Consider the following 54,949-nt stretch of genomic DNA (forward strand, 5'->3'; position numbering starts at 1 on the left):
CTGGGAGAAGGCGGAGAGGCGTGGCGGTGCGAGCCCGCGAAGACAGGGGAGCCGTCGGGAGCGGGTGCTACAACCGCCTGACCGCAAACTGCGCGGCCTGGTCGACCATGCCGTTGGCGATGTAGGCGTTGTGGGCGCCGGTCGGCGGCCCCGGTGCGGCGCCATTGCACACGCTGTCCCCGGTGGCACACAGATCGATGGTCTTGGGCGCATAGAGCGGCCCGATGGTGATTTGCGGCGCCCCGGCATCGCTGAGGAATTGGTTCGACGGTTTCCCGAACAATGCGACGGCAGCCACGTGCGAAGCGATCTCCGGTGGCATCGGAGGTGGTACGAACGCCGCCGGGACACCCGCGGGGATATCGGCCGAAGTGGTGAATGCCGCCACGGCAGCACCTTGGGAGAACCCACCCAGGACCATCTTGGTGGTGGGGCAGTCCGCGGCCACTGCCTGGATGTGGTTGGTCGCGTCCCTGATGCCGTCGATAACGGTGAGGGCGAACTGGATGCCGTCGGCGAAGTCGGCGCTGGCCTGGTAATTCACCGGGTACTCACTGACCGATTTCGCGCCGGCCTTGCCGCGCACAGCGTCGACGAAGGCCTGCCCGATACCGCCGGCACCCGGAGGCTCTCCTGTCCCGCGGGCGAACACCACTTCCGCGTCCGGACATGGGGCCGCGTCGGCCTGGGGCGCCGGAGCGCTCACCACTGCCAGCGCCGTGGACGAGGCTGCGAGCAGGCCCATGAGCCCGTGGATTCTTCCGCGGTTGGGCGCCGCGGGAGGTTGGTTGCAATCGATTGTGTACATAGGAGAACCTTCGCGTCGGGATAGGACGGCCGATTGCCCGAATTCGATGGTACGTAACGCCCGCAAGCCCCTCGGAGCGTGCAGTTCGTGGCCCCACCGCACGCGCGCGAAAATCGTTGGACGGGTTGCGGACGAATTGATAGCGTCGCTCGCGACCGTGACGGCACGCGAGGAGGTGAGACCCATGGACGCTGTAACCCTGTGGGTGCTCCCACTCGCGTTCGCGGTCGGGCGATCGAGGTAGGTGTCGTCGGGAGCGCCTGAACAATGGAACTCCCGAAAGGCGCCACACCATGCATTTCACTTCTGAGACATCGTCGAACGGTGTCATCGAACGTACCTTCACCCTGGACGACGTCACCGGCGTGCTCTGGTCACCGGAAACCGGCTCCGACGGCGCGCCCGTGGTCCTGGCCGGTCACCCCGGCGGCTTGGACAAAATGGCCCCGGGGCATGTCGGGCGGGCCCGTTCCTCGGTTCTCACGGACGGTTTTCACGTCGTTTCGATTGATGCACCCGGACATGGCGACCGGCCACGGAGCGCAGCCGATGTGCACCTGGTCACCGCCTTCCAGCAGGCTCGGGCAGAGGGCAGTCCGTCATTCGGCCGGATCCTCGCTGAGTACTGCCACTCGGTGGCCGAGCGCGCCGTCCCCGAATGGCAGGCGACGATCGACGCCGTTCAGGCCCTACCCGAGATCGACGCGCGGGCGGCCATCGGTTACTCCGGCATGACGCTGGCGAGCGCGATCGGCATACTGTTGGCCGCGGCCGAGCCTCGGATCACCGCGGCGCTCTTCGGTGGGGTAGTCGCCCACGATGCGCTGCTGGAGGCGGCGAAACAGGTAACCATCCCGATCGAGTTCCTGCTCCCGTGGGACGATGAGGAGATCCCACGCGGATTCGGTCTCGAATTGTTCGGCGCGTTCGGCTCGGAAGACAAAGTGCTGCATGCCTTCCCGGGTCGACATCACCCGGTGCCCACGGACCGGATCGACACGCGGTTCTTTCCCCGGCATCTCGGGCGGAGTGAGGACACACTGCCAAAATGACAAGTGTCGGAGCATCGAGGCGGGATATGTGGAGTACTCGAGTTGAACAGCCGCAGGATGTCAGCCGCATCCACGCTGTGAACGCGGCAGCGTTTCCCACCGAGTTGGAAGCGAACCTCGTCGACGCGCTCCGGGAAGACCCGGCCGCGTGGATCGACGGACTGTCCGTCGTCAGCTGCGACGCGAGCGGCGAAATTGTGGGATATGCGTTGCTCACGCGATGCACGGTCGACAGCCATCCCGCGCTCGCGCTCGGACCCTGTGCGGTCGTGCCCGACCTCCAGCGAGGTGGGGCTGGTTCGGCAGCTATTCGCGCGGGGCTCGCGCGGGCGCGAGAACTGGGGGAGAACCTGGTAATCGTTCTGGGGCACGCTGATTACTACCCGCGATTCGGATTCGTCCCGGCATCGCGTCTCGGCATCACTGCGCCGTTTGCCGCACCCGACGACAATTTCCTGGCCCTCACTCTCAATCCTGATGACAAGGTACCCAGCGGTGAGGTTGCCTATGCGAAACCCTTCGGCGTCTGACGCTTGAATCGCACCGTCACTCTTCTGTGAGTCGGGTCGGCTGCGATTCTGCCTGCGCCAGAGCCGATTCGGCAGTTCCCAACCCGATGCGGGTGTTGCGATAGTCGGTGGGGGTCAAGCTGAACCAGCGTTTGCATGCGCGGGTCAGCACGCTCTGCTCGGCGTAGCCGAGTTGGCGACACAGCTGCACGAGGGGCAGGTCGGTGTCGAGCAACAATCGATGGGCGAGTTCGCGGCGAGTTTGATCGACCATCTCGGCAAAGGTGGTTCCTTCAGCGGTGAGACGGCGTTGCAAAGTCTTGGAGTGAATGCCGAACTGGCGGGCGACCAGTTCGGCGGTCAGCTCTCCGGTGGGCAGGAGCTGGCGGATGATCCTGCGCACGGTGTCGGTGAAGCCCCTTGCATGTTCGGCGCGGGCATTGGACAGGTAGTGCAACGCGAGCTGATGAGCGAGCGGATCGTGGTTGAGTGGGCGTTGTAAGTCGTTGGCGTGCAGGGTGAATCCGGCGAACGGTTCGCTGAAATGCGATGGGCACCCGAAGTAGCGGCGGTAATCGGCTCTGGTGCCCAGCGCGGGGTGGGGCAGGTGCACGGACACGGGCCGGTAGGTGGTGCCCAGGAAAAGGTGCAGCACGCGCAGGGTGACGCCGAGGGCCAGTTCGACGGCCTGGGCCTGAGGCGGCGCCGGGTGTAGCAGAAAGTCGAATTCGAACCGGCACATCGTCTCGTCGGTGTGCGACTGGATGTGTGCGGTGATGCCGGGACTGTAGGCGCTCATGTAGGTGTCGAGGATCGTGAACGCCTCAGCCACGGTGGCGGCGGTGCGGGCCGCGACTCCGACCGGGCCGAGGATGTCGATGCTCTGCCGCTCGGCGAGCCGGCGACCGAAGTCGTCCGCACCCAGTACCGCGGCTGCGCTTTCGACCGCGGCGATGGCACTGCGCAACGGAATATAGCGGTCACGTTGTCCGGCATCGGCGGGATTGATGCCGGCGAGCTCCAGCAGCGCCGCGGGATCGCCCTCATGGGCGGCGACGAGTCCGCTGAATCCCACCAGCGATGATCCATGGACCAGTTGCATGTCCATCACGATCAAGAAGATGTCCAGCAAAGTCAAGACACCAGCTAATGGCTCAGGCAAGGATGAGCGGGGCTCGGGCGACAGAAGGGACAGCATGGATAGCAAGAGGTCTTGGCGGAAGTTGAGCGTGGTGGCCGTCGCGGCAATGGCGCTGACCGCGGTCGCCTGCGGCAGTGACAAAGGTTCGGACAACGTTTCGAGTGCGCCCGCCGAAGAGGTGACCCCCGACCAGATCCGGGAGATCGCCAAACAGGCCTACATCTACGGCTTCCCGATGGTGGACAACTACCGGATCCAGTACGCCTACTTTCAGGACAAGCAGAACCCGCAGTACAAGGCCCCCTGGAACACACTTCAATCCAACGCGCAGGTGTTCACGCCGGCCGATACTGCCATTCAGACCCCTAACTCGGACACCCCGTACAGCTTCTTCGGGGCCGATCTGCGCACGGAACCGTACGTGCTGAGCGTTCCGACGATCGAAGCGAAGCGGTATTACTCGCTGCAGTTCATGGATCAGTACATGTACAACTTCGACTACGTAGGCAGCCGGACGACCGGCAACAATGCCGGCAAATACCTTCTCGCGGGGCCGAATTGGAAGGGTGAGAAGCCTGCCGGTATCGACAAGGTGATTCAGTCGGACACCGAATTCGCCTTCGTCGCATACCGGACTCAGCTGTTCGGGCCCGACGACCTCGACAACGTCAAGGCGATTCAGGCCCAGTACGGGACCGAACCGCTGTCGACGTTCCAGGGCAAGCCGGCGCCGACCGCCGCACCTGCGGTGGACTTCATGGTTCCGCAGACCGCCGAGGAGGAGCGCAAGTCGCCGCAGTTCTTCGAGACCCTCAACTTTGTTCTGCAGTTCGCGCCGGTCTTGGACACCGAGAAGGACCTGCGCGCGAAGTTCTCCTCGATCGGCATCGGCACGGACAAGAAGCTGGATATCGCATCGCTGAGCAAGGACGAGCAGGACGCTTTCCAGGCGGCGATCACCGATGCCTGGAAGGAATACGATCCGATCCAGGCGAAGGTGGACAGCGGCGAGATCTCACCGAGTGAGTTGTTCGGCAATCGGCAGACACTCGGAACCAACTACCCGTACCGCATGGCCGGTGCGATCAACGGCATCTACGGCAACGACAAAGCCGAGGCCATGTACCCGAGCTTTTCGAAGGACTCGACGGGCGCTCCGCTCGACGGCGCGAACAAGTACATCTATCGCTATGCGCCCGGGCAGCTGCCCCCGGTAAACGCGTTCTGGTCGCTGACGATGTACCGGATGCCGGAGAGCCTGCTGGTGGCCAATCCGATCAATCGTTACCTGATCAATTCACCGATGCTGCCCAGCCTGAAGCAGGATCCGGATGGTGGTTACACCATCTATGTGCAGCGGGAAACTCCCGGCCCGGAGAAGGAATCCAACTGGCTGCCGGCGCCCGAGGGCCCGTTCCGGTTGACGCAGCGGCTGTACTGGCCCAAGGAGGCCGCCCTCAACGGCACGTGGCAGGCGCCTGCGCCGCAGAAGGTCGGGTGAATATGATGTTGCGACAACATGTTTCGTGGCTTCGTGGAATGGCCGTCATCGCCGCGGCGACGCTTGCGGTCACGTTGACCGGCTGCGGTAGCGGCAAGGATCCAGGCAACGATTCGAAGGAGCAGTCCGTGCTGACCACCGCTCAGATCCGCGAGATCGCCAAACAGGCGTACGTCTATGGCTTTCCGATGGTGGACAACTACCGGATCCAGTACGCCTACTTCCAGGACAAGCAGAGCTCGCAGTTCCGCAGTCCGTGGAACACCCTGCACTCCGATGCCCACGTCGCCACTCCCGCGGATACCGCAGTGCAGACCCCGAACTCGGATACCCCGTACTCGACGCTGGGCGCGGATCTCCGGGCGGAACCGCTGGTACTGACGGTGCCGGAGGTGGAGAGCAACCGGTACTACTCGGTGCAGCTCATCGACGCCTACACCTACAACATGGGCTACCTCGGCAGCCGCACCACCGGAAACAAGCCCGGAAAGTACCTGCTCGCAGGCCCGAACTGGAAGGGAGAGAAGCCTTCCGGTATCGACGGCGTGCTGCACGCCGAGACCGACTTCGTGCTCGCGTTGTACCGCACCCAGTTGTTCGGCCCGAACGACATCGACAACGTGAAGGCGATCCAGGCCGGTTACAAGGTGGAACCGCTGTCGAAGTTCCTCGGTACCGCGGCGCCCCCGGCGCCGGCCGCGATCGACTTCGTGGTTCCGCAGACCCCTGACGAGCAGCGGAAGTCGACCGACTTCTTCGAGACGCTCAACTTCGTCCTGAAGTACGTGCCGGTGCTGGACTCGGAGAAGGAGCTTCGGGCGAAGTTCGCGTCGATCGGGATCGGCACCGACAAGGACCTCGACATCGGTGCGCTACCCGCGGACCAGCAGCAGGCCTTCCAGGACGGGCTCAACGACGCGTGGACTGAATACAACGAGCTGCAGGCGAAGATCGACAACGGTGAGGTCACGACCGCGCAGATGTTCGGCGACCGCCGGACGATGGGTACCAACTATCTGTACCGCATGGCCGGTGCGATCAACGGCATCTACGGCAATGACACCGCCGAGGCGATGTATCCGATCTTCCGCCTGGATTCGGCGGGGGCCGCGCTCAATGGCGCCAACAAGTACACCTATCGATTCGCTCCCGGCCAGCTGCCGCCGGTGAAGGGTTTCTGGTCGATCACCATGTACCGACTGCCGGAGAGCCTGCTCGTGGCCAATCCGATCAACCGGTACCTGATCAACTCGCCGATGCTGCCGCAACTGAAGAAGGACGCCGACGGTGGCTACACCTTTTACGTGCAGCGGGAATCCCCGGGCGCGGACAAGGAGTCGAACTGGCTGCCGGCTCCGGACGGTCCGTTCGTGTTGATCGAACGGCTGTACTGGCCTGAGGAAGCCGCAGTCGACGGAACCTGGAAGGCACCTGTTCCCGAGCAGGTTCGGTGACATCGTCTGGCAACCTGACAGCGAGGTGATCCGTTGTCGGGCAGTCAGACTCGACCGCCGAATCCGCGGAGTTCCTGCACCGTTGCGCCGGGCCCGGCCATGCTGATTTCGCCTGCTGTGCGGCGCCCGGACAGCCAGCGGACCAGATCCGGGGGAGAGCCACGGAGAATCACCTCTGGCCCAGACTTCGGCCCAACCGACCACCGGTGATCGCCGTCGCTGCTACCGATCGTCACCCGAGCGCCGGCGGGCAGCTTCCTGAGCTGATAGCGCAGCACGAGCGGAATGACGTCCACGAGTGTGGCCGGCACCGCGTGGGTTCGGGTGTCGAGGCCGACGAGATCCTCGTGGTGGGTCCAGTATTCGAACAGAGCCAGCGGAGCCACCACCGGCTGTAGAAGCAGCCGCGGCATGGGGCGACGCAACCGATCGACCACTGCGGCAAAACCGTGGCGTCGTTCTCGGCGAAGCGCGGTGTCCACCATCTTCGGTGTGCCTGCCACCGAAACTCCATGGGTTACCAGCGATCGGGCGATGAAGGTCGTCACGCCGCCGTAGCGTTCTTCGCCCGCGAGGTGAGCCGCAAGGTCCAGCGCGGTCCACTCGCCGCATGCGGTCGGCGCTGAGGGACCCCGCTCGATCAACGACTCAGTCAATGCTGCGCGTTCGGCGCTGACGTCCTCTGCGATCGTCATGTCCAGAAGTGTTACCTCAGGGCGACGGGCAATCGTCACGTTTCCGACGAATCAATCAGCCCTTCCAGACCACCTTGTCGGTGCCGCCGGAGTCCCGATAGACGACGCTGTCGGGTGCTGTCCCGCCTCGTACGTCAAAGTAGATCCGTCCGGTGGTTTGGGTACCTGGCGCGATCGGTTGGTTGGCCAGGCCGTCCGTCTGGTTTCCCTTCATATCCGCGTAAGTAGAGCTGTTGACAGCCCGCGCGTTGAAGTCGGAAATGTTCGGAGTGGGGAAGCCGCTCACGGCCTCGGCCGTTACGTCGGCATACCAGATTCCGTCATTGTGGCCGCTGGGTTGCAAGTTGCTCACGGTGTAGTCGATGGCGCCACCTGGACTGGGAAGCTCTGCTGTTTGGCCGAACTGCAGCGTTTCCGGATCTGCATATGCCGGCGTCGCCGCCACGATTCCGGCCGCCGCGATCCCGGCAGCCGCCGTCATCGTTTTCATCGCGATCTGTGAGAATGCCACGTTGGGCTCCCTCCGCCGTATTCCTGTTGCCTCCAGGAATAATTGCCGTTTGCCTGCATCAGAGGTGTATCCAAAAGCGGGGCTGTCAAACGTGTTGTCTGCGGTGCGGCCGGTATCGCGTCGCCGTCGGGGGTGACCGTTTCAACCGCCGATTTTCCGGCTGACCGGCCTCGACCCTTCCTGCCTTTTGAGCCGTGAGCGAGGCTGCAGATTTCGTGATGGTTTCGGTTGAGCATAGGTATTGCAGCTAACCCGCGAGGCGCGGCGCCGACATCGCCCTTTCGGCTCTAACTTTGGCCACCATGGCGGGATTGGGCAAGTACGTGAAGCACTGGCGCACAGCGCTTCACGCAAGCGTATCGGCGTTGATACTTGCGATCCCGGCACTTGCCATCGCCCCCGTGGCTCACGCAGCTGCGCCTGCGGCGAGGTTATCGGTGTCATCGACATGGCAAACCGGTTTCATCGGCCACTTCGTCATCACCAACCCGAGCACCGTGCCACTGTCCGATTGGAAGCTTGAATTCGACTTGCCGATGGGTGAATCCGTCTCGCACACGTGGAGTAGCAACCTCACGCGGTATGGCACGCACTATGTGCTCACACCCGCGAATTGGAATCGCATCATCGCACCCGGCGGTACCGCCACCGGCGGCCTCAGAGGCGTGTTGTCGGGCTCGTACGTACCACCGTCGAATTGCGTGCTCAACGGACAATATTTGTGCACCTAGCGGTGGCGACGCGAACGGAACGGGAGCACGTCTGACCAGGGGGTACGACTGCCCATCGGCAAACGAGTTGCCTACCGGCAACCATGCGATCGCCCGCCGTTCCAGCCCGAACCGTTATTGGCGTTTTGCCAGATCTCAAATGTTCCAATACAGTTCCTGGCTAATTACTGCACCGCTGTAGTGCCAGCTAGGGTGATATCGACCACATTCTGGCAATAAGGGTGGTAGTTGCCACAAATGTGACGTGTCGGCGGCGGGCTGACTCTTGCGTCGCCTCGGCTGTAATGCACGCAGCAAACATGCATTCGCGCGCTTCTGGTCGGATCGGCGCTTGGTCGCCGCGGAATGACCGATGCACGGTCCATCCCTGTCTTTTCGGCGCCCGGAGCGCGGGGGGAGGGGGTGCTCGTGTCTGACACGGCTCTACTAACTCAAACCCAGAGAAGCGAGTACCACCATGCCGAAGTTCGGCGGACCGATCGAGAAGTTCGGAAAACAGAGACACGTAAAGAAGAGCATCACCGCCGTTCTCATTGCGACCGGCGTCGGCGGTGCCACTTTGCTTTCTGCCCCGATACACCGGCCTGCGGTGGTAGCCGTTGAGCGACCGCCGGTGGCGGACACAGTCGCCAAGCCCGCAGTTGTCGCCCCCAAGCCGGTGGTCGTGACCAAAGACTCCAGCGCGCAGGACATCGTCAAGGCCATCGTGAGCCAAGGCCGAGCCGCCAGGCTGAGCGACGACCAGATCAAGGCCGTCATCGCCACCGCGAAAATCGAGTCCACTTTCCGCCCGACCGCCTCCGGCGGTGTGCAGGCCTATGGCGGCCCGGGAGGTGCGGCCGATGAGGTCATCGGGCTGTTCCAGGAGAAGGCCAGTTTCGGCACCGTCGCGGAGCGCCAAGACCCCAACAAGTCGATAGCCCGGTTCATCGGCCGGTTCACTGAGGCGTTCAAGAAGTACGGCATCAACAACGACGCTGTGCTGGCGGCCACGCTCGCGCAGAACCCGCAGTTGCTCAAGTACCGCGGCGGCGTCGGAACTCATTACTACAACACCATCAAGGCCGCGATGAGCGCTGCCGCAGATATGTACGGTCAGGCCGTCAGCGCCCCGCTGCAGCCTGTCACCTGACTCTTCACGTCCAGACCGTCAGACTGACTTGGTGACGCCGTAGTAGGCGACCGATCGTCCTGGAACTGCTCAGCGATGCCGCCCGCAGGCGAGCGGCGCACGGTGCGATCTCCTGCGCCACTCAAGTGGTTCGGTTATAGTCCCGGCCGGGCAAGGGTTCAGGCGCAACGTGTGCCACACCACACCAAGACGCGGGAGGAAAACCCATGAGGACGAACGCATACCGCAACACGGCCGTCGCCGGCCTGGCGGCTGTTGTGCTGATCGCTGCGGGTTGCAGCAATGGCACGAGCGTCGACGCGTCGGCGCCGCCTCAGGTCGAATTGATCGTCACCTCCGCGACGGAATCCCCTGCGCAGCCCCACGAAGTGAAGCTCGCCGGAGATAGGGACGTCGAGGTGACGCTGACCGGCCCGATCGCTGCCAAGTACGCATCGGCAACCGACAAGCAGAAGGAAACTCTCGGCAAGCCACTGACCGGTGACCGCAACGCGGGAACCCGGGACAGCGGCGTGGTGTTCCAGCAGTTCCAGGGCGGCGTGATCGTCGCAAAGAACGACGAAGTGGGCACACCGGCCTACATCGTCGCGGGCAAGATCCGGGAGGCCTGGAACGTCCCGCGCGACGCGGCCGGCGTGCCCGTGGTGACGGGCGATAACGGGTCGGCAGGGCCGCTGGGCGTCCCCACCAGCGACGAGAACACCGATGGTGATCTGCTCGTGTCGACCTTCGAGCACGGCAAGGTCGAGTTCGACGCGAAGACCGGCAAGGTCGAGGTGACCGTCAACGACAAGGTCGTACCGTCCGGGCTGTAGACAACAGCCGAAGCGGTGCATGAAACATGCTGCTATACAGCATGTTTCCGTCGCGATGCGGTCGACCTGAGGAGCGTCGAACGGAAACTTTCCTGTTGCGGGAAATAGGATTTTATGGCTTCGAGCGTGGGCCTTTAGCGTCAGTCGCATGGAGCGGAATTTTCAGTCGGCCCGTGAATTGGTGGTCGCGTTGCGCGCCGGTGAGGTGTCCTCGGCGGAATTGATCGAGGCGGCGATCGCTGCGGTCGAGCGGGACGACGCGGTGATCAACGCGATCTGCGTGCCGGACTTCGACCGTGCACGAGCGGCTGCTCGGCATGCCGACCAGGCGCGTGCCCGTGGTGAGGATCGGCCGCTGCTGGGTATTCCGGTGACGGTCAAAGAGTCATACAACGTGGTCGGGCTGCCCACAACCTGGGGCATGCCCCAGTACCGGGACTTTCGGCCGGCCGAGGACGCGGTACAGGTGTCGCGACTCAAGGCCGCCGGTGCGGTGGTGCTCGGTAAGACAAACGTGCCGTTGGGGCTGCAGGACATACAGAGCTTCAACGAGATCTACGGCACCACCAACAATCCGTGGGATCACGCTCGTACGTCGGGCGGATCCTCTGGTGGCTCGGCCGCGGCCCTGGCCTCCGGGTTCGGTGCACTGTCCATCGGCTCCGACCTTGCCGGGTCGCTTCGGACCCCCGCACATTTCTGCGGCATCTACGCGCACAAGCCAACGCTCGGGCTGGCCGCGACGCGCGGGATGACCCCGCCGCCGGGGCCGGCCCTGCCGGCCGAGGCCGATCTCGCCGTCGTCGGTCCGATGGCGCGCACTGCCCGCGACCTCGCACTCCTGCTCGACGTGATGGCCGGACCGGACCCGCTGACGGTCGGCGTGGCGCATGAGGTGACGCTGCCAACTGCGCGCCACGAACGACTCGCCGATTTTCGGGTTCTGGTCCTCGACGAACATCCGTTCATTGCTACCGGGGCCGCGGTGCGCGCCGCAGTCAACCGGGTTGCGGATGCGCTTGTCTCCAATGGTGCCCGCGTCGAACGAAGCAGCCAGCTGCTGCCCGATCTGGACGACGCCGCATTGCTGTACACACAGTTGCTGTTTTCTGGCTCCGCAGCACGATTTCCCGTCGAGGCGTATGAGCAGTTGCAGACCCGCGCCGCAGGTCTGAGTCCAGACGACCAGAGTCTCGACGCGGCGCGACTTCGCGGAATGGTGTTGAGTCACCGCGATTGGATCGAGGTGAACAATCGTCGCGAGCTCCACCGCTACGGCTGGCGACAGTTGTTCGGCGAGTTCGACGTCGTGGTGTGTCCTATTACGCCGACTCCGGCGTTCGGCCACGACCACAACCCTGAGCTGTTGGAACGTCGGATTGACGTCGACGGAGTCGAGTACGCGTACTTCGACCAGCTGGTCTGGGCCGGTCTGGCCACAATGCCCGGCCTGCCCGCCACCGCCATCCCAGCGGGTCAGTCTCCGGAGGGACTGCCGGTCGGAGTGCAGCTCATCGGTCCGATGTTCGAGGACCGCACTCCGTTGCGGCTGGCCGAACTCCTCGAAAAGGAGATCGGCGGTTCCCGGGTGCCGGAGTAGGCGCGCCTGGATGTTCCGGCAGGATGGCGAACCGTCAGCCTTGTGGCTTCGTCCATGACCGAATCGCCTCCGCCACGGACTGAGAGACCGGTCAGTCGCGTTTCGTCTCGTAGCGCAGCAGCACGGTGCCGCCCGGGAAGGTGCGGTTCTCCAACAGCCGCAGCGAGATCCATGAAGGCAGGGTCGGGAAGAACGGTATGCCGCCGCCCACGGCGGTGGGCGCAACCACGATCCGGTATTCGTCCACCAGTCCGGCTTGCACGATCGGTGCGGCCAGCGTCGCGCCGGCCACCTCCAGCGTTCCGTCGGTTTCGGCTTTCAGCTGCCTCACCACCTCGACCGGGTCGTCGCGCACCAGGCGGGAGTTCCAGTCGACCGAATCCAACGTGCGCGAGAAGACGACCTTGGGCATGTTGCGCCAGATGCGGGCGAAGTCGACGATCAGAGGGGTGGCGTCGGGGGCCTGGTCGGCGGTCGGCCAGTAGGCGGACATCAGTTCGTAGAGTCGGCGCCCGTAGAACGCCAGGGCAGTCTCCCGTTCGAAGTCGTTCCAGTACTGGTGCAGTTCCTCGCTCGGTTCGGACCAGTCGATGTTGCCTTGTGCGTCGGCGATGTACCCGTCCACCGACACGTTGAAGCCATAGATGAGTTTGCCCATTCAATTCAGACCGCACCGGAGGGCAAAACTCATCGCGACGCCATATGCCGTCCCGCCGCATCGGTGTGGTCCACACCGCGAAGTGCGGGCAGTCAGCCGTCCCCGAGTCGGTCCAGCCGCGACTCTGCTTGTGCCAGAGCCGATTCAGCGGCTTGTAACCGCCGTTGCTGAGCTTGCGCTGACCGCTCTGCTACGTCCAGCTGCGTCGTCGCCGTCTCGATGTCATGCTCAGCGGCGGCCACCGCCTCGAGCAGCTTCTCGTAGCGCCGACGCGCAGTTTTGACGCTCGCACGATGCTCAGTCACCGAGGCGACCTCGTTGTCGTGGGCGGTGCGCGCTGCGTTCACCTCGGACGCGGCAGTGTCGCGGTTGCGTCGAGCCTCGTCCAGCGCGGCAACGTCCGAGTCGGACTGTTTCTTCGTCGACGGCGGTGGGGTCGCCCGCGATACCGAGCCGGTCTCGGGCCGTGATTGAGTGACGACCGCGGAGGAAGCTCCGAAGTCGCCGAAGCCCGACCACTCTTCGGCTCGAGGCAGCCGGCCCAGGCGGGCGGCGACCTCGGGGTCGGCGATCGCCGCCTGCAACGTGGCTGAGACGTCGTCGCGCACACCCGCCGCGGGATCCAACCCTGCAGACGCAAACGCCGCGCGGGTCAGTTCCTGTACCAGACGCCGCTGGACCGTGGACAATTCGCGGATGCGTTGCCCGTCCATGGCTGCATGCGCGGCGCGCAGCGCCTCATGCAGATCGGCCACTCGCCGGCGCACCGTTGCGTCGGTCAGTGCCAGCCGGTTCACCACCCAGGCCGCCATCGTCGGTCGCCGGGCCGCGGCGATCGCCTTGGCCGCCTCAGCGTCACCGCGCTTGCGTGCGGCCGCCGCGAACTCCTTGCGCCGAGCCGTGAACTCCTCCGGCCGCGTGCCGTAGAGCGAGTCGAGGTCGTCGTCGGCAGTCACTGCCACGGCCTCGTAGTAGGACAAGCCACGCGTTCATTTTCGCAGATGGGCAGGCTGTCACACCGAGGAGCAGATGAACGGCGCCGATTTGGTGTGGAGTGGGCGAGAACCACGGGCTGTTCGGGGACCATCGTCTCTGTCAGCGTGAGCGCTTCCGGAGGCCCGCGGACTTCGGGGTTTCAGGCGTTCTTGGGCAACCGAATACCCTCGGCAGCAGTGAAACTGGCGTCGTCTTCTGAAGACAGTCCGATAGACACCACAGTGCGCGCGAAGACGGCGTCGGTCAGATACGCGAGCGTTACCGCCCACCGGTTCACCATTCGCGGCATGGCGTAGAGGTGGTAGGCGCGGGTGACTGCCTTGGCAGGGAAGCCGGACATGTGCACGCCCAGCGGATTCGCGACAGCGTAGCGCGGCCCCAAATCGACGACCAGACCCATGTTGCGGTGCTTGTAGTGTCGCCTGTTGCCGTAACCGAGGCTGGCAGCAACGTTGTGCCCCAACGTGTTACCTTGCCGGATCGCATGTTGGGCGGTCGGCGGAGTGATCTTGCCAGGCTGGGTGATGTCTGGCACGGCGGCCGCGTCACCGGCGGCGAAGACGTCGAGGTGATCGGTGAACGTCACCGTGCGGGCATCAAGGTCAACGCCGTCGACGCGACCGCGTACCGCCCGTACGCCCTTGAGCGCACCGGCCAACGGGACGGTGACGAACCGCGCATCGACGACACCTCCGGCCACGTCCGGGAGCAGCGGCGTGTAGAGCATGTAATCGACCGGCGAAATGATCGTGATGTCGATCGGCGCGTGATGCCGGCGTGCCAAACCGGCAAGCCGCCGTGCGCATTGGAAACCGGTGAACCCGCTACCGACGATGACGACAGACTTTCTCGGCCCGCCGCCGTCCAGAGAATGTTCGCCCATAATGCTGGCGTACCCGTCTGGCAACGGTACGACACCTCACAATCAACCTGTACGGGCCCGTTGAATCCTTTGTCGATTGCGGGACAATGCGCGATGACGCGCTGCTAGCGTGGGGTATGAGAGCGCAATCATCGCCATTCCACCCCGTCCATTGCGCCGATGATCTTATTGACGCCTACCTCGCACACGAAGATCGGCTACTCGCCGAAGCCGCGGGCGACGCGACCGGCGCCGGCGAGTACCGCCGCCGCGACGATGACGACGTCCTGGCGGCGCTCCGCGCCTGGAAAACGAAGGCGGCAGATCGCGGCAAGCCGCTCACCGAGAAGGACTGGACAAGTCTGGTCCTCGAGCTTGTGCACCGCGCTGCTGCGCAACGCTGACGGCGCGTCGGTCGACAGCGGGACAGCCGGGCTGATGAGGCACGGCGCCGCGCCTCACCCGTTGTCCCGCCAGGTGAGCACCTCTTTGAGAGACGCGAGGTCGTAACCGTTGTCGGCGGTGAGTTCGGTCTGGAACAGCGTGACTCCTGCCTCGCGGAATGCGTCGGCGCTGTCCGCGTTCTCCCACAGCGTCGAGCGTTCGATATCGGCACCGTTGCGGCCGAACGTCGCTGCCAGCTCGTCGACGCGGTCGCTGGACCTGCGGAAGGCGTCGAGGTCTTGGAAGGCGTGCCAGATGTCGGCGTGCCGGGCAACGGCCGGCAGCGAGCGTTTTGGCCCGGTGCCGCCGATGAGGATCGGTACCTTGCGCACGGGCGGCGGAATCAGTGCAGCGAGCCGGTTTTCGATGCGGATCAGGCTCTCGTCGAACAGATCGAAGCGGGAGCCGAAGGTGCCGAAGTCGTAACCGTAGGTGGTGTAGTCCTTTTCGTACCAGCCCGCGCCGAGGCCGAGGATGAGCCGGCCGCCGCTGATGTGGTCGACGGTGCGTGCCATGTCGGCGAGCAGGTCTGCGTTGCGGTATCCGACACCGGTGACGAGGAGCCCGATCTCGGCGTGCGAGGTGATCTCGCCCCACGAGGCGAGCGCGGTCCAGCCCTCGAAGTTGGCGACGTCGGGCTGCTCGTCTGTCAGGATGGGCTTGCCGTCGACGATGGCCTCCATCGCCGGGCGGTGAAAGTGGTCGTAGCCGAAAATCACGTCGACGCCGAGGTCGTCGGCGGCGAGGACGGCCTCGCGCCATGTGCGGTAATCGGGTGTGCCGCCGGGCTGGATCTGTACGGCGACGCGGACGGGACGGGTCATGGATGCTCCTGAGTCGGGGAGTGGGCGACTCTTGAGCCAAGTTCACCGGGCGCGGTGTTTATTCCGGACCGGCACGTCTTGGTAGTGACCGGCTCATCCCAGGATCGCCCGCGCTGCGCGTTCGGCGACCAGCATGACCGGCGCGTTGGTGTTCCCGGAAGTGATCGTGGGCATCGCCGAAGCATCAGCCACTCGGAGACCAGCGACGCGGTACACGCGACAATCGGTGTCGAGCACTGTGGCGGCCGACCGCGGCCGACCGCGTGTGTCAAAGGCCCCCATCGCACAGGTGCCCACCGGATGAAAGATGGTGGTACCGAGCTCGCAGGCCGCCTGCTGCAGGTCTTCGTCGCTCACCAATTGCGGGCCAGGAAGCAACTCCTCGGGGGAGTAGCGGGCCAGGGGCTGCGCCGCCATGATCTTCCGGGTTATCCGGAGTCCGCGCACGGCGGTTTGACGATCGGCGTCAGTGGAGAGGTAGTTGCAGGAGATCTTGGGGTTGGCCAACGGATCTGCGGTGGCTATGCGCACATGCCCCCGCGAGCTCGGTCGCAGATTGCAGACCGAGGGAGTGATCGCTGCGAAAGGATGTAGCGGTTCACCGAACTTGGGCAGAGACAAAGGCTGCACATGCCACTCCAGATCGGGACTGGCCAATTCGGGATCACTTTTGGCGAAAGCACCCAGCGTGGAGGGCGGCATGGTCATCGGCCCTGAGCGCAGCAACAGGTACTGAAGCCCCATGCCGCCACGGGTGATCCAATTCCGGTACAACGTATTGACGGTTTGGGCGCCGCGCACCCGGTAGACCGTTCGCAGCTGAAGATGGTCCTGGAGGTTTTCACCCACACCCGGCAGATCGACGGCCACCGGCACCTGGTGCTGGGTGAGCAGCCCGGCCGGGCCCAGACCCGACGCTTGCATGAGCTGCGGTGAACCGATCGCTCCGGCACTCAGGATCACTTCCCGGCGAGCCTGAACGTCGATGATGTGGCCGTCTTTGAGCAGCCGCACACCGGTGGCGCGGTGCTGGGCGGTAATCCAGGCACCGCGACGCTGGTCTTCGCTGACCTGGTCGTCCATCAGCAGCTGTAGGGCCTGGGTGTGGGTGTAGACGGTGAGATTGGGTCGGTGGACGACGGGATGCAGGAAAGCATCGGCCATCGACCAGCGACGGCCGCGCCGTTGGTTGACGTGAAAGTAGGCGCTGCCGGAGTTGTCGCCCCGGTTGAACTCGTCGATCGGGGCAATGCCGACCTGGGCGGCGGCGGCCTGCCAAGCGTCCAAGATTTTCCAACGCACTCTTGGCCGCTCGACGCGGATCTCACCACCGGCGCCGTGCCAGTCATCAGCTCCACCGAAGTAGTCCTCCAACTGCTTGTAGATCGCCAATGTCTCGCCGGGACCGTCCGGGCCACCCCAAAGCCAGCGGTCGTCACCGGTGGCCTGGGCCCACAGGTCGTAATCGCTGGCCTGTCCGCGCATGTGGATCATGGCGTTGATGGACGAGGAGCCGCCGATCACCCGGCCTCGCGCGTAGTGAATGCTGCGACCGGCCAGACCTGTGTCGGCCTCGGTCGTGAAGCACCAGTCGGTGCGAGGGTTCGCAATTGTGTACAGGTAGCCCACCGGGATCTTGATCCAGAACCAGTTGTCGTCGCCGCCTGCCTCGATCAAGAGCACTCGGTGATCGGGGTTGGCGCTGAGACGGTTGGCGAGCAGGCAGCCCGCACTTCCTGCTCCCACGATGACGAAATGGAAGTCGGCGATAGGGCTCATCTCCGGCAAGGTTCCTCCGCGATCTTCGATTCCGTCGTATTCCTCCTCAGAACGTAACTGTTGGCGAGTTGGCTGGATGGCGAGTTGGTCCACCGACAGCTGAGTGGAGCGCGTTTCAGTAGGGGTTAGCCTCGGTCGATGAATGTGCTGACGTTGTTGGACATCGACCCCGGCCTGGGGGTATGGATTGCGGCCGTGGACGGACGCGCCGTGAGGAAGTGGGCAGCAAGGTGACGCGCGAGTCGACTCGGCCGGTAACCCACTGGTAGGAGACGCGGAATACGGGGTGGCACAAAGCTGTTGCTAGCATCTCTCCGTGGAAGCCGGCAAGCGGGACGAGGTGATCGGCCGTTTGGTCGATCAACTCACCGAAGCGATGCACCGCGTCAGCGCCGCTGAGCCTGACGAGGAAATCGATGGTGCGGCCACCGACGTCTACCTCCTTAACGACTTGATCGCTGCAGCCACGCACGAGATGGCATCCACTATCGGGCTTCTTCTCACCGATATCCTTGCGCTGCAGGACCGCTTGCGTCTACGGGATGCGTTTGCGGAGTTCACCGACGACCAGTTCGACGCCATCGTGAACGAGGGGTGGTCGCTCGGTCTCGTCGGCAGCGTCTGTGCCACCGCAGCGCCCTCCAACCGCGACAAGAAAACTGTGTCACATCGCATCCGGGAACTTGTCGCCGCATACTCCGCATTGCCTGGACCAGTTGTAAAGGCGCTCAACCGTATTGACGCACGGCGAAACGCTCAGCACAAGAGGGGTTTGCCGCAGCTTCCCCCGTAAACCTCCGCCTTCCTGGTGTTTGAGGGAGCGCGATCTCCTGCGTACCGATGCGGCGTCGTCAACGAGATTCAGAAAGACTCCTGGGACGGTGATCACTGCCGCGCGCATCGACCAGTCGCGGAAAGAGGGGTGCTCCCCGCAGCGGGCGGTAATCAGCGGCTGCAAACGCAGCTGCGGCTGCGGATATCAACGCCAGGATGAGGGCTGGCTGGCGGCTGGCATGGTCAGGGAAGTCGTAGAACAGTAGCCAGGCCAACGTCACGGTGGTGATTACACCAAGACCATCGGTCGCGCCGATGATCGAAACATCCGGCCTGTTCAGGCCGATCTGTCCGCCCGTAATCGCGGTGGTCAGCGCACATACGGCGAGGATGACGCAGAGCGGAAAAGTGAGCTGCCACAACCCCCACGCGATGCGATCACCGTCCTGAACCTGGGCCCATGGCAGGAATAATGCGACGATCATCGAGGCGCCGGCTGCGCCGCAGATCAGCCGTCGGAGCAATGCAGTCATTTCGTCCTCCTAAGGGGTCTACCAGTGATCGTCACGGTCAAAGGTCGTGCTGTCGATTACCTCGAGGTAATGGAGCCGCGAACACCATGCGGCTACAGTCGGTGCGAATGGTGACCACCAGCTCCGCTCCTCAGGTCGGGCCGCTGCTGCGGGAGTGGCGGCAACGGCGTCGGCTGACTCAGCTAGAGCTTGCACTCGATGCGGGCGTATCGGCCCGCCATCTGAGTTTCGTCGAGACCGGCCGCTCCAAGCCTGGACGCGACATGCTGCTGCGCCTTGGGGATCGGCTCGAAATCCCGTTCCGCGAACGCAACCGGCTACTGCTCGCGGCCGGACACGCTCCGGCATTCCCCGAGCATCCTTTCGGCGCACCGGAACTCGCTCCGATCCGCGAAGCGCTGGAGCGGATTCTGAAAAACCATGAGCCGTATCCGGCGGTCGTATTCGACTCTCATTGGAACCTGGTTGCCGCAAACGCGGCCATCCAACCACTCGTTGCGACCATCGATCCTGCCCTGCTGAACCCGCCTGTCAACGTCCTCCGCATCGGCCTGGAATTGATGCCGCAGATCATCAACGCCCACGACGTCATGGCCTACTTTCGTGATCGCATCCAGCGCCAGCTCGCCGCCACCGCCGACAAGCAGCTCGCGCAGCTCTTGGAGGAGTTTGAGAACTCCATGCGGCGCGACGACCGCGATGCGGCAAGCGAATCCGACTTCGCGCAGAATCTCGGTCCGGTGCGAGTCCGGGCGCCAGACGGTGGCAAGTGGTCTTTCTTCGGCATGTTCGGCACATTCGACATGCCGTTCGAAGTCACGATTTCCGAATTGGCCATCGAGTTGCTCTTTCCCGCCGATCGCACGACTGCCGATGCGTTTGAATCGCTTGCTCGAGATCGCGAAGAGAGCGGTGTCACAACGCGTCGTACACGGCGGCGATGAGTCGATAGGCACGGCGATCGCCGGCGAGCCAGTCGCGGCGCAGATTGGGCACGAAGGCAAAAGCGACGTTGTGCTCGAGATCTGCCAGGCCGACCGAGCCACCGGCCCCCGGGTGACCGAAAACAGTGCGTTGGGCAGCTTCGGGCACCACGAAGTTCTGCGACGGCAGCATGTAGCCGAGGCCGAATGCGCTTTCCAAGCACAGCACCCGGTCGCGACCGCGGACGCGTTCTCTGATCGCTTCCCGCAGTGGACCCGGGGCGATGAGGGTTCCGCCGATCACGTCGCCGTAGAATTTGGCCAGATCACGCGCGGTGGTAACCAGGCCGGCGGCGGGCCAGCCGGCCGCCAATACTTCTGGATCGTTATAGGAAGCAACGGGATTCGATGACGCCCGGATGAACAGCGATTCTGAATCGGCGATCGCGGCCGCCATCTCGGCGACTGTGTCGTCCGGTATCGGCGGCGCGTTCTCGGCGCTCCAGATGCGCTGCTCGGGCGGTGGCGAACTCATCCGGGCAGCCTCGAGCACCGCCGCACCGGAAGCGCCCATTTGCAGCCGATCGCCCAGGTGGCGCCGGGTGAACTCGCCGACTGTCATGCCGGTGTGGCGGCGCACGAATTCGCCGACCAGCCATCCGAAAGTCAAAGCGTGATAACCATGTTCGGTCCCGGGCTGCCAGAGCGGGCGTTGACGCGCCAACAGGTCGGCCATGGCCGCGGGATCCGCGGCTTGGGCCACCGAGACCGGGCGCTCCAACACGGGCAACCCGGCCCGGTGGGCCATCAGGTCGCTCAGGGTGATCTCGCCCTTGTCCTGTTGGGCGAATTCCGGCCACCAGGCGCTCACAGGTTCGTCGGCACCGTTACCGCGCTGCTGGGCGACCATGAGGGCCGCGGTCGCCGTCACACCCTTGGTGCAGGAGAAGGTCGGACAGGCGGTGTCGCGAGTCCATGGACGTCCGGTCCGTCGGTCGGCGATGCCTCCCCACAGATCCACCACCGCACGACCGTCGACGTACACCGCCACGGCGGCGCCGAGGTCGTCGCCGTTGGCCAGACCCGCTTCAAAGACGGCTTTCACTTCGGCAAACGCGGGGTCAGCGTGCCCCTCCGCTGAACTGGACATACAGCGAATTAGAACACGTTCTAGTATTGATCGAGTGCGGATCCGGGGCAGCCGACGGTTTTACCGCTCCCTCGCCCCGATCAGGGCTTCCGAGATCACGCCGGTCGCCTTCTTCAGTGCGGGGACGGCCCGAGCGATCAGTTCCTCGTTGACGTGAGCCGAGGGCCCGGAGATGCCGATTGCCATCGGCGTCGGAGCGCCGGGCACCGCCATGGCGACGGAGCGAACACCGATCTCGAACTCCTCATTGTCGACGGCGTAGCCGTCGACGCGCACGCGTTCGACGTTCGCGAACACCGCAGAAAGGGTCGACGCACTGTTCTCGGTCGGTGCGGGAAATCCGGACTGCGTGACCAGTTTCAGAATGCGTGCATCATCCAACTCGGCCAAGACCGCCTTGCCCACACCGGTTGTGTGCAGACCGACGCGCTGGCCGACCCCACTGTTCGTCCCCATCAGCTTCGAAGGCAGAACCTGTCCGGTGTAGATCACCATGTCACCGTCGAGCACAGCGAGACTTGCCGTCTCCGAGAGCTCGTCGACCAACGACTGCAGCACCGGGGCGGCGACCGCGCCCAGCTGGCGGTTCGCCACGACGCCGAGCCGAATCAATCTCGGCCCCAGTGCGTAGCGGCGATTGGGCAGTTGGCGCACATAGCCGATTCCGACCAACGTGCGCAGGAAACGGTGAATTGTCGGTGGCGGCAAGGGGGACTCCGCCGACAACTCCGTCAGCGAGCACTCTCCGCCGGCACGTCCGATCAATTCCATCAACTCGAACGCGCGCTCCACCGACTGCACGCCGCCCGACTTCTCCACCATACAGTCCACTCCTGGTCGACGATTGTTGTTCCATCCAACATGCGCAACTTAGTTTCCGCAATATGGAAAAGTGTTCGAGTGGGATGATCGGCCGATAATCTCGCGCTAAACTCCACAATGTGGAATTCTGTTTTCACGGAAACTCTCGACAGGGGAGGGGACACCTGTGACACGACGCCTCGACGATGCGGTGCTGGCCGATATCGATCGCCGCCTCTCGGACGCCGACGCACAACTGGTGAACCGATACCCCGGCGACGACGGACGTCGGCAGCCGGTCCATACCGTCTACATTCCGGGCAACCAGTACTCGGCGGCCATGCCCGCCGAGTGGGGCTCCATTGCTCTTGCAACCACGAAGGATGCAGGCGGGCTCGACGCAGTGGCCGCACTCGTCGGTGCGAGCCGCGGAACCGACTGTGAACCCGAGACGCTCGCAGGCCTCGTCGAGAACAAGCTGACCACCGAGCCGATCGAAGACCTCCGCATCGACTTCGAGGACGGCTACGGCACCTTCGATGATGCGACCGAGGACGCCGATGTCGCACAGGCGATCGCCGCACTGCGGATCGCGCTCGACGCAGGCACCTCGACGCCGTTCGTCGGCACCCGATTCAAGTGCTTCGAAGCGGGCACCCGTGCGCGCGGATTGCGCACGCTCGACATGTTCGTCAGCGGACTCGCCGAGTCCGGCGGCCTCCCTGACGGCCTCACCCTCACCCTCCCCAAGGTGACGTCCGTCGACCAGGTTGAGGCGATGGTCCTCGTCGCGAGCGCGCTCGAACGTGCGAACGGACTGCCGGCCGGCCGCATCCGTTTCGAAGTGCAGGTCGAGACACCGCAGGCGATCCTCGGCGCCGACGGCCGCACACCCGTTGCCCAGTTCATCCACGCCGGCCAGGGACGTGTCAGCTCGCTGCACTACGGCACCTACGACTACTCGGCGTCCCTCGGTATCGCCGCCGCCTACCAGTCGATGGAGCATCCGGCGGCAGACCACGCCAAGAACGTCATGCAACTCGCCGTCGCAGGCACCGGCGTTCACATGTCCGACGGCTCGACCAACATCCTCCCGGTCGGTGAGCCCGACAACGTCGCCATGGCGTGGAAGCTGCACGCGCGCCTCGTTCGACGCCACCTGGAACGCGGCATCTACCAGGGCTGGGACATGCACCCCGCCCAACTCGTCACCCGATACCTGGCGACCTACGCGTTCTACCGCGGTGCCTTCGCGTCCGCCGCGACACGCCTGCGCAACTACGTTCACCGACTCGACTCAACCGTCATGGACGAGCCGGCCACCGCCCGCGCACTCGCGAACGTGATCCATCGCGGCAGCGTGTGCGGAGCCCTCACCGACGACGAGATCGAGACGGCCGCCGACCTTCCCACGTCCACCGTGCGCGACATCGCGCTCGGCCACACAACCAGGAGTAATCAGTGACCACAGCGTCGTACTACACGCCCCGCGGCGGCTTGCCCCCGCAGACCGATCTGCTGACCGACCGCGCCATCGTCACCGAGGCCTACACGGTGATCCCGCGCGGCGTCCTCTCGGACATCGTCACCTCGGTGTTCCCGGAGTGGACCGATACGCGCGCATGGATCATCAACCGACCGGTCGCCGGTGGTGCGACGACGTATTACCAGGCGATCGTCGAGGTCAAGCCGGGCGGCGGGGCGCAGCGACCCGAGCCGCAGCCCGAGGTGCAGAGCTTCCTGTTCGTCACCTCCGGTGCGCTCACCGTCGACGCGGCAGGTCAGTCGCAGACGCTCACCGAAGGCGGCTTCGCCTACCTTCCTGCAGGCACCGACTGGTCGGCCCACAACAACGGCGACGCCGACGCGACGTTCGTCTGGATCCGCAAGCGCTACGAGGCCATCGAGGGCCACACGGCGTCGGTGAAGTTCGGCAACGAGCAGGACATCGAACCGTCGGCCATGCCGGGCACCGACGGCAAATGGCGCACCACGCGCATGCTCGATCCGCAGGACCTCGCATACGACATGCACGTCAACGTCGTCACCTTCGAGCCCGGTGCGACCATTCCGTTCGCCGAGACTCACGTGATGGAACACGGCCTCCTGATGCTCGAGGGCAAGGCCGTTTATCACCTCAACGGAGACTGGGTCGAAGTTCAGGAAGGCGACTTCCTCTCGCTGCGCGCCTTCTGCCCGCAGGCGTGTTACGCGGGCGGGCCGTCGAACTTCCGTTACCTGCTGTACAAGGACGTCAACCGCCAGATCATGCTCTGACGCACGACGAGACCGGGCGCCTCATTGAGGCGCCCGGTCTCGCGTATGTCGTTGGCCTACGGCTGGATTGGCCAGCCGATGACCTTCTTCTCGCGCGGCGTCGCGTAGGTGCGCACCTTCGAGGTGGACAGACCCATCCGGACCAGGCCTTCGGCGATGGTGACCGCCGAGCGGACTCCGTCGACGATCGGGACTCCGGTCGCGGCTCTCACCTTCGCTTCGAGCTCGGCCATACCGCCGCAGCCGAGACAGATCACCTCGGCGTGATCGTTCTCGACGGCCTCTCGCGCCTGGCGCACGATCGCCTCGACGGCCCGATCCGGATCCGACTCGAGTTCGAGCACACCAAGGCCCGACGCCCGCACCGACGCGCATCGTGCGTCCAGGCCGGCGAGTTTGAGACGGTCTTCGATCAGCGGGACGGTGCGGTCGAGCGTGGTGACGACCGAGTACTTGTGTCCCAGATACATCGCTGTCGACGCGGCCGCCTCAGTGATGTCCACCACCGGGACGTCGAGCAACTCCTGCAGACCTTCCCGACCGTGCTCGCCGTAGCCGGCCTGGATCACCGCGTCGAACGGCTCGGGGTATGACGTGATCGCGTCCATGACTGCGATGGCCGCGAGATAGCTCTCGAAGTTTCCTTCACACGAGTCCGCGCCGAAACGCGGTGTGATTCCGACGATCTCGGTACCCGGCGATGCGACACCGCGTGCTGACTCGGCGATCGCATCGGTCATCGAGACCGTCGTGTTGACGTTGGCTACGAGGATTCTCATGGCAGTCCCTACTAGTGCGTGCTCGCCACGGCGATCGGCTCGCCGGAGACATCGTGGAACGGTCCCCGGCGGTCTGCAACCAGCAAGTACACGATCGCACCGAGTCCTGCGCCGATGAACCAGGAGAACTCCGAGACGACCTTGAACGCCGGAACGAACGCCATCAGGAGTGCCACTACCGCAGTGATGACCAAGGCAACCACGGCACGCACGTTGACGCCCTTCGCGTAGTGGTATTCACCGAGCGCATCGGTCGAGAACAGGGCGGGAACGTTGATCTTGGAACGACGCACCAGCCAGTAGTCAGCCATGATGATGCCGAAAAGCGGCCCGAGTATGGCGCCGAGGCCACCGAGGAAGTAGTTGATGACGGCGGGGGAGTTGTACAGGTTCCACGGCAGGATCACCAGCCCGATGACGGCCGAGATGAGTGCTGCGCGACGGAAGTTGAGGTGCTTCGGGAACAGGTTGTTGAGGGCATAGATCGGGGCGACGAAGTTCGCCATCAGGTTCACCGCGATGGTCAGGATCAGCAGTGCGAGTGCCGCGAGTACCAGCAGCAGGGTGTTCGGCACTTCCTTGACGATGTCGGCGGGCGAACCGATGACGCGCCCGTCGATGCGGAACTGAGCGCCGGCCAGGGTGATGACGATGCTGCCGAACACCAGCATGTTGAGCGGGATGCCCCAGAAGTTGCCTTTCACGATGGCCCGCTTCGACGTGGCGTTACGGGTGAAGTCGCAGAAATTGAGGACGAACGTGCCGTAGATCGCGACCCACAGGCTGGCGCCGCCAACGATCTTCAGCCACATGTCGACGCCGGTCAGCGAGTCGGGTGTGGTCCACGCGATGGTCCAGTCGGCGCTGCTGAGCATCCAGATCGCGAGCGCGACCATCGTGATCAGAATGACCGGACCGGCGACCGCCTCGTACTTGCGGATCATCTCCATGCCGTAGCTGACGATGACCACCTGGATCACCCACAACCCGACGAACGAGATCCATCCGAGTGTCGACAGCCCCAGGAAGCTGTTCGAGTCAAGGGTCTGGGCCGATGGTGCGAGCGCGACGATCAAGATGCGCAGCACCACCGACGCGAGGTAGGTCTGGATGCCGAACCAGGCGATCGCGACCGCGCCACGGATGACGGCGGGGATCTGGGCGCCGCGGGTGCCGAACGAGATGCGGCTCATCACCGGGAACGGGACGCCGGTTTTCTCTCCCATGAACCCGGACAGGCTGAGCAGCAGGAAGAGGAAGGCGCCGCCGAGTCCGAGAACGAGCAGGATCTGCCACCCACCGAGGCCGAGAGCGAACAGGCCGATGGCGAACGAATAGTTGCCCAGGCTGTGCACGTCGTTCGCCCACAAGGTGAAGATGTTGTACGCGCTCCACCGTCGACCTTCGCGCTTGGTGGGCGCGAGATCGGCGTTGTACAAGAACGGGCTCACGTTGGCGAACGGGGCCGCATCGGTACGACCGGAGTCGCCGATGAGCCCGGTGGACTCTGTGGTCATGGATAAGCCTGTCACGGTCAGTGCGACGGCGCTCAACACCGACGCATACATTCCATTATGTGGAAGTACTATTCCACGATTTTAGTAAGTAAGTCGTATGCAGATGCCGACTGTCAAGCTTTTGACGCGATTGACTGTGTCTGCGCTCACACTTAGAGTGGGTCGCAGGGTGGAGTGTCATTTCCACGATGAGGAATTATGCTGCTAGCCATGGAGAGCTGCCGATGACCGCCGCCGCACCCGAGACGTTGAACCACCCTGAATTCGACCTGGTGGTCCGCGGCGAACGCACGCTGACGACGGCCGGAATCGTCGCCCGAGAGATCGGTATCCGCGACGGTCGCGTCGTCGCCATCGAGCCGCTGGGGAGCGGCCTCACCGGCACAGAGATCGTCGAACTCACCGATGAGCAGGTCATGATCCCGGGCTTGGTCGATACGCACGTGCACGTCAACGAGCCGGGCCGCACCGAATGGGAGGGGTTCGACTCCGCCACCCGCGCAGCCGCGGCGGGCGGTGTGACCACGCTGATCGACATGCCGCTCAACTCGATTCCGCCGACGGTCAACGTCGAAGCACTGAATGCCAAGCGCGCGGCTGCCTCGGGCAAGACGCACATCGACGTCGGTTTCTGGGGCGGCGCGATCCCCGGCAACACCGACGATCTGCGCGGACTTCACGACGACGGCGTGTTCGGCTTCAAATGCTTCCTACTGCACTCCGGCGTCGACGAGTTCCCGCATCTCGACGCCGATGAGATGGAGAAGGACATGGCCGTACTGGCCGGCTTCGACTCCATGATGATCGTGCACGCCGAGGATTCCCGCGCCATCGACCATGCCCCCACGGCCGAGGGTGACCGGTACGAACGCTTCCTCGCGTCTCGGCCGCGCGGCGCCGAGAACGTGGCGATCGCCGAGGTCATCGAGCGCGCTCGGTGGACCGGTGCCCGCGCGCATATCCTGCACCTGTCGTCGTCGGACGCACTGCCGATGCTCGCGACCGCAAAGCGCGACGGCGTCCGGATTTCCGTCGAGACCTGCCCGCACTACCTGACGCTGCTGGCCGAGGAGATCCCCAACGGCGCAACCGCATTCAAGTGCTGCCCACCGATCCGTGAGGCGTCGAATCGGGAGCTTCTGTGGCAGGGCCTGCTCGACGGCACCATCGACTGCATCGTCTCTGACCACTCACCGTCGACGGTCGACCTGAAGGACGTCGAGAACGGTGACTTCGGCGTTGCGTGGGGCGGTGTCGCGTCGCTACAGCTCGGCCTGTCGTTGATCTGGACCGAGGCAAAGCGTCGCGGGATCAAGCTCACGCAGGTGCTCGAATGGATGGCGGCCAAACCCGCCGCACTCGCCGGACTGAACAACAAGGGCAAGATCGCCCTCGGCTACGACGCCGACTTCGCGATCTTCGAGCCCGACTCCGCGCAGGTCGTCGACGTGCACAAGCTGCACCACAAGAACCCGATCAGCCCGTACGACGGACGTGCGCTCGCCGGGGTCGTGACGAGTACCTGGTTGCGCGGCAAGAAGATTGACTTCAAGACGGCACAGGGCAGGATGCTGCGCCGCGGCGGCGTGTAGCGCAAGGCTGCGGGAAGCCACATGGGCGGGGCGTAGTTGGGAACTCAGGTAGCCTGGGGTACGACCTCGAGGAGCTTCGTCATCATCTCGCACCCCATAACCATCGAGTTGTTTCGTGGACCCGCAGAGCTCGAAGATACTGGCCGCGGCCAACTTCCGCACCGCTTGCCGCGGAGCGCACGTGCGCGATGCGACGACCCGCAACTGTTGAGTGCTGAAGCGCAGCCCTCCGGTGTGCGTGTCGCGGTGCGAACGACCGCGACACTTATCGAGCTCGATCTGCTGCGGACACGCGTTGTATTGACCGGCGTGCCGCCGCGTGCCGACGGTGCCGTGGATCTGCTGGTCGATGGTCGGCGGGTTCAGCATGCGACGGTGTATGGCGGTGATCTGGTGCGCATCGACCCGGCAACGGGTGCGACGGAGATGGAGCAAGGTGAGGCGGCGACCCTTCGCTTCGACGGGCTTGCTCCACAGGACAAGACGGTCGAGCTGTGGCTGCCGCATTACGAGCGAGTCGAATTGATTGCCTTGCGTACGGATGCACCGATCGCAGCCGCCCCGGCGGACCGACCCATCTGGGTACACCAGGGCAGCTCGATCAGTCAGGGTTCCAACGCCGCCACTCCCAGCACCACGTGGCCCGCGTTGGCGGCCGCTCACGCGAACCTCGACCTGGTGAATCTGGGCTTTGCAGGTAGCGCAATGCTGGATCCGTTCGTCGCCAGGACAATTCGTGACCACCCCGCCGACCTGATCAGCGTGAAGATCGGTATCAACCTGGTGAATTCGGACCTGATGCGCCAACGCGCGTTCGGTCCCGCTGTACACGGATTCCTCGACACCATCCGTGACGGGCACCCAACGACGCCAATCATGGTCATCGGCCCACTGCATTGTCCGATTCACGAATCTACGCCAGGGCCGGGAAGTTTCGACGAGGAAGCGCTGGCAGCAGGAACGATTCGCTTTATTGCGCTGGGCGACCCGGCCGATGCGGAGGTTCCGAACGCGGCGCTACGGCGGCTCACGCTCCAGAGCATCCGCGAGCAGCTCACTCAGATCGTGGCGCAGCGCCAGACCGAGGATCCGCATCTATCCTATGTCGATGGTCTCGACCTGTACGGACCTCGCGACGAGGCGGCACATCCGCTACCCGACAATCTGCACCCGGACGCCGCTACCCATCGGCTCATCGCAGAACGGTTCGTTGCATTGGCATTGGGGTAGATACGACACCGACCTCCTGGTAAAGCCCACATACTGACCAGTGGACCTTTCGGGTGGCGAAACCGTTTCCGTCTTGCCGGGTGACGAAGGGCTATCCGCTGTTCGGCATATACGCTGAGAACGCGCGGTGTCTGGCAACAGCGCGAACACGATGGGGGAATGCAGCGAGGTGCGTCAGGCATTGCATAGAGGCTCACAGTGGTAGCTGTTTCGGCGCTGGTGCTTTCGGGTAAGGGCGGAACAGCGAAAACGCTATGGCAGATGATGCTGGCGGGGGAGGCCTCGCGGGCTGGGATCTCCGCGTTGTTAGTCGACGCAGACCCAGAGCGAAATCTGTCTAACCACTTCGGAGTTTCGCAGCATTCGACCGGCCTGGGTTCAGTGCTTGAGGATGCCGATATCAGTTTTTGGGGGAATCCCGACAAGGGAGCGAAGCGAATCGATGAGGAGATCATTGAAACTCGATGGCCCGGAATCGATTTGCTACCTGCGGGTGCTTCCTTAGGCCGTGTTGCGGGCTTCGGCGTATCGGACACGGGATTGTTGCGGGCCATATTTGACGCTGCCGGCATCTTTGGCCGTTATGAGGTTGTCCTGATCGACACTGGCGGCCGCACTGGCTCTCTGGAAGCCCTGGCAATGCATCTAGGTGACGTTGCGTACGCGCCGATCACTCCGACCCTTGACGCTGTACGCAAAGCCCGCGAGGCCCGTGACAGAGTTGAGCGCATCCAACGAACGCATCCACTGAGGTGGTGTGGTGTGGTTTTATCTGGTTTCGACCGTAGAAACGGCATCGACCAGTCGATCAGGGAACGGGTAGAGACGGAATTCGGCGACGAGGTCCTTGCTGAACTGCCACGGCGGGCCGTCATCAATGAGGCCTTTCAACTCGGAAACCGACTCGGTGATTACTCCGACGCAACAGCGAAGAATCTCGCGCGAATCTTCCGAGATTTCCTGGAACACGACCTGCTGGGTCGAAACGCGAGCGACCTGTGACGGCAGCGAAATGTGGTGGGTCAGACGTTCACTGCAGTGGTTCGGGCGTGAAGGCGACGTCGACACCGCCCACGGTCATCGTCACCTGATCTTCCATGACCATCACCTGCTGGCCAGAGTCACGTTGTGCATGCCGTGAGCGTACGGCGCGAACGGAAGCACTCATACTCGACGAGATGTGAACGAGCTCTTCCTACAGTCACTCAGAGTCACTGCGAGAGCATCTCCTCCACGGGTAGAAAAGGTTGGGCGGCAGTCCAAATGGGGAGCGTGACCGCCACTCGCAGTCGGACGTGCTTCACTGGTAGACCGCCATATTCGTTCCGGCCATACTCCTGGATGAAGAGGGGGCCTGGACATGTGAGACGGTCGGCCATATAACCGTCGCGCATTGGCTACGCTGTACACCATGCGCCCGTTGAATCTGCATCGGGTTGACCTCAACCTGCTCCCAGGTCTCGTCGCGCTGCTCGACGAAAGACACGTCTCTCGCGCCGCCGAGCGGGTGGGCATCAGTCAACCTGCGATGAGCCGCACGTTGCACCGGCTGCGACGGCTCTTCGACGACGAACTGCTTGTGCGCGGTGACGAGGGCTATGCCCTGACGCCGCGCGCAGAGCGAATCCGCGCTCAAATCTCAACGTTCCTACCGAGTTTGGACGAGCTGTTTGGTACGGATGCTTTCGATCCGGCCTTGGCGGCCCGTGATATCCGCATCATGCTCACCGATTACACGGTGTCGGCGTTCGGAACGGCCCTCGCCCGAGCCATCCGCGCCGAATCGCCGGGGTCGACGATCTCATTCGAGGTGCTCGACGGTCGGGCGTTAGACAAGCTCGAGGGCGGCAGTATCGACCTGCTGGCACTCGGGCGAACGCCGCCGCCGCGATATCGCGCCGAGAAGCTTTTCAGCGATCGGTTCGTCTGTGTAGTGGCGGCCGATCATCCGCTGGCCAAGCGGCGGTCCATGGGATTGCCGCAGTATCTGCGCTGGCCTCATCTGGCGATCGACGTCGAAGAGGGGATGCAGCCCGGCGTGGATCCCGCGCTGCACAGCCTCGGCGTGTCGCGGCGCATTCAACTGACCACTCCCTTCCATGTCACCGCTCCCGCAGCGCTGCCCGGATCCGACCTGGTGCTGACCTTCCCGTCGCGACTGCTGTCCTGGGTGCCCGATGACGGTGCGACCAAGGTGATCCCGGCGCCACCTGACATCCCGCCGTTCACCATTTATGCGGTCTGGCACCCGCGGATGGACGCCGATCCATGGCATCGGTGGCTGCGGCGCATCCTGCAGGGCGTGACCGCCTCACCGCCTTCCGGGGCGCCGCCCGTCGAAGCCTGATGGGTCGCAACTGCCTCTGGCCTGACCTTCCTCGAACTATGCGTGTCATGCATGTGCTACTAGGCAAATGATGCACTTCACAGATGGCAAACGGTGAGGCAGCGTGGAGTTGTGCGGCCGATCGGACTTCCTCCAGAACGACGGCGCCGGAGCAACATCCACATCGAAGGAGAATTCCTTGGCTACCGTGAATGAAAAGCTCGGCGGGCGTTTACCACTGGTCGACCCCGCCGGATTGTCACCCGAGCAGCAGGACCTGGCTGCTTCGGTGAGAACCACACAATTGCCGTGGGCCATCAACGCCGGATTCGAAATCACCTCACCAGATGACCGATTGATCGGTCCATTCAACGCGTTCATGCATCATCCCGAGATCGCCTCTCGCTTCCTGGCTTTCGCGGCTGCCGACTCGAAGTTCGCCATGCTCAACGAGCGCATCCGCGAAATCGTCATCTTGGCGGTCGGGGGAGTGTGGGCCGCCGAGTACGAGCTCTATGCGCACTCGGTGCTGGCGGCCAACGCCGGGATCGACACGGCGGCCATCCAGGCGTTGGCCCATGGTGAAGTTCCGACGTCCCTTCACGGTGACGAACTGATCGCCGCTGAACTGGCGCAGCAACTTTCGAAGGCCCATCGCATCGACGACGCGTTGTATCGGGCTGCGGAAACGGCCTTCGGTCGGCGCGGCCTTTTCGACATCGTCGCGCTGATGGGGCAGTACCTCACCGTATCGGCATTGCTCAGCCTTTTCGAGGTGCCGGCGCCCCGCTGAAACATGCGGCCGGATAACGACACATCGACGTAACAGCATATTTCGAAGGAGCATCATGACCCTCAGCAACACCGCGAACACCACCCTCGCAGCGGTGGCCAACTTCCCGCCGAGCTACTTCCTCGAGAACATCGCGGTACGCGGTGATGGATCCCTCCTGGTGACGGCCCTCAACCACAGCGAGCTGTGGTACGTGCCCGCGCCGACGAGCACCATCCCGGTCGAGCCGCTCCTCATCGCGACGCTCGACGGGCTCACCATGGGCATCGTCGAGACTGAACCCGCCATCTTCTACGTCGGAACGCTCGGCGATCCGTCATTGCACCGCTTCGACTTTCGCGGGTGGACGCCGGGTGACGCGGTGCCGACCTCCCGGGTGCTGACCTTTGCTCCCGACAGTGCGGGGCCAAACGGCGCGTGCCTCCTGGCGCCGAACGTGATCCTCGTGGCCGACTGTGTGGAGGGCCTCATCTGGCGGGTCGACCTCAGCGATGGCGGTCTGAGTGCCACCGTGAAGTTGTGGCTACAGCATGAGTCGATGGCGCCGTCGTACACCGACCCGTTCGCGCCGGTGGTGCTGTCATCCACCGTGCAGATCCCGATGCCGGGCGTCAACGGCGTGCGCTACGCCGCCTCGACCGGTCACCTGTACTACACCGGGTCCGCGACGGAGAGCTTCCTGCGCGTGAGGGTCGATCCCCGCACGTACGAGCCGGAGGGTGCGCCGGAACTGATCGCCGAGGGCATCCACGCGGTCGATGACTTCTGCCTCGACGAGGAGGCCGGCGTCGCCTACATCACCACCCACATCGACAACACCATCCATCGGGTTCCGCTACAGCCGGGCCACGGGCCGGAGCCGGCAATCGTCGCGGGTGATCCGTTCACCGATTCGCTGGTGGGCCCGTCGAGCATCGTCTGGGGCAGGGCGCCGGGTGACTACGGACGGGTCGCTTACGTCACCACCGATGGTGGACATGCCAAGCCACCCACCGACGGCATCGTGCGACCCGCGCAAGTGGTGCGCCTTGCTCTCGAAAAGGAAACCGTGTCGAGCGGATAACCCGGAGGCACTGACCGAACGTGTCCGATATCCACGACTGTGCCGGCAAGGACGATTGTGAGGAAGGCCAGGCCAGGGCGCGTCACCGACTGCCAGCCCTCGACAACGATGACGTCAGCGTCCATGGCGCCAACGTCGACAAGTACCGGGGCTCAGACGCTCACTGAAGTGGTTCGGGCGTGAAGGCGACGTCGACACCGCCCACGGTCATCGTCACCTGATCTTCCATGACCATCACCTGCGCCGAGACCCGTCGATCGACACTCTGGGCCAATTGTTGCACCGCCGCGTGCGGTATCTGCACCACCGACAGGTTCGGCAGTTTCGCCACCTTGGGTCCCACGGTGCGCCACCAGGTGGCCACGCCGGCGGCGAACGGGAACAGCAGCACCTGGTCAGCCTGGCTGGCCGCCTTACTCAAGGCGCGTTCATCGGGCTGGCCAACGTTGATCCACTCCAGGATCCGGCCCGTGTAGTCCGCGAGCCGTACGTCCGGTATGCCAGGGGTGGACAGGCCCGCCCCGAACGCCAACTCACCGTCGACGTCGTTGAGCCGGTGTGCGCGTAGCCCAAACGCCAACAACCGCACCACCATCCGCTCATCGGTCTCACTGGGATGACGGGCCACGGTCAGCGTGTGATCGGCGTAGTAGCCGTGATCGACATCGGAGACGCCAAGTTCGACTTTGAACACTGTTGCAGAAAGGGCCACGTCATAGTGTCCACCCTGGTGGTGTTCCCCGGGCAGGCAGGCCGCTTAGCGTGGTCATAAGCCTCGCGCACGAGCACTGCTCCGGTGCTGTCGGGCACGTATTCCATCGTCTCGTCCGCGCTGACGTCGAGGCCCTGCGAAAACCCGCCCAGCCCGGTGGCCAACTAAGGGCCTACGCGCAACCCGATACGGCATGGTCGCGTAGATTCTTCGAGAACAGTCCGAGCACTCAACGAAGGCCATCATGTCCGAGGATCAGTTCACAGACGTTCCACCGAATCACCTCTCCATCGATCCGCGCAGCGCTTTCTATAGCGAAGAGGTGCTTCGCCGCGACGTGGGTATTCGCTTCAATGGCGTCGAGAAAACCAATGTCCACGAATACAACGTGGCCGAGGGTTGGGTGCGTGTTGAAGTCCCTACCGCGAAGGATCGCCGCGGAAATCCGATGGTCGTCAAGGTCAGTGGCACGGTTGAACCTTATTTCCGCTCAGCGGAATAGCGGACGCCCAGCAGCTGCAACGAGTACTGGTTCGCCCAGCGCGCTGTCGCAGTTCACGCGACACTGCTCACGATTGCGATAACCAGCCCGCCCAGGGTCAGCACCCCGACCATCACCGCGGCGGCGATCGCCCGGCCCCGGCGGTGCCGGCGTACGTCGTAGATCGCCACCGCGATGCCGGCCAAGATCAACGCTGCATAGGCTGCCAGCCCCATCGTCAGTGTCGCCGTTGACGCGGCGCTGGCAAGGGTCACGTTGTGCACGCCGTGAGCCTACGGCGCGCGGCTTGGCCAGGTGGCGCGTAGGGGAGTCGTCATCCGCCGGCCGTCGTTCGTCATGCCACCACTGTTAGTGCAATCGACCCGCCCGATCCAGACGCGAGCGCGCCCAGGGAATGCCGAACCGGGTTCTGGACTGCGTCCTACGGCCACCTACGTTCAAGCGAAAGCGATTGCAGCGCATATGATCGCGATCCACGCGAGGCCGAGTACCTGCAGCACGCGGTCTTTGAGAACGATGTCTTCGGGCTCGCCGGCTATGCCACCGTCGACGTCGACGGCATAGCGCAGGACTGCGATGGTGATCGGGACCATTGAGACGGCAAACCATGACCCGGAATGCCCGTCGCGCTCGAACGCCCACAGTCCGTAGCACACGACGACGGCTGTGGCGGACATCGTCCACACAAATCGCAGGTATGTGCTGGTATAGCTTTCCAGCGACTTGCGGATCTTCGCGCCGGTCCGCTCAGCGAGCTGCAGTTCGGCATAGCGCTTTCCAGCGACCATGAACAGCGATGCGAACGCCATCACCAACAAGAACCACTGCGATAGCGGGATGCCGGTCGCTGCGCCACCAGCAATCGCCCTCATCAGGTAAGCCGAGGAGACGATGCAAATATCAAGCACGGCTTGATGTTTGAGACCGAAGCAGTACGCAAGCTGGATCGCCAGATAGACCGCGATCACGAGCGCGAGCGATGGTGCAATCGCGGCGGAAATCGCCAGCGTAGCCGCGGCGAGCGCGATCGCCAACGTATAGGCGAGGGCAGGGGAGACCACCCCGGCGGCAATAGGCCGGAACCGCTTGGTGGGATGCTGGCGGTCGGCCTCCACATCACGGGCGTCGTTGACGAGATAGATCGAGGATGCAGCCAAACTGAACGCCACAAACGCGACACCCACGTTGAAGAAGAGATCACGGTAGTCGTAGTGGACATCGCCGCCCAGAGTCGCCAAAGGTGCAGCCACCACGAGGACGTTCTTGATCCATTGTCGAGGTCGCAGCGCCTTGATAATGCCGGCGGCCAGGTTGGTAGGCGGCCCGACGAGGGTGGATGCTTGTTCGCTCACAAGTCGTGATTATCGACTAGCGACAACCGCAGGTCGTACTGGCGCGCCTGACAAAATGCACAATTGGCACCGTCGCGGATTGCTCGTAGGTCTGGGAAGGGGCGCTTCTTCAGCCCATCACGTGAATCGGGTGCCTGTCTTACAAAACGTCGTACACTGTCGTTATGGCTGACACGATTACCTTCCGGCCGGACGAAGACACATCGAAGGCTCTGGAGGTCTTGACCAAAGACGGAACGGCTGTGTCCGCAGTTGTTCGATCTGCGCTTATCGATGCCGCCCGGCGGAAGGCCGGCGCGGCGATTCGTGCCGAGGCGGAAAGGCTTGCTGAAGACGTGTCTGACCGCGCTGAGGCCATGCAGGTGCTACGCGATATGGATACGCTGCGTGCGTGGTGAGGTCTTTCGGTTGAGTGCACCGCGGGGGAGTCGCAGTCATGAGCAGTCCGGTTCCCGCTATGCAGTAGTAGTCCAGTCGGATCAGTTGCCTTTGTCGACCTGGCTGGTTGCGCCAACCTCCACGTCGGCTCGTGCAGCCAGCTTTCGTCCTGAGGTTGAAATCGGCGGCATCAATACCCGGGTACTTGCCGAACAGGCTGCGGCGGTCGACCCGGGCCGGCTCGGCAAGAGCGTCGGGTTCTTGAGCTTCGATGAGATGCGCCGCGTCGATGCGGCACTCCGTATCGTGCTGGATCTATGAGCGCCGCGCCGTCGCTGGGTTGATCCGCTGCTCTCCACTCGACGGGTGCGGCAAGTCAAAGCCGCGAAAACAGATGGCGCGGGTACGTCCCGATCCGTTATGCACCGTTGGGCTGGCCATGCGTAGAGCCTGGCAGGAGGCTACGGCTACTGGTAACACTGCATATTCGATCTCTGCATAATCTTCGACCCAAGAGCTCGAAGATCGACGCCGGGGTACGCGAGACAGTCGGTGTGGAGCACCGTGGCGGCGGACCGCGGCAGGCCACGTGTGGTCAAAGGCCCCCGCTGAACCCGTGGGGCCCGCTGCGGCAAGTCTCCGTGTTGTGTCGTGCCCCTCGACTGGGCACACAAACACCGACATACCGTTGTCGCGACACTGTCTGATGCTGGTGTCATGAACAAGAACACGAACATGGTGGATACAAACTCGGTTGCTGCGGATGCGGCGCTCGCGGTGTGGTTGGAGATGTGGAACACCGACAGTGAGATCGCTCGTCGGATCTGCAGTGAGGATTTCCTGATTCATTTCCTGATCTCCGAGACGGATGGGTCGAACCCGGGCGACGACGTGCTGGGCGCGGAGAGTTTCGTTCGGTTCCTGGATCGGTATCGCGAGCAGCATCCGGATGTGGTGTTCACCGAGGTCGCGCGGGCCGTGGACGGCCCGCGCGGGCGGATGCTGTGGAACGTGCAGGACGGGGAGGTTGCTGCGGGAGGGATCGATGTCTTCGACTTCACCGAGGATGGGCTGATCCGTGAGGTGTGGTCGGTGGGCGGGACGCGCGCGCACCTCACCTGAGACCGGGGGAGACTCACATTCATGAGGAGAGCCGAGCGGTTGTACGCGCTGGTCGATCTGCTGCGGGGATCACGCCGGCCGTTGTCGGCCGCTCGGCTCTCTGAGGAGTTCGAGGTGTCGAAGCGCACGATTGAGCGTGACATCCAGTCGCTCCAGCTCGCGGGGGTCCCGATCTATGCCGACTACGGGGTGTCAGGCGGGTATTCGATCCTGCGGGAACACTCCCTGCCGCCGCTGAATCTCTCGGTACCGGAGTCGCTGGCGGTGCTCGCGGGGCTTGGTTTGCTGGAGAACTCTCCATATGGTGCGGCGGCGCGTCGGGCGCGGGGCAAGGTCCTCGCGATCAGCCGCGAGGATCAGCTCGCGCCAGTCGATGAGGCGTTGGCGTCTATGTTCGTCATCGACGCCCAGTCGCCGTCCGAGGCGGCGATCTCGCTGATTCCCGAGGCGGTCGCCGCGCGCCGGGTCGTACGGCTGGAATACACCTCCGAGGACGGCGAGACCCACACCACCCGTGACGTGGAGGCGATGGGTCTGCTGCGCGGCGGTGATTCGTGGATGTTCGTCGGATGGTGTCGGCTGCGTGAAGGCATCCGCGGATTTCACCTCGGCCGCATCCGGCACCTGGAGATCACCGGAGAGGTGTTTCCCGAACGCGATCCTGCGGTGCTCGACGCGGATCTGTCGCGCTGGCGCACTCGGCGGCTCGGGTGACGCCCCAGCCGGCAACCGCGGGCATGTCGCGGTGCGCCCAACTTCGACGAGAAAGCCGCCAAGTGCGATGCGACCCGGACAGCCCGATAGGCGAGAACCGTTGGGCGGCAGAGCAATATACAGTAGATAACTTGACATAATGTAGCTTATCGGCACAGTTCCAATGTGGCGATAAGGGCGGCGACGTACTGCCACCTTCTTTACCTGCGGCGGACTCAAGCCTCTGGGCCTTCCCGTGTCCAACCATCATCCGTCTCGCTCGTTGCGTGGCTGTGCGATGTGCAAACCGAACACGCGGTCCGTGGCGGCCGGGCCGCCACGGATCCCGCCGCAACACGTTCGACTTCTTGGATACGCACGCCAGCCTCTTGGCCCAACCCCAGCGCCAGTGCAAGTTTCCCCATATCGCAGATTACGTCACAGTGACGTTTTACAGGGTGGTGCCCGTGTGCGCTAATTCGATTGCCCTGCAGGCTCTTCCGGCCTTCGCTGGCCCGGCGTGGTGTGGAGCCCGACAGCAGGTCCAGGTGTCGATCCGGTGATAGCGTCGTTGGTGAATCGCAAGGGGTTGGTCAGATGTCGATTGCGACGGAGCGGACGCGCCGGCGAGCTGCGCTGCTCCTGTCCCTAGCGTCTGCAGTGGCGATCACCGCCGCCTGTGGTGCCGATTCGATGCGGCCGATCGCATCGGATGATCCGGTGACGACGCTGCCGGTGCCGGCCAACGTTCCACCGTTTCCGTTGCCCAGCGACATTCCACCGGTGCCTTTGCCGAGTTCCGTCCCCACGGTGCAACTGCCGAACGAGATTCCACGGGCGCAAATTCCGGCAGACGTACCGCAAGTTGAGTTGCCTGCCGCGATTCCCCAGATTCATCTACCGTCCGCGATCCCTCCTATCCCCTTCCCATGACCATGTTGCAAGGCATTATTCGTCACTGTGACGAATGATGCTGTCCAGGAACGAGTTTCGGGTGTACCTTGTTGCCGTGGTCGCACTCCTCCTGCCCCCGGGCTCCGGCGATTAGCCCTCGCGGTCGGACGCGGTGGTGAGGAAATCGACGGCGGCGCGAATTGCGGGGCGGTGCCGCAGTATTCGATAGTGCGCGAGACGTCCGAGCCCACGGGTGGTTACCAGGCTCGCCGCCGGCCACATGCCAAGGATTTCTTGACTTGTCTCGTATGGGCTGTCGGGATCGTCAGGGTCGTGGACAAGCAGTAGCGGCGGATTGTCGCTGCGCGCGGCCACCGCTGTTATGTCGGTGTCGAACAGCGGCATACCGAGGCGGCGGTCGAGGCGGCGGTGCAGCCGGTCGCGGATACGTTGACCGAAACCATGACGATCGGCGAAAAGGTCCAGATACAAAGAGAAGTCGCCCATCGGCGCCAGAAACACCAGCCGCTCGGCGGGTGTGCCTTGCGCCACCGCCAGCGCGGCGGCTTTGGCGCCGAGCGAGTGCGCGACGATCGCGCTCGCGGGACCGTGCTCGCGCACGACCGCGCGGACTGCCTCGGCGCACTCCACGATCGTGGTGCGGCCCGGGGCGAGTGCGCCGGGGTCGGATTCATTGTGGCTGGGCAAATCGAACGCGATAACGCGGTGTCCGGCGTCGACGAGTGGCTTGACGAGGACGGCCAGGTGGGCGCGACAACCGCCCCACCCGTGCACCAAATACACCGGCGCGCCCTCCCCCCACGCCTCGCCACAGATCCGATGGCCGTCCCACGCAGCCTCAACCGGTTGCCCCGGAGGAACTCCCGGTGGCATGCGCAAGCTCATCTCCACCGCAGGCGGCGTGCACCAGAGTTCGATCGCCCACCTCGCGCCCAGTGCGGGCGCGAATCGTTCGAGCAGCCCGAACGTCTTGCGCACTTTCGGTTCGATCGGCGGTTCGACGCCAGAGCCCGCCTCACCCCGGTCGAGTTCGGTAGAACGCGCCATCAGCAACCCCCATCTCGGTGCACCGCGCGATCCCCGTTCGCTCTATCCGGGTGCCCCGCGATCATTTGACATGTGGCGGCATATGTCAACGGACGAGTGGTGGCGCCAATGAACGACCTTCACGGCCGGGCAGGATGGCGAACGCCGGCCGCCTCGGACACCTTCAGCTGGTCGCGGCGCAGTGTCAGGATGATTTCTGCTCCGAGGCAAGCCCCTGGGGCAGCCAGGGGTTCTGTGTCGCCGACATCAAGGCGCACCCGTGGAGTCGAGGGCTCGACGGAGCAGATCCAGCAGTGTCGCGCGCTCCTCCGTCGTCAGGCCGCGAAGTAAGTCCTTGCCGACCTCGGCTGCCGGGTGGCTGGTGCCGAAAGTGCTCCTGGTCGCCAACGATATCGACATCACAGATATCGGTGCACTGGCGTGGGCCATGTCAACCCGCTACCGGCCGGGCCTGGGCGAGTATGTGTTTCGTGACGCGCCTGGGATACCCCTGGTGCCATACCTCACCGATGAGGACGTCGCGAATGGACGGGGCGGAAAGTCCGTGATGAGCCTGATGCAGCCAGAGCAACTCGCAACTGGTCGTACGCACGGAATCGCCGCGCAGTTCAGCACCTCCTATCCCGAGGAGGTACAGCGCACCGTCATCGATCGGTGGGCCGAGTACGGGTTTCCCGCGGCCACCGAACCATCCCGCAGACGTTGAGAATTCTGCGCGCTTTTCGTGAACTCGTCACATCAGATTGCCGACGCCGGGTGTGTAGGACGGTGATATCACCCCGCTGCTCGCCACCAGCGTCGTGCATGTGACGGTACCGCTGAACTTGGCGGTGGCCGCATTCAACCTGACCAGTGGAGCGGAAATCGTCAGACTGCCATCGGATTCCACGACCAACTCCGTTCCGTTGGGGTGCAGCAGCCGAACATTCTGCGCGGGCTCGTCGATCACCACCTGATGTCCGCTGCGCAATGTCAGGGACCGTACGGCAGGCGTCGGCGGCTCTCGCCACACCGCGCCGATCACATAGGGATGGTTGGGGTCGCCCGCCTCGAAGGCAACGAGCACCTCTGTTCCCACGGATGGCACCTCCTGTGTAACGCTTGTGAGGGGCTGTACGACTGCCGCCCACAGTGTCTGGGCGCCCGCAACGGCTGGCAGGGCGACGGCAACCCGTCCCGTCTGCTCCGGGTCGACGTTCTCAGCCACGAGGCCCCGGTAGACCCCGAACATCTTCTGATTGCTCATGGCATCGATGATTACGGTCGGCGGCGCCGACAACGCGCATCTTGCCCAAAGTCGAACACCGAATCTGTGGCCAAGAATCCGCGACAACGGCAGGGCAAGCGATGAGTCTCGGTCGGCCGCAGAGTCTGATCAGCATGACAACGACGACGAGAGTGCTCAGTGTGTCGATTCCGGTGTCTGACCAGGACGCCGCGCTGAAGTTCTACACCGAGGTGCTGGGATGCGAACTCCGCACCGATATGGAGGTCTGGCCGGGCGCGCGAATGATCGAGGTCGCCCCGCCGGGCTCGAGTGTCTCCCTTGTGCTGCTGCCGCACGACAGCCAGATCCCGATCGCGATCCGGCTGGGTACCTCTGATGCTCAACAAGCCCATGACAAGATCCGTACGGCCGGGGTGACCCTGCACAACGAGGAACTCGTGCGCATGGAGGGAATCCCGGCGATGTTCTCCTTCACCGACCCCGATGGCAATGGCTTGGTCTACCTCGAGGACACCGAACAGATCGATTCCCGCTAGCCACCCCAACGTTCTGCTACACAGCACGGAGGACCAAGATGGCGGACTCACGTTCCTTGGACATCACATTCACCGCTCGCCTGGGCAAGGCACGCCCCGGAGACACGTGGACCTGCGTTCAGCTCCCTGATTCAGCACAGATCCTCGGCACGAGGGGTCTGGTGAAGGTTGCCGGCACAGTTGACGGTCACCCGTTCACCGGAGCGTTCATGGCCCTGGGCGACGGAACCCACAAACTCCCGGTGGCTGCTGCCATCCGCACGGCTATCGGAAAGACCGACGGTGACGACGTCGAGGTCCACATCACCGAGCGGCTGAACTGACCCCGGCACTCGCAGAGGGCCTCGGCTGATGCTGTTCAGAACGTCGCGGCCCCGACGAACGCCTGCTCGCCTTTGAGTTGCCGTGCTTTGTAGGCTTCGAACATGCCGTTCAATGCCGGTGACGTCTTTGCCGGGTACACCATTCAGCGGCTCCTCGGCGCCGGTGGCATGGGCGAGGTCTACCTGGCCCAGCATCCCCGCCTTCCCCGTCTGGATGCACTCAAGATCCTCTCTGTGAGCACCACGCGCGATGAGGAGTTCCGCGCCCGGTTCAACCGAGAGGCGGAGTTGGCCGCAGCGTTGTGGCATCCGCACATCGTCGGAGTGCACGACCGGGGCGAGTTCGACGGCCGGCTGTGGATCTCGATGGACTACGTCGAGGGCACCGACGCCAAGCACTTGATCGAGCAGCACCCGTCTGGGATGCCCTTGCCGGATGTGGTGGAGATCGTGACGGCAGTCGCCGAAGCGCTCGACGTCGCGGACGAACGGAACCTGCTGCACCGCGACGTCAAACCGGCGAACATCCTGGTCACTACGCCGTCGGGAAGTGCCCGGCGACGCATATTGCTCACCGATTTCGGTATCGCCCGGGAAGCCGATGACGCGAATGGCCTCACCGAGACCGACGTGGCCATCGGTACCGTCGCGTATGTAGCGCCCGAGCAGCTCACCGGGAAGACGCTCGATGGCCGGGCAGACCAGTACGCTCTGGCGGCGACCGCCTTCCATCTGTTGACCGGCACGCCCCTCTTCGACGACACCAATCGCATCGTCCAGGCCGGCAACCACCTCTACACGCCCCCTCCCCGGCTGTCCGAGCGCCGCCGCGACCTCGCCCATCTGGACGCTGTGATGGCGAAGGCGCTGGCCAAGCAACCCGATAAGCGCTACGCGCGGTGCCTCGATTTCGCCCGGGCGCTGGGCGGGAGCACGGATGTGTCGACCGCGCCCCAGCCGGTGCCGCCTGCTGCGGGCGTCCACACCGCCCCGCAGGAGATCCCCGACGCCCACGAGCGGAGCAGCTCACCGGAAACCAAGCGGTTGGCCATGCTCACGATCCTGGGCACCGCCCGCGGCGTGCAGAAGACACCATCCGGGTCTGACGGCGAGGAACAGGTCTGGACCTTCCGTGTGGAGCGATACGAGTCGACCGGTGAAGCGCACACCGTCGTACCGGTCGAGCTCCGTGGCAACTCCATCACGGGCGAACTCTCCGACGGGGATGTGGTGGAGGTCAGTGGCCCTTGGGACGACCGAACGCTGTTTGCCGACTCAGTGGTCAATCACTCGGCCGGCACCCGCGGACGCCGCCGGCGCGACTCGTTCGAGGTGAGGTCAGGTAACCGCCGACGTGCTTTGGCGTCGCGTCCGGTGCGCATCGTGTTGATTCTGGCCGTGATCGCGATGGTCGTTGCGACGTCCGTCCTTCTCATCCGCGGTTTGGGCTCGTCAGACCACAGCAACCCGGGGTCGATCGTGAAGCCCGAGAGTGCGACGGTGTTCTCCCCCGGCGGCTCACCAGACCATCCGGATCAGGCGAGTCTGGCCATCGACGGCAACCCCGATACGTCATGGTCCACCGACATCTACCAGGACGCGGCGCCGTTCCCGGCCTTCAAACAAGGCGTCGGCCTGCTACTTCAGCTCCCCTCGCCGACCGCTTTGAGCGAGGTGACGATCGACGTGCCCAGCACCGGAACAGAAGTCCAGATTCGTGCGGCAGAAAGTGCCCACCCGAACAGCCTGTCGGACACGACCGAGCTGACACCGAACGTGGCGCTACAGCCGGGAGACAACACCATCACCGTCGACAATCAGACGGAAACGTCCAATGTGCTGGTGTGGATTTCGAAGTTGGGCACCCTTGACGGGCAGAGCCGCACGAACGTCTCGGAGATCACGCTGCGGGCCGCAGGCAATTAATCACCCGGCTCGAGCAGACGCTTGGGGTGCATGCCGTCGACCTGACCGATGAACGGTGGGTGGATGCTGTAGCCGAGCATGCGGCGAATGTCCTCGGAGACGGCCCGCACGGTGTCGCGGGTCATCGACAAGGTGAATGCCTCCTGCGGGCGTAACCACGGCTCGCAATACTGCGCCGTCAGCGCCAGGCGTGCGTTCGCAGAACGGTTGGCGCCACCTCCGTGCCACAAGGTTCCGACGAAGAACACGCATGACCCGGCGCTCATCACCACCGGCTCGCGTTCGGCGGGCTCGGGCAGCCGATCGCCCCACTCATGGCTACCCGCGACGATGTCGGTGGCACCGTTGTCGGCAGTGAAGTCATCGATCGCCCAAATCGTGGCCGCTCCCAGTGCGTTTCGCGGTCGGGGCAGCGGATAGAAGCTGTCATCGGTGTGCAACATCTGGGCCTGCTCCCCCGGCAGGATGTTGATCACCTGGAGCATGGACAACAGGTAGTTGGGCATGAACAACCGATCCAGCAGCGCCAGCACACGCGGATGGTCGGCGATCCGGTCGCAGCTGCGGGTCTTGTTCAACACGCTGTACACCCGCTGCGTGGCGTGCCCTTCAAACCCGTTGCGGCCCAGCAGATCCAACAGCGGATCCACAGATTTCCGAATCTCGTCGAGCTCGGCCCCACTCAGTAGATCAGGCAGGATCACGTATCCGTCGCGCAGCACTGCCGCCAGATCTGTGTCTGCTACCGAAGGGTCCACCTGCTCACCGCTGCTGCGGGTCCGCCGATACGTACCGGCCAGGTCACCGGCCAACTCCGTCAACGACGTCACTTCAGTGCTCATGGTCGCCCTCACCGATACATAACTGATTTCTGTTATGGTTCGGACTATGGCACGCGCACCGGTCGGACGTCAACAACTGATCGATGCCGCGCGTGACGAACTCGTGCACGGAAACGGCGTCTTCGAACTCAGCGGGCTGACCCGTCGCGCCGGCCTAAGTACGGGCGCCCTCTATCACCACTTCGGATCGAAGAGCGGGCTTCTGACCGCGATTTACGACGGCTTCTACGACGGGCTGCGCCACGCGATCGCCGATGCCCACCTACCCGACGGCGACTGGGCTACTCGCGAGCGCGACCGCACCCACCGCTTCGTCGCCTATCACCTCGCCGACCCGCTGGCGCCGGTTCTGCTCAACCGCACCGCCAGCGACCCGCAGCTCACCGAGCTCGGGGAGGCCTACATTCACGACCTCATCGACAACGCCGCCGCCAACATCCGCCACGGACAGCAACTCGGCGAACTCCCAACGGATCTGGACCCCGACAGCGCCGCCGCGTACGTCATCGGAGGCCTACGCCACGGCATTGCGCAACAACTCCGGGTCATCCCAGCGCCCAATTCCGATCAAGCCACACAGACACTTTGGCGCTTCACTGCTGCCGTTCTCGGCATCGCCTAGCTAGCTCGCGCGAACGGCGTCACCGCTCCCGCCAGCTGAACCTAATTCCGCCACCGGGCAGGCAAGTTGACCGTCTGCCCCCGCTCCAGCTCACTGGCTGGGACGGTGCGATGTGCCGTCGAAGAGTCTGTCGAGGTAGTAATCGATAGCGGCCGACGCGGCGTCGGGATCGATGACGTCGAGGTCGAGAAGCGGGGTGAAGCCGGTCATCGCGAGCAGAAGGTTTGTCTCGATGACCGGATCGCGATCCGGCGGGATGTGGCCTCCGGCCATTGCATGCCTGATCAGGCGTTCGGTCAGCGCTCTGCCGTTCCGGAGTCCGAGGCGGGCCCGTTCATGCAGCTCTGGGTCGTGCAGCGCCTCGAGGGTGTAGGCGGCGCTCATACGGCTGGTGGCCCGGGCGTCCGCATGCAGGGGGAGCATCTCTATGAGGGTCACGCGCAGTGCGTCTCGGGGGTGCGGGGGTGAGCCGAGACGCTCGAGGCTTTGGGTGACGCGCTGCGAGGTCTGTTCGGAAGCGAACTCCATCGCGAATTCGAGCATCGCTGTCCGAGAGGCGAAATAGTGCTGGACCTGGCCGAGGGAGACGCCGGCCTCGCTGGCGACCTCGCGCATCGTCGCCCGGGACCAGCCTTGTTGTTCCACTACCCGCCACAGCGCGCGTGCGATGGTTTCGCGGCGTTCTCGGTGGTCGACCTGTTTCGGCAACGCACACCCCTTTCGTTATTACCATACATCTGACTTAATACAAGCGACTTGGAAAGGCGTAGTGCGAATGACCAGTCGACCGAGGAACGTCGAAGCACACATCGAGGACCGTGCCCGATCGAGCTGGACGGAGGTTGGCGGCGCGCCACACGCCCTCCCGGGCGAGCGCAGCGCTTTTGAGTTTGGGAGTGCGCGATGACCGCATTCACCGACCCCGAGCTGGAGGCAGCATATTTCGCGGCCTACGACGCGGTGATGGCCAATTGGCCGGTGCCCGCCGAGACGGTAGATCTTCCGGGACGGTACGGGACGACACGGGTCACGTCCGCGGGACCGACCGCAGCGCCGTCGCTGGTCCTGCTCCACGGATACAGCGGCACGTCCGGAATGTGGTATCCGGTAGTCGGTTCGCTGGCCGAGGAGCACCACGTGCGCGCCGTGGACACCATGGGTGAGCCGGGCCGCAGTCGACACACCGGCGCCGCCTTGACCAGCATGGAAGATCTCGTGGACTGGCTGGCGGAAACTTTCGATCTGCTCGAGTTACCCGCCGCCGACCTATGCGGCCAGTCCCTGGGTGGGCACCTCGCGCTCCGGTTCGCGCTCGCCCATCCCGAACGGGTGCGGCGGCTGGTCCTGCTCGATCCGCCGTTGGCCTTCGCCGGGCTCAGCCCCGAGTTCGAGGAGCTGGGCCGGAACCGCGACCCCCACCCGACTTTCGAGGATGCTCGCGCACTGCTGGCACCGGGCGCTCCCAGCAGCGGGCCGGCCCATCTGGAGGCCTACTTCGACCTGCTCGCGCACGGAGCCGCGCACTTCCCGGCCTCCCCGATCGTTCATCCGCACCTGCCGGACGGGCTGACGCACCTGCCGGTCCCGACCCTCGTTGCCCTGGCCGGGGCGAGTCAGGTGCACGATTCGGAGGCAGCAGCGGAAGTCGCGCGGCGGGCCGGGGCGTACACGGTGATTCTTCCCGGTGCGGGGCACGGTCTCCTGGCCGACGTCGAACCTGTTCGCAGCCTTGTCCTCGAACACCTCCGGCAGAAGGACTCGCCGACTTGATACCGCGACAGCGGCCCACAAGGCCGATTGCCCGATCGCGTCAGCCCCGGTCGTCGCGACCGCGACCGGTGATCCGGTTGAAGGCGGAGACGCCCGGGATGTTCGTCAACATCCGGAAGACGTCATTGCCCGTGTTGATCAACGATTCCAGTTGCGGCAGGAGGCGGTCCAGTGTGCGGAACATCGGGTCGGCCATGGCCATGTACCGTTCGGTCCGATCGATGGTGGTGTTGAGCCGTTCTGTCGCGACGGCAAGATTCTCCAGCAAATCGGGTAGTTGGGCTGCTAGCTGAGCCGACGCCGGCGGAATCCGCATCGCGCCGCTCGCCACCGCCTGGGCGGCGCCAACGGCGGACTGGGCCGTCTCGACGGCTGCCTGAGCGGCCGATTTGAGGTCGCTGGGTTTAGGTACCTTCTGGCTACTCATACCGCTAACTGTCCCCCCACGTCGGCCGCTCCGTCAGCAATATGCTCGAGCTGATTCGGCGTCCGGGGCTCACCCATCGTCGAGCGGCGCAGCGGGTCACCGATCACTTCCAGCAGATGCTCGACGACGGCCTGATGCGCCGCATGCCGGGTAGTTAGTCCGCGGGCTCCGGCGGAAGCCCGTATTGCACCGCTATTCCGCTCAGCAGCATCGTCATTCGATGGTGAAAGGCGTGTTCGCTGAACGGGTCATATCCGGACTCGGCGACCGCGCGCAAAGTCGGATAGTCGGAAGCGGAACGTTTGGCCGTGAGGCGGAAGATCCGGGCCAGCCACGGCTGTCCGTTTTCGGCGTGGAGGTGTTCACGGTGCGCCTCGGTGACACTACCGATCGCCATCGCGCTCACCGCCGCCCACACTGCCATGGCATCATCGGGCGCCAGGCCGTGCTCTGCCAGCGCCTCGACCGCATCGCCGTTGCACTCCATCTCCATCTCGTCGCGCACCCCGCCCGTGACGAACTTCTCCACCAGTGCCGGCTGCGAAGCCAGCACGGTCCGGATATAGCACGCATAGCTGCGCATCCAGGTGGCCCAATGCTCACCGGCGTACCGCGGGGGCGGTGACATGACCAGTGCGCTCTCGGCGGTCAGACGCAGTAGATCGTCCTGGTTCTTCACATGGTGATAGAGCCCCGGGAGGCTGATGCCAAGATGCTCGGCAACCCGGCGCATGGTGACGTTCTCACTGCCGATCTCCAGCACCGCCGCAACGATGGCGCTCTGGTCGATGCGGGGCGGCCGACCGCGACGCGGCGCTAACTCGTTGGAGCTCATGTCATCCCGGTCGTTTCTCTCGCGGCGCTCATCGGTGCCCTCCCGCCTGGCGAGACACTTTCAATCCGGGGCTTGACGATAATCGATACGCATTCTAAGAATCAATATGAAAAATCGGGTGACCACCTCGATCGTCCACAGAAATGAGTAAGCGACATGACTGACTCCGCGCACCGCCAGAACCGTCAAGTCTTGTTGCGCCGCCGCCCGGATGGACTGGTCTCCCCCGATGACACGGAGCTGGTGACCACGTCTGCACCGGTACCCGCCGAGGGTGAGGCACTGCTGCGGACGACGTATGTGGGCATCGATGCGGCTGCGCGTACCTGGCTGGACGGCGAGCCCGGCTACCTTCCGGCCCTCGAATTGGGCGAGGTTGTCCGAGTGGCCGGTATCGGCGAAGTTGTCGAATCACGATGCGATGCCTACAAAGTCGGCGACCAGGTCACCACGCTGACGGGGTTGCAGGACTATGCGATCATCCGCGACGACCTGTTCAGTACGCCGGTGGTCGGTTACACCGATCCACTCGCGGTGATGTCGATCTACGGACCGACGGGTGCCACGGCGTACTTCGGCATGAAGGGCGTCGGCAAGCCTCAAGCCGGCGAGACCGTCGTCGTATCGGCTGCCGCGGGCGCCACCGGATCGGTGGCCGGACAGATCGCCAAGATCGCCGGTGCCCGGGTGGTCGGTATCGCGGGCGGCCCGGACAAATGTCGTGCCGTGGTCGAGGATTTCGGCTTCGACGCCTGCGTCGACTACAAGGCCGGCGACCTGTCCGCTGCGCTCAAGGAGCAGTGCCCCAACGGAATCAACGTCTATTTCGACAATGTCGGTGGAGACGTGCTCAATGCCGTGCTGGCCAACCTCGCGCACAAAGCCCGCGTGGTGATGTGCGGCATCATCTCCAGCTATCTCAACGGCGATCACCCAGGCCCGTCCAATTACGTGAACCTGCTCGCCACATCCTCGACGATGCAGGGCTTCATCGCACTCGAAGAGTGGGCACACTTCGATGAGGCCTTCGCGGCCCTGAGCGACTGGGAGCAACAAGGTCTGCTGGTCCACCGCGAAACCGTCTACGAAGGACTGGAATCCGGCATCGACGCTCTCAACGGATTGTTCACCGGGGCCAACATCGGCAAGATGCTGGTAAAGATCAACGAGCCGAACAGCTGACGCCGTGCTGACGCCGTTCGACGATTATCCGATTCACGCCTCGGCAGACCCGGTCGCCACACCGGCCAGTGCCGACCCCAACCACTACGACCGCTATTGGTTCAACGGTCATCAGCGTGACGGCGAGTTCTACTTCGGTGCGGCGATGGGCCACTACCCGGTTCGCGGGATCATCGATGCCGCTTTCAGTCTGGTGAAAGATGGGGTGGAGCATTCGGTCTTCGCCTCGGGGGCCATGCCTCTGGACCGATCGGCGTCCATCGGCCCGTTTCGTATCGAGGTCGTCGAACCGCTGCGCACCATCCGCTACATCGTCGATTCCAACGAGCACGGCATCTCCTGCGATCTGACCTTCCGCGCCACGACCGTCGCCATCGAAGAACCTCGCCAGCAGCGGCGCACCACCGAAGGCATCGTGCTGACTGATCACACCCGGCTCACCCAGTGGGGTTCCTGGGAGGGAACGATCTGTGTCGACGGCGAGGATCTGACAGTCGAGGCCGGTACCGTGCCGGGAACCCGCGACCGGTCCTGGGGAATCCGGCCCATCGGTGAGCAGGTACCTGTGCTGCGTCAACCCATGCCGTTTCAGGTGTTCTGGCTCTGGGCGCCTCTGCATTTCGGCGATCGATTCACGCACTACGCCTTCCACGAACACGAGGATGGCCGCCGGTGGTTGGAGACGGCCCAGATTCTGGATCCGATTCCGCCGGGCGCCTCCCCGTGTAGCCGGGTGGGTGTGCGCGAGTGCTATGACCTCGGCTACGAGCTCGAGTGGGAACCGGGCCGACGGGAGATCCGGCGGGCCCATCTGTGGTTCACCGATCCCGTCGAGGGCGAGACCCACATCGAGGTGGAGAAGCTGTACACCTTCCGGATGCGCGGGATCGGCTACTGGCATCCACATTGGGGACACGGTTCCAATCACGGACAGTTCGAGATCGGCCGGGAGTCAGTCAATCTCGACGACTTCGACCCGACCGACTTCGCGTCGATACACCTGCAGAACGTCGTGAAGGCCACTATGGGCGAGCGCACCGGTATCGGTGTCGTCGAGCAGATCGCGATCGGACCACACGCGCCGTCGGGGCTCACCGGATTTATCGACGGCTACCAACCCTGAGGCCGCTGATCCCGCGCTACGCGCTTTCTGAATGGATTAGTGCGCGCGCCAACAGTTTCATGACGCGCAAGGTCTTCGGTTCGTCGGCATCGTCCAACGCCAGCCCGCGCGACGTCACTTCGTCGGTCAGGGCCTGTTGCCGTTCAACAGCCTGATCGACATCCGTGACGCGAATGGAGAGCTCCAGAAAGTCCGCTCCGGCGACCGTCCACCGTTCCGCGGAAACATGGTCGACCGCGCCGATCGTGACGTTCTTCCATTGGGTCGCGGCAATCGGGCCCAATGGCGTCAGCCCGCCGAACGCCACTCGAATCTCGCCGCAGTCGGCCAGGAAGTCGAGTTGAGACTTTGTGAACGCCTTGACGAGACGGCCGTCCCCCTCGAGAGCCGATTCGATGCTGCCTTCGTCGAGTTCGGCCTTGCACGACGCGGCAAGTACATGCTTTGAACGCGACCAATCACCTTCGACTGTCAGGTCGGCATCGTTGTCGGGGATGTCTCCCCATTGTCCGACCAGTTGTGACCACCGGCACGGACGCAGCTTGACCGTCGAATCTTCACCACCATCCCTGTTTCTGCGTAGCCGCAGAACAATTCCCGCGCTCAGCAGCGGCAAGGGGGGCCGCGCACCCTCGGTCAGATCGTCGAGGAACCACACTCTGCGCGCCTTGCCGTCGGTCAACCCCAACACCGACAACGCATGGTCGACGCTCCCCTCGATGTTCAGTTTGATCTCGACCGCGCTCGGCTCAGCCATCTCGCCTCCTGTTGCTCGCTTCATCGGCTCGGTGCATACGTGAACTACCCGATTCGTGGATCGGTCACCTCGTCGACCAGTTCGTTGGTCGCGGGGTCGAGGCGCTGCAGACGCGACACATGATCGGCATCGGTCGTCACTTTCATGATCAGTTCGGTCGCGTGCAGACCCAGCGATTTCAGTGTCGCCGTGGCCGTTTCGATGGCTTCCCGTTCGGTGATGTCACGGCCACCGGTATAGACCTTCGTGGTGTGGGCGAACGCCGTTGTTCCGTTCGTGCGGTGAAACGAAACTCTGCGGACATCGATGGGTTCCTGCGGCGGACCACTGAAGGTGCCTGTGGTATCGAACTGGTTGACGACCGACACCGATGCGCCGTTGTCCGTCATCAGCTCGAAATGCAGTTCCGTGACGCCGGTAGCCACCAGCGACGGTCCGTTCAGCGTGATGGTCGATCCATCGACAACTGCGGTACGAAAGAACCCGTAGCTGCGAAATATTGGTTTTGGCGGAAGGTCCACGTTGAATTCCAGATGCAACGCGAGGGTTGATTGAGCGACAACCGAACGTGGAGCGTGGGAGTAATGGACCGTGGCCGAGTGGCCCCAGGTTTTCACGTTATCCGTCAAGACGATCATCACAGCGTCCCCTTCTGCAAACCGACGCCTATTAGCGTATGAAGCGCTGATTCAGGTGCCATGAGTACTGCACTACCTGTTCTGGCCCGCGTCCGGCCCGAGTCAGACCGTTGGTGGCCGATACCAAAACGCAACCTGCGCAATGAATTACCAGAGTGGAAATCTGTAACAGATGGGGCTGACGTGACTGTTGTGATATATAGTACGTACGTACGTAGTTACTACATAGATTCCATCTGGACGTTATCGCTGCCACGGCTGTCGCAAGGCGGGAGGGGAATGCGTGACCATGCCTTCCGTGCCCCACGGGTGTCCTCTCAGCTTGGGCCGTCGAACACTCTTGCGCACAGGGGTTCTCGCTGCCGCAGCGTTCGCGGCGTGGGGCGCTCCCCTCGCCCGGGCGGAGCCCGACACTGGCCAGTGGGATCCCACGCTGCCCAATCTGCTCAGCGCAGGTGCGCCGGGCGATCCGGTCGCCATTGCCAACGCCTCATTGCAGGCGAGCGCTCTTGCCGCACAAACGACGTTCGACATGGGCCGAAAGTTTCTCGGCAGCATCGGTCTCGGGCCCGCTGACGCCGGTGTCGCAGCCCCGGGTTTGCGCGGCAACCGCGTTTACGGCCGACAGGCGGTCGAGTACGTCATCCGGCGCGCCGGAACGCAATTGGGGGTGCCCTATTCGTGGGGAGGCGGCAGCCTGACCGGTCCCAGCCGCGGAGTGGATTCCGGTGCCGGCACCGTCGGCTTTGACTGCTCCGGACTCACCCGCTACGCATTCGCCGGTGTCGGTGTCCTGCTCCCCCGCTATTCGGGTGATCAGTACACGGCGGGCCGCCATTTGCCCCCGTCACAGGCCAAGCGGGGCGATCTCCTGTTCTGGGGTCCTGGTGGCGGACAGCACGAAGCGCTGTATCTCGGCGGCGGTCAGATGATCGAGGCGCAGCAGACCGGAGTTCCGATCAAGATTTCGCCGGTCCGCACCTCCGGCATGACGCCATATGTCACTCGCATCATCGAGTATTGACTCAGATACCCGCTCTTGGTGTTCGAACGCGAACACCGACCTCAGCGACAGAGCAGGCCCGATGCCCCCAGCAACAACGTCGCGACCGGAACCAGGGCGATCACCGTCGCCGCGCCGAACAGGCCGGCGCCGGCACCGACCCGCATCCACGGTGCAGGCGGAAGAGCAAGGCGCTCAGCGCGGTTCAGTAATGCCACATCGCCGGCCCCGAGGGCCTGGGCCGGCGTAGCGCCGGCGAGTGCCATCAGCCCCGAGAGGAGCGTGTGCTGCCCATGTCGGCGCACCGCGACATCGTCGGCACACATTTCCAGCAGTCGACCGACATCGGCGGCGCCCCGGGTCATCAGGCGCACCCGTGGAAACACAATCGCCAACCCACGTAGCGCGGTGACAATCGTCGGATGGTGTCCGTCGAGATGCGCCCGCTCGTGGGCGAGTACAGCCTGCAGCTCGCCGGTGCCCAGCACGGCGACCGCCCCGGTGGTGACCACGATTGCCGGAGGCTCCCCCGCCACGCAGTACGCAGTGCGCTCAGCGGTGTCGACGATGAAGACGTCGCGCTGATCGGTCGGACGTCCCACCAGACGCACCGCCTGGGCGTGACCGTGGGCATGGGCGTGCAGGCGCCGAATGGCCCGTACGGCTTTGATTCCGACACCAACCACCGCCACCATCAGCGAGACCGCCACGACCATCACTGCCGCTTGCGCCGCAACTCCCGCGCGCCCAGCTGCGATGTCGCAGAGGAACTGCACACACGATGCCAAGAACGACGTGCGCCTGCCGCCGTGAACGACCACATCGAGGATCACCAACATCGGAATGACGATCCAGGTGGCCAGAACGCTGACGACAGCGGTCAACCAGGCCGCCACACCGAACCGGGGAGCAGATCCGCCGCGGGTCAGGGCACTGAGGACAGTCGGCGCCAGCACCACCATCGCCACGCTGTAGATCAGCAGGCCCGCGGCGACATTCACCGCTTTTTCGCCCTCGTCGACCGTCTGGCCAACGTACGCAACGCGGCGCGCAATCGATCGGAATCCTGTGGGTCGATCTGCTCGATGAAGTAGCTGAGTACCAGATCCGAACGCCCACCACCGTCGAGAGCCTCACGCATCAACTGAGCGGTGTGCTGCTCGCGGTTCAACCTCGGCCAATACCGGTAGGCGCGGCCGTCGCGGTCCCGTTCCAGCCAGCCCTTCGTGTGGAGATTGTCCATCGTCGACATGACGGTCGTGTAGGCGATCCGGCGCTCCCCGACGAGCTCGTCGAACACCTCACGCACAGTGACCGCCGCGGGAACGCGATTCCAGATGCGATCCATGATGTCGGCTTCGAGTTCGCCGAATCCTCGTACGCGCACAGCACCCCTCCAAGATCGGTGATCCGAGCGTACCTCGCACCGAGGCATGGCTCGTGTCCCGACGCGGCCGCCGTATCTACTACATATGCCAGTACGTAGTACTGGCCTATGGTCAGTCGGCATAATCGAGTCGGGTCATCATCCCGGCGTCCTGGTGATATGTGTTGTGGCAGTGGAGCATCCATGAACCTGGATTGTTCGCGTCAAACACCACGCGCACCTGCTGCATCGGCAACACGATCAGCGTGTCCTTGCGGGCGCCGGGTCGCCCATTGTCACTGATCACCTGAAAAGTATGGCCATGCAGGTGCATCGGGTGCCACATCATCGACGAGTTCCGGAAGGTCATTGCCACGCGT

General features: G+C 64.1%; 61 protein-coding genes and 2 pseudogenes (1 of these 63 cut by a window edge). 34 read left to right on the forward strand and 29 right to left on the reverse strand.

Annotated elements, in window-relative coordinates:
- Nucleotides 1–67 precede the first annotated feature (67 nt).
- Entirely contained in the window at nt 68–745 is a 678-nt protein-coding gene (locus tag ACZY08_RS28535) for a cutinase family protein (RefSeq protein WP_463748072.1), read from the reverse strand.
- Nucleotides 746–1,101: 356 nt separating this feature from the next.
- Here ACZY08_RS28535 and ACZY08_RS28540 point away from each other — a divergent pair, with 356 nt between their 5' ends.
- Both ACZY08_RS28540 and ACZY08_RS28545 read left to right on the forward strand, forming a co-directional pair.
- Nucleotides 1,102–1,860, forward strand: coding sequence for an alpha/beta hydrolase family protein (locus tag ACZY08_RS28540; protein WP_463747970.1), 759 nt, complete (start codon nt 1,102–1,104; stop codon nt 1,858–1,860).
- Between the two features lie 26 nt (nt 1,861–1,886).
- Nucleotides 1,887–2,390, forward strand: coding sequence for a GNAT family N-acetyltransferase (locus tag ACZY08_RS28545; RefSeq protein WP_463747971.1), 504 nt, complete (start codon nt 1,887–1,889; stop codon nt 2,388–2,390).
- A 16-nt stretch (nt 2,391–2,406) separates the two neighbouring features.
- On the opposite strand, the gene ACZY08_RS28550 is transcribed toward ACZY08_RS28545, so the two are convergent.
- Nucleotides 2,407–3,471 carry an AraC family transcriptional regulator gene (locus ACZY08_RS28550; RefSeq protein WP_463748073.1) on the reverse strand — a complete coding sequence of 355 codons (1,065 nt, stop codon included), beginning with the start codon at nt 3,469–3,471 and terminating at the stop codon, nt 2,407–2,409.
- A gap of 94 nt (nt 3,472–3,565) precedes the next feature.
- Here ACZY08_RS28550 and ACZY08_RS28555 point away from each other — a divergent pair, with 94 nt between their 5' ends.
- Nucleotides 3,566–5,011 carry a DUF1254 domain-containing protein gene (locus tag ACZY08_RS28555; protein WP_463747972.1) on the forward strand — a complete coding sequence of 482 codons (1,446 nt, stop codon included), beginning with the start codon at nt 3,566–3,568 and terminating at the stop codon, nt 5,009–5,011.
- 38 nt (nt 5,012–5,049) lie between these two features.
- The gene (locus tag ACZY08_RS28560) at nt 5,050–6,465 is read left to right on the forward strand and encodes a DUF1254 domain-containing protein (RefSeq protein ID WP_463747973.1); all 1,416 of its coding nucleotides are present in this window, start codon (nt 5,050–5,052) and stop codon (nt 6,463–6,465) included.
- A 44-nt stretch (nt 6,466–6,509) separates the two neighbouring features.
- On the opposite strand, the gene ACZY08_RS28565 is transcribed toward ACZY08_RS28560, so the two are convergent.
- A complete protein-coding gene (locus ACZY08_RS28565; RefSeq protein WP_463747974.1) occupies nt 6,510–7,160 on the reverse strand; it encodes a maleylpyruvate isomerase family mycothiol-dependent enzyme in 651 nt (216 codons plus the stop codon).
- A gap of 55 nt (nt 7,161–7,215) precedes the next feature.
- Nucleotides 7,216–7,671, reverse strand: a complete 456-nt coding sequence (locus ACZY08_RS28570; RefSeq protein ID WP_463747975.1) for a DUF1942 domain-containing protein — start codon at nt 7,669–7,671, stop codon at nt 7,216–7,218.
- A 302-nt stretch (nt 7,672–7,973) separates the two neighbouring features.
- Here ACZY08_RS28570 and ACZY08_RS28575 point away from each other — a divergent pair, with 302 nt between their 5' ends.
- The 4 genes from ACZY08_RS28575 to ACZY08_RS28590 all read left to right on the forward strand — a co-directional run bounded on the left by ACZY08_RS28575 (nt 7,974) and on the right by ACZY08_RS28590 (nt 11,949).
- A complete protein-coding gene (locus ACZY08_RS28575; RefSeq protein ID WP_463747976.1) occupies nt 7,974–8,402 on the forward strand; it encodes a cellulose-binding domain-containing protein in 429 nt (142 codons plus the stop codon).
- Nucleotides 8,403–9,015: 613 nt separating this feature from the next.
- Entirely contained in the window at nt 9,016–9,534 is a 519-nt protein-coding gene (locus tag ACZY08_RS28580) for a hypothetical protein (protein WP_463747977.1), read from the forward strand.
- A gap of 206 nt (nt 9,535–9,740) precedes the next feature.
- Nucleotides 9,741–10,349: an LGFP repeat-containing protein gene (locus ACZY08_RS28585; RefSeq protein ID WP_463747978.1), complete on the forward strand. Its 609-nt coding sequence runs from the start codon at nt 9,741–9,743 to the stop codon at nt 10,347–10,349.
- Between the two features lie 148 nt (nt 10,350–10,497).
- Nucleotides 10,498–11,949: an amidase gene (locus ACZY08_RS28590; protein WP_463747979.1), complete on the forward strand. Its 1,452-nt coding sequence runs from the start codon at nt 10,498–10,500 to the stop codon at nt 11,947–11,949.
- 91 nt (nt 11,950–12,040) lie between these two features.
- Here ACZY08_RS28590 and ACZY08_RS28595 read toward each other — a convergent pair whose 3' ends face one another.
- The 3 genes from ACZY08_RS28595 to ACZY08_RS28605 form a co-directional block, all read right to left on the reverse strand.
- Nucleotides 12,041–12,607: a dihydrofolate reductase family protein gene (locus ACZY08_RS28595; protein WP_463747980.1), complete on the reverse strand. Its 567-nt coding sequence runs from the start codon at nt 12,605–12,607 to the stop codon at nt 12,041–12,043.
- Between the two features lie 92 nt (nt 12,608–12,699).
- On the reverse strand, nt 12,700–13,569 hold the full coding sequence (locus ACZY08_RS28600; RefSeq protein ID WP_463747981.1) for a hypothetical protein: 870 nt from the start codon (nt 13,567–13,569) through the stop codon (nt 12,700–12,702).
- 173 nt (nt 13,570–13,742) lie between these two features.
- Nucleotides 13,743–14,486, reverse strand: coding sequence for an NAD(P)/FAD-dependent oxidoreductase (locus ACZY08_RS28605; protein WP_463747982.1), 744 nt, complete (start codon nt 14,484–14,486; stop codon nt 13,743–13,745).
- Nucleotides 14,487–14,602: 116 nt separating this feature from the next.
- On the opposite strand from ACZY08_RS28605, the gene ACZY08_RS28610 reads away from it, so the two are divergent.
- Nucleotides 14,603–14,869, forward strand: a complete 267-nt coding sequence (locus ACZY08_RS28610; protein ID WP_463747983.1) for a hypothetical protein — start codon at nt 14,603–14,605, stop codon at nt 14,867–14,869.
- Between the two features lie 54 nt (nt 14,870–14,923).
- Here ACZY08_RS28610 and ACZY08_RS28615 read toward each other — a convergent pair whose 3' ends face one another.
- Nucleotides 14,924–15,733 (reverse strand): LLM class F420-dependent oxidoreductase, encoded by an 810-nt coding sequence (locus tag ACZY08_RS28615; protein WP_463747984.1) that lies wholly within the window; start codon nt 15,731–15,733, stop codon nt 14,924–14,926.
- A 93-nt stretch (nt 15,734–15,826) separates the two neighbouring features.
- Nucleotides 15,827–17,512 (reverse strand): GMC family oxidoreductase, encoded by a 1,686-nt coding sequence (locus ACZY08_RS28620; RefSeq protein WP_463747985.1) that lies wholly within the window; start codon nt 17,510–17,512, stop codon nt 15,827–15,829.
- 316 nt (nt 17,513–17,828) lie between these two features.
- Between ACZY08_RS28620 and ACZY08_RS28625 the strand changes: the two genes are divergently transcribed.
- Entirely contained in the window at nt 17,829–18,305 is a 477-nt protein-coding gene (locus ACZY08_RS28625; RefSeq protein WP_463747986.1) for a hypothetical protein, read from the forward strand.
- 58 nt (nt 18,306–18,363) lie between these two features.
- On the opposite strand, the gene ACZY08_RS28630 is transcribed toward ACZY08_RS28625, so the two are convergent.
- Nucleotides 18,364–18,819 carry a hypothetical protein gene (locus ACZY08_RS28630; RefSeq protein ID WP_463747987.1) on the reverse strand — a complete coding sequence of 152 codons (456 nt, stop codon included), beginning with the start codon at nt 18,817–18,819 and terminating at the stop codon, nt 18,364–18,366.
- Between the two features lie 107 nt (nt 18,820–18,926).
- Here ACZY08_RS28630 and ACZY08_RS28635 point away from each other — a divergent pair, with 107 nt between their 5' ends.
- On the forward strand, nt 18,927–19,763 hold the full coding sequence (locus ACZY08_RS28635; RefSeq protein ID WP_463747988.1) for a helix-turn-helix domain-containing protein: 837 nt from the start codon (nt 18,927–18,929) through the stop codon (nt 19,761–19,763).
- Here ACZY08_RS28635 and ACZY08_RS28640 read toward each other — a convergent pair.
- Nucleotides 19,735–20,892, reverse strand: a complete 1,158-nt coding sequence (locus ACZY08_RS28640) for a serine hydrolase domain-containing protein (RefSeq protein WP_463747989.1) — start codon at nt 20,890–20,892, stop codon at nt 19,735–19,737. The genes ACZY08_RS28635 and ACZY08_RS28640 overlap by 29 nt on opposite strands.
- Before the next feature lie 60 nt (nt 20,893–20,952).
- Nucleotides 20,953–21,714: an IclR family transcriptional regulator gene (locus ACZY08_RS28645; protein ID WP_463747990.1), complete on the reverse strand. Its 762-nt coding sequence runs from the start codon at nt 21,712–21,714 to the stop codon at nt 20,953–20,955.
- A 166-nt stretch (nt 21,715–21,880) separates the two neighbouring features.
- Between ACZY08_RS28645 and ACZY08_RS28650 the strand changes: the two genes are divergently transcribed.
- On the forward strand, nt 21,881–23,158 hold the full coding sequence (locus ACZY08_RS28650; RefSeq protein ID WP_463747991.1) for a DUF6986 family protein: 1,278 nt from the start codon (nt 21,881–21,883) through the stop codon (nt 23,156–23,158).
- Nucleotides 23,155–23,970 carry a bifunctional allantoicase/(S)-ureidoglycine aminohydrolase gene (locus ACZY08_RS28655; RefSeq protein WP_463747992.1) on the forward strand — a complete coding sequence of 272 codons (816 nt, stop codon included), beginning with the start codon at nt 23,155–23,157 and terminating at the stop codon, nt 23,968–23,970. The genes ACZY08_RS28650 and ACZY08_RS28655 overlap by 4 nt, the downstream gene beginning before the upstream one ends.
- Before the next feature lie 56 nt (nt 23,971–24,026).
- On the opposite strand, the gene ACZY08_RS28660 is transcribed toward ACZY08_RS28655, so the two are convergent.
- Entirely contained in the window at nt 24,027–24,749 is a 723-nt protein-coding gene (locus ACZY08_RS28660) for an aspartate/glutamate racemase family protein (protein WP_463747993.1), read from the reverse strand.
- 11 nt (nt 24,750–24,760) lie between these two features.
- Nucleotides 24,761–26,266 (reverse strand): NCS1 family nucleobase:cation symporter-1, encoded by a 1,506-nt coding sequence (locus ACZY08_RS28665; RefSeq protein ID WP_463747994.1) that lies wholly within the window; start codon nt 26,264–26,266, stop codon nt 24,761–24,763.
- A gap of 224 nt (nt 26,267–26,490) precedes the next feature.
- On the opposite strand from ACZY08_RS28665, the gene allB reads away from it, so the two are divergent.
- From allB to ACZY08_RS28680, 3 genes are all read left to right on the forward strand, one after another.
- Nucleotides 26,491–27,858 carry an allantoinase AllB gene (gene allB, locus ACZY08_RS28670; RefSeq protein ID WP_463747995.1) on the forward strand — a complete coding sequence of 456 codons (1,368 nt, stop codon included), beginning with the start codon at nt 26,491–26,493 and terminating at the stop codon, nt 27,856–27,858.
- Between the two features lie 81 nt (nt 27,859–27,939).
- Complete coding sequence (locus ACZY08_RS28675) at nt 27,940–29,088, forward strand: SGNH/GDSL hydrolase family protein (RefSeq protein ID WP_463748074.1); 1,149 nt, start codon at nt 27,940–27,942, stop codon at nt 29,086–29,088.
- Between the two features lie 198 nt (nt 29,089–29,286).
- Nucleotides 29,287–30,090 carry a ParA family protein gene (locus tag ACZY08_RS28680; RefSeq protein ID WP_463747996.1) on the forward strand — a complete coding sequence of 268 codons (804 nt, stop codon included), beginning with the start codon at nt 29,287–29,289 and terminating at the stop codon, nt 30,088–30,090.
- A gap of 28 nt (nt 30,091–30,118) precedes the next feature.
- On the opposite strand, the pseudogene ACZY08_RS28685 reads toward ACZY08_RS28680, so the two are convergent.
- Nucleotides 30,119–30,199 (reverse strand): annotated as a pseudogene (locus ACZY08_RS28685) (YaeQ family protein); the annotation flags it as partial.
- Between the two features lie 300 nt (nt 30,200–30,499).
- Here ACZY08_RS28685 and ACZY08_RS28690 point away from each other — a divergent pair.
- The 3 genes from ACZY08_RS28690 (at nt 30,500) to ACZY08_RS28700 (ending at nt 33,270) form a co-directional block, all read left to right on the forward strand.
- Nucleotides 30,500–31,435, forward strand: coding sequence for a LysR family transcriptional regulator (locus ACZY08_RS28690; RefSeq protein WP_463747997.1), 936 nt, complete (start codon nt 30,500–30,502; stop codon nt 31,433–31,435).
- Nucleotides 31,436–31,613: 178 nt separating this feature from the next.
- Complete coding sequence (locus ACZY08_RS28695; protein ID WP_463747998.1) at nt 31,614–32,207, forward strand: carboxymuconolactone decarboxylase family protein; 594 nt, start codon at nt 31,614–31,616, stop codon at nt 32,205–32,207.
- Nucleotides 32,208–32,262: 55 nt separating this feature from the next.
- On the forward strand, nt 32,263–33,270 hold the full coding sequence (locus ACZY08_RS28700) for a hypothetical protein (RefSeq protein WP_463747999.1): 1,008 nt from the start codon (nt 32,263–32,265) through the stop codon (nt 33,268–33,270).
- A 160-nt stretch (nt 33,271–33,430) separates the two neighbouring features.
- Here the strand turns inward: ACZY08_RS28700 and ACZY08_RS28705 are convergent, their stop codons facing one another.
- Nucleotides 33,431–33,982, reverse strand: coding sequence for a YaeQ family protein (locus tag ACZY08_RS28705; protein ID WP_463748000.1), 552 nt, complete (start codon nt 33,980–33,982; stop codon nt 33,431–33,433).
- A 244-nt stretch (nt 33,983–34,226) separates the two neighbouring features.
- Between ACZY08_RS28705 and ACZY08_RS28710 the strand changes: the two genes are divergently transcribed.
- A complete protein-coding gene (locus ACZY08_RS28710; RefSeq protein WP_463748001.1) occupies nt 34,227–34,484 on the forward strand; it encodes a DUF3297 family protein in 258 nt (85 codons plus the stop codon).
- Nucleotides 34,485–34,537: 53 nt separating this feature from the next.
- Here ACZY08_RS28710 and ACZY08_RS28715 read toward each other — a convergent pair whose 3' ends face one another.
- Together ACZY08_RS28715 and ACZY08_RS28720 are read right to left on the reverse strand one after the other, a co-directional pair.
- Entirely contained in the window at nt 34,538–34,747 is a 210-nt protein-coding gene (locus ACZY08_RS28715; protein ID WP_463748002.1) for a hypothetical protein, read from the reverse strand.
- A 174-nt stretch (nt 34,748–34,921) separates the two neighbouring features.
- Complete coding sequence (locus ACZY08_RS28720; protein ID WP_463748003.1) at nt 34,922–35,836, reverse strand: decaprenyl-phosphate phosphoribosyltransferase; 915 nt, start codon at nt 35,834–35,836, stop codon at nt 34,922–34,924.
- Between the two features lie 164 nt (nt 35,837–36,000).
- On the opposite strand from ACZY08_RS28720, the gene ACZY08_RS28725 reads away from it, so the two are divergent.
- The 5 genes from ACZY08_RS28725 (at nt 36,001) to ACZY08_RS28745 (ending at nt 38,962) form a co-directional block, all read left to right on the forward strand.
- On the forward strand, nt 36,001–36,234 hold the full coding sequence (locus ACZY08_RS28725) for a hypothetical protein (RefSeq protein WP_463748004.1): 234 nt from the start codon (nt 36,001–36,003) through the stop codon (nt 36,232–36,234).
- Nucleotides 36,224–36,535, forward strand: coding sequence for a type II toxin-antitoxin system PemK/MazF family toxin (locus ACZY08_RS28730; RefSeq protein WP_463748005.1), 312 nt, complete (start codon nt 36,224–36,226; stop codon nt 36,533–36,535). The genes ACZY08_RS28725 and ACZY08_RS28730 overlap by 11 nt, the downstream gene beginning before the upstream one ends.
- A gap of 396 nt (nt 36,536–36,931) precedes the next feature.
- Nucleotides 36,932–37,336, forward strand: coding sequence for a nuclear transport factor 2 family protein (locus ACZY08_RS28735; RefSeq protein WP_463748006.1), 405 nt, complete (start codon nt 36,932–36,934; stop codon nt 37,334–37,336).
- 21 nt (nt 37,337–37,357) lie between these two features.
- On the forward strand, nt 37,358–38,050 hold the full coding sequence (locus ACZY08_RS28740; protein WP_463748007.1) for a helix-turn-helix transcriptional regulator: 693 nt from the start codon (nt 37,358–37,360) through the stop codon (nt 38,048–38,050).
- A gap of 639 nt (nt 38,051–38,689) precedes the next feature.
- A complete protein-coding gene (locus tag ACZY08_RS28745) occupies nt 38,690–38,962 on the forward strand; it encodes a hypothetical protein (protein WP_463748008.1) in 273 nt (90 codons plus the stop codon).
- Nucleotides 38,963–39,073: 111 nt separating this feature from the next.
- Here ACZY08_RS28745 and ACZY08_RS28750 read toward each other — a convergent pair whose 3' ends face one another.
- Nucleotides 39,074–39,991, reverse strand: coding sequence for an alpha/beta fold hydrolase (locus ACZY08_RS28750; RefSeq protein ID WP_463748009.1), 918 nt, complete (start codon nt 39,989–39,991; stop codon nt 39,074–39,076).
- A 361-nt stretch (nt 39,992–40,352) separates the two neighbouring features.
- Between ACZY08_RS28750 and ACZY08_RS28755 the strand changes: the two genes are divergently transcribed.
- The gene (locus ACZY08_RS28755) at nt 40,353–40,697 is read left to right on the forward strand and encodes a hypothetical protein (protein WP_463748010.1); all 345 of its coding nucleotides are present in this window, start codon (nt 40,353–40,355) and stop codon (nt 40,695–40,697) included.
- A gap of 27 nt (nt 40,698–40,724) precedes the next feature.
- On the opposite strand, the gene ACZY08_RS28760 is transcribed toward ACZY08_RS28755, so the two are convergent.
- A complete protein-coding gene (locus ACZY08_RS28760) occupies nt 40,725–41,237 on the reverse strand; it encodes a phage baseplate assembly protein V (protein ID WP_463748011.1) in 513 nt (170 codons plus the stop codon).
- A 134-nt stretch (nt 41,238–41,371) separates the two neighbouring features.
- Between ACZY08_RS28760 and ACZY08_RS28765 the strand changes: the two genes are divergently transcribed.
- From ACZY08_RS28765 to ACZY08_RS28775, 3 genes are all read left to right on the forward strand, one after another.
- Complete coding sequence (locus tag ACZY08_RS28765) at nt 41,372–41,755, forward strand: VOC family protein (RefSeq protein WP_463748012.1); 384 nt, start codon at nt 41,372–41,374, stop codon at nt 41,753–41,755.
- 38 nt (nt 41,756–41,793) lie between these two features.
- Nucleotides 41,794–42,078, forward strand: coding sequence for a DUF1905 domain-containing protein (locus ACZY08_RS28770; RefSeq protein ID WP_463748013.1), 285 nt, complete (start codon nt 41,794–41,796; stop codon nt 42,076–42,078).
- A 102-nt stretch (nt 42,079–42,180) separates the two neighbouring features.
- Entirely contained in the window at nt 42,181–44,004 is a 1,824-nt protein-coding gene (locus tag ACZY08_RS28775; RefSeq protein WP_463748014.1) for a serine/threonine-protein kinase, read from the forward strand.
- Here ACZY08_RS28775 and ACZY08_RS28780 read toward each other — a convergent pair.
- A complete protein-coding gene (locus ACZY08_RS28780; protein WP_463748015.1) occupies nt 44,001–44,846 on the reverse strand; it encodes a phytanoyl-CoA dioxygenase family protein in 846 nt (281 codons plus the stop codon). The genes ACZY08_RS28775 and ACZY08_RS28780 overlap by 4 nt on opposite strands.
- A 46-nt stretch (nt 44,847–44,892) precedes the next feature.
- On the opposite strand from ACZY08_RS28780, the gene ACZY08_RS28785 reads away from it, so the two are divergent.
- Nucleotides 44,893–45,468 carry a TetR/AcrR family transcriptional regulator gene (locus tag ACZY08_RS28785; RefSeq protein WP_463748016.1) on the forward strand — a complete coding sequence of 192 codons (576 nt, stop codon included), beginning with the start codon at nt 44,893–44,895 and terminating at the stop codon, nt 45,466–45,468.
- A gap of 90 nt (nt 45,469–45,558) precedes the next feature.
- On the opposite strand, the gene ACZY08_RS28790 is transcribed toward ACZY08_RS28785, so the two are convergent.
- The gene (locus tag ACZY08_RS28790; protein WP_463748017.1) at nt 45,559–46,176 is read right to left on the reverse strand and encodes a TetR/AcrR family transcriptional regulator; all 618 of its coding nucleotides are present in this window, start codon (nt 46,174–46,176) and stop codon (nt 45,559–45,561) included.
- A gap of 195 nt (nt 46,177–46,371) precedes the next feature.
- Between ACZY08_RS28790 and ACZY08_RS28795 the strand changes: the two genes are divergently transcribed.
- Nucleotides 46,372–47,238 carry an alpha/beta fold hydrolase gene (locus ACZY08_RS28795; RefSeq protein ID WP_463748018.1) on the forward strand — a complete coding sequence of 289 codons (867 nt, stop codon included), beginning with the start codon at nt 46,372–46,374 and terminating at the stop codon, nt 47,236–47,238.
- A 40-nt stretch (nt 47,239–47,278) separates the two neighbouring features.
- Here ACZY08_RS28795 and ACZY08_RS28800 read toward each other — a convergent pair whose 3' ends face one another.
- Nucleotides 47,279–47,665, reverse strand: coding sequence for a hypothetical protein (locus ACZY08_RS28800; RefSeq protein WP_463748019.1), 387 nt, complete (start codon nt 47,663–47,665; stop codon nt 47,279–47,281).
- 154 nt (nt 47,666–47,819) lie between these two features.
- Entirely contained in the window at nt 47,820–48,500 is a 681-nt protein-coding gene (locus tag ACZY08_RS28805; RefSeq protein WP_463748020.1) for a TetR/AcrR family transcriptional regulator C-terminal domain-containing protein, read from the reverse strand.
- A gap of 156 nt (nt 48,501–48,656) precedes the next feature.
- On the opposite strand from ACZY08_RS28805, the gene ACZY08_RS28810 reads away from it, so the two are divergent.
- Nucleotides 48,657–49,682, forward strand: a complete 1,026-nt coding sequence (locus tag ACZY08_RS28810) for an NADP-dependent oxidoreductase (RefSeq protein ID WP_463748021.1) — start codon at nt 48,657–48,659, stop codon at nt 49,680–49,682.
- Nucleotides 49,683–49,686: 4 nt separating this feature from the next.
- The gene (locus tag ACZY08_RS28815) at nt 49,687–50,805 is read left to right on the forward strand and encodes an Rv3169 family protein (RefSeq protein ID WP_463748022.1); all 1,119 of its coding nucleotides are present in this window, start codon (nt 49,687–49,689) and stop codon (nt 50,803–50,805) included.
- A 16-nt stretch (nt 50,806–50,821) separates the two neighbouring features.
- Here the strand turns inward: ACZY08_RS28815 and ACZY08_RS28820 are convergent, their stop codons facing one another.
- Both ACZY08_RS28820 and ACZY08_RS28825 read right to left on the reverse strand, forming a co-directional pair.
- Nucleotides 50,822–51,562, reverse strand: a complete 741-nt coding sequence (locus tag ACZY08_RS28820; RefSeq protein WP_463748023.1) for a hypothetical protein — start codon at nt 51,560–51,562, stop codon at nt 50,822–50,824.
- Nucleotides 51,563–51,606: 44 nt separating this feature from the next.
- Complete coding sequence (locus ACZY08_RS28825) at nt 51,607–52,083, reverse strand: hypothetical protein (protein ID WP_463748024.1); 477 nt, start codon at nt 52,081–52,083, stop codon at nt 51,607–51,609.
- A gap of 406 nt (nt 52,084–52,489) precedes the next feature.
- Here ACZY08_RS28825 and ripB point away from each other — a divergent pair, with 406 nt between their 5' ends.
- Nucleotides 52,490–53,224 carry an NlpC/P60 family peptidoglycan endopeptidase RipB gene (ripB, locus tag ACZY08_RS28830; protein WP_463748075.1) on the forward strand — a complete coding sequence of 245 codons (735 nt, stop codon included), beginning with the start codon at nt 52,490–52,492 and terminating at the stop codon, nt 53,222–53,224.
- 41 nt (nt 53,225–53,265) lie between these two features.
- Here ripB and ACZY08_RS28835 read toward each other — a convergent pair whose 3' ends face one another.
- From ACZY08_RS28835 to ACZY08_RS28845, 3 genes and pseudogenes are all read right to left on the reverse strand, one after another.
- Entirely contained in the window at nt 53,266–54,204 is a 939-nt protein-coding gene (locus tag ACZY08_RS28835) for a M56 family metallopeptidase (RefSeq protein WP_463748025.1), read from the reverse strand.
- Nucleotides 54,201–54,590: a BlaI/MecI/CopY family transcriptional regulator gene (locus ACZY08_RS28840; RefSeq protein WP_463748026.1), complete on the reverse strand. Its 390-nt coding sequence runs from the start codon at nt 54,588–54,590 to the stop codon at nt 54,201–54,203. The genes ACZY08_RS28835 and ACZY08_RS28840 overlap by 4 nt, the downstream gene beginning before the upstream one ends.
- Nucleotides 54,591–54,702: 112 nt before the next feature.
- Nucleotides 54,703–54,949: pseudogene (locus ACZY08_RS28845) on the reverse strand (multicopper oxidase family protein); it runs 1,269 nt beyond the window's last position.

The organism is Mycobacterium sp. IDUB_9 (genome assembly GCF_055419505.1).

Excerpts from the sequence above, each read along its gene's own strand:
- ACZY08_RS28725 (WP_463748004.1), top strand. The coding sequence starts at position 36,001 with ATGGCTGACACGATTACCTTCCGGCCGGACGAAGACACATCGAAGGCT.
- ACZY08_RS28785 (WP_463748016.1), top strand. The coding sequence starts at position 44,893 with ATGGCACGCGCACCGGTCGGACGTCAACAACTGATCGATGCCGCGCGT.
- ACZY08_RS28665 (WP_463747994.1), bottom strand. The coding sequence starts at position 26,266 with ATGACCACAGAGTCCACCGGGCTCATCGGCGACTCCGGTCGTACCGAT.
- ACZY08_RS28565 (WP_463747974.1), bottom strand. The coding sequence starts at position 7,160 with ATGACGATCGCAGAGGACGTCAGCGCCGAACGCGCAGCATTGACTGAG.
- ACZY08_RS28740 (WP_463748007.1), top strand. The coding sequence starts at position 37,358 with ATGAGGAGAGCCGAGCGGTTGTACGCGCTGGTCGATCTGCTGCGGGGA.
- ACZY08_RS28595 (WP_463747980.1), bottom strand. The coding sequence starts at position 12,607 with ATGGGCAAACTCATCTATGGCTTCAACGTGTCGGTGGACGGGTACATC.
- ACZY08_RS28555 (WP_463747972.1), top strand. The coding sequence starts at position 3,566 with ATGGATAGCAAGAGGTCTTGGCGGAAGTTGAGCGTGGTGGCCGTCGCG.
- ACZY08_RS28575 (WP_463747976.1), top strand. The coding sequence starts at position 7,974 with ATGGCGGGATTGGGCAAGTACGTGAAGCACTGGCGCACAGCGCTTCAC.
- ACZY08_RS28585 (WP_463747978.1), top strand. The coding sequence starts at position 9,741 with ATGAGGACGAACGCATACCGCAACACGGCCGTCGCCGGCCTGGCGGCT.
- ACZY08_RS28540 (WP_463747970.1), top strand. The coding sequence starts at position 1,102 with ATGCATTTCACTTCTGAGACATCGTCGAACGGTGTCATCGAACGTACC.
- ACZY08_RS28780 (WP_463748015.1), bottom strand. The coding sequence starts at position 44,846 with ATGAGCACTGAAGTGACGTCGTTGACGGAGTTGGCCGGTGACCTGGCC.
- ACZY08_RS28620 (WP_463747985.1), bottom strand. The coding sequence starts at position 17,512 with ATGAGCCCTATCGCCGACTTCCATTTCGTCATCGTGGGAGCAGGAAGT.
- ACZY08_RS28770 (WP_463748013.1), top strand. The coding sequence starts at position 41,794 with ATGGCGGACTCACGTTCCTTGGACATCACATTCACCGCTCGCCTGGGC.
- ACZY08_RS28775 (WP_463748014.1), top strand. The coding sequence starts at position 42,181 with ATGCCGTTCAATGCCGGTGACGTCTTTGCCGGGTACACCATTCAGCGG.
- ACZY08_RS28710 (WP_463748001.1), top strand. The coding sequence starts at position 34,227 with ATGTCCGAGGATCAGTTCACAGACGTTCCACCGAATCACCTCTCCATC.
- allB (WP_463747995.1), top strand. The coding sequence starts at position 26,491 with ATGACCGCCGCCGCACCCGAGACGTTGAACCACCCTGAATTCGACCTG.
- ACZY08_RS28805 (WP_463748020.1), bottom strand. The coding sequence starts at position 48,500 with ATGAGCTCCAACGAGTTAGCGCCGCGTCGCGGTCGGCCGCCCCGCATC.
- ACZY08_RS28535 (WP_463748072.1), bottom strand. The coding sequence starts at position 745 with ATGGGCCTGCTCGCAGCCTCGTCCACGGCGCTGGCAGTGGTGAGCGCT.
- ACZY08_RS28760 (WP_463748011.1), bottom strand. The coding sequence starts at position 41,237 with ATGAGCAATCAGAAGATGTTCGGGGTCTACCGGGGCCTCGTGGCTGAG.
- ACZY08_RS28795 (WP_463748018.1), top strand. The coding sequence starts at position 46,372 with ATGACCGCATTCACCGACCCCGAGCTGGAGGCAGCATATTTCGCGGCC.
- ACZY08_RS28635 (WP_463747988.1), top strand. The coding sequence starts at position 18,927 with ATGGTGACCACCAGCTCCGCTCCTCAGGTCGGGCCGCTGCTGCGGGAG.
- ACZY08_RS28645 (WP_463747990.1), bottom strand. The coding sequence starts at position 21,714 with ATGGTGGAGAAGTCGGGCGGCGTGCAGTCGGTGGAGCGCGCGTTCGAG.
- ACZY08_RS28615 (WP_463747984.1), bottom strand. The coding sequence starts at position 15,733 with ATGACCCGTCCCGTCCGCGTCGCCGTACAGATCCAGCCCGGCGGCACA.
- ACZY08_RS28810 (WP_463748021.1), top strand. The coding sequence starts at position 48,657 with ATGACTGACTCCGCGCACCGCCAGAACCGTCAAGTCTTGTTGCGCCGC.
- ACZY08_RS28750 (WP_463748009.1), bottom strand. The coding sequence starts at position 39,991 with ATGGCGCGTTCTACCGAACTCGACCGGGGTGAGGCGGGCTCTGGCGTC.
- ACZY08_RS28630 (WP_463747987.1), bottom strand. The coding sequence starts at position 18,819 with ATGACTGCATTGCTCCGACGGCTGATCTGCGGCGCAGCCGGCGCCTCG.
- ACZY08_RS28605 (WP_463747982.1), bottom strand. The coding sequence starts at position 14,486 with ATGGGCGAACATTCTCTGGACGGCGGCGGGCCGAGAAAGTCTGTCGTC.
- ACZY08_RS28550 (WP_463748073.1), bottom strand. The coding sequence starts at position 3,471 with ATGCAACTGGTCCATGGATCATCGCTGGTGGGATTCAGCGGACTCGTC.
- ACZY08_RS28820 (WP_463748023.1), bottom strand. The coding sequence starts at position 51,562 with ATGGCTGAGCCGAGCGCGGTCGAGATCAAACTGAACATCGAGGGGAGC.
- ACZY08_RS28560 (WP_463747973.1), top strand. The coding sequence starts at position 5,050 with ATGGCCGTCATCGCCGCGGCGACGCTTGCGGTCACGTTGACCGGCTGC.
- ACZY08_RS28700 (WP_463747999.1), top strand. The coding sequence starts at position 32,263 with ATGACCCTCAGCAACACCGCGAACACCACCCTCGCAGCGGTGGCCAAC.
- ACZY08_RS28545 (WP_463747971.1), top strand. The coding sequence starts at position 1,887 with ATGTGGAGTACTCGAGTTGAACAGCCGCAGGATGTCAGCCGCATCCAC.
- ACZY08_RS28765 (WP_463748012.1), top strand. The coding sequence starts at position 41,372 with ATGACAACGACGACGAGAGTGCTCAGTGTGTCGATTCCGGTGTCTGAC.
- ACZY08_RS28610 (WP_463747983.1), top strand. The coding sequence starts at position 14,603 with ATGAGAGCGCAATCATCGCCATTCCACCCCGTCCATTGCGCCGATGAT.
- ACZY08_RS28800 (WP_463748019.1), bottom strand. The coding sequence starts at position 47,665 with ATGAGTAGCCAGAAGGTACCTAAACCCAGCGACCTCAAATCGGCCGCT.
- ripB (WP_463748075.1), top strand. The coding sequence starts at position 52,490 with ATGCCTTCCGTGCCCCACGGGTGTCCTCTCAGCTTGGGCCGTCGAACA.
- ACZY08_RS28735 (WP_463748006.1), top strand. The coding sequence starts at position 36,932 with ATGAACAAGAACACGAACATGGTGGATACAAACTCGGTTGCTGCGGAT.
- ACZY08_RS28690 (WP_463747997.1), top strand. The coding sequence starts at position 30,500 with ATGCGCCCGTTGAATCTGCATCGGGTTGACCTCAACCTGCTCCCAGGT.
- ACZY08_RS28640 (WP_463747989.1), bottom strand. The coding sequence starts at position 20,892 with ATGTCCAGTTCAGCGGAGGGGCACGCTGACCCCGCGTTTGCCGAAGTG.
- ACZY08_RS28590 (WP_463747979.1), top strand. The coding sequence starts at position 10,498 with ATGGAGCGGAATTTTCAGTCGGCCCGTGAATTGGTGGTCGCGTTGCGC.
- ACZY08_RS28660 (WP_463747993.1), bottom strand. The coding sequence starts at position 24,749 with ATGAGAATCCTCGTAGCCAACGTCAACACGACGGTCTCGATGACCGAT.